The sequence below is a fragment of the Rhodococcoides kyotonense genome, assembly GCF_001645385.1.
In the GTDB taxonomy this organism is placed as follows: domain Bacteria; phylum Actinomycetota; class Actinomycetes; order Mycobacteriales; family Mycobacteriaceae; genus Rhodococcoides; species Rhodococcoides kyotonensis_B.
Window position 1 is genome coordinate 1 of sequence record NZ_LVHI01000019.1, and the last position, 57,671, is coordinate 57,671.

Here is a 57,671-nt window from a genome sequence, read left to right on the forward strand (position 1 = left end):
CGGTTTAGCGGCTGTGAACGCCGAACTCAAACTCGCCGCCGCGACAACCAACCTGCTCCGACTGTTCACCAGCCAGCCAATCACCCGAGGCGCACTGGCCGCCTGACACGGCAGGGGCCGGTGGCCGACAACATCCACCACCAGCCACCAGCCACCGGCCACCGGCCACCAGAAAACACCAGCCACCAGCCGCCCGCCCGCACACCGATTAAGCAACAAGCTCCAGAGTCCGACCATCCACGCACGGGCGGCGAAGCCGCACTAATCTTTCGGGCCGCCCGCGGCGTACACGACCTGACCCGAGATGAAGCCTGCACCCTCGCTGACGAAGAACGACGCGAGGTGCGCGATGTCGTCGGGATGTCCGACGCGGTTGACCGGAATCTGGGCTGCCGCAGCGGCTTTGAAGTCCTCGAAGGGCACTCCGACTCGCTCCGCGGTGGCCGCCGTCATCTCGGTCTCGATGAAGCCGGGTGCGATGGCGTTGGCGGTGACACCGAACTTGCCGAGCTCGATAGCGAGGGTCTTCGTGAAGCCCTGCATACCCGCCTTGGCGGCCGCGTAGTTCGCCTGTCCACGGTTGCCGAGAGCCGACGTGCTCGACAGGTTGACGATGCGACCCCACTTCGCATCGATCATGTGCTTCTGCACCGCACGCGTCATCAGGAACGAGCCGCGAAGATGCACGCCCAGAACGGAATCCCAATCGTCGACGGTCATCTTGAACAGAAGGTTGTCACGGGTGATGCCCGCATTGTTGACGAGAACGGTCGGGGCACCGAACTCGGAGGCGATCCGGTCCACTGCGGTTCGAACCGATTCTTCGTCGGCGACGTTCGCGCCGATGGCGACGGCGTGCCCGCCCGCGGACTGGATGGCGCCGACGGTGTCCGCGCAGGCGGACTCGTCGAGGTCGACGACAGCGACACCGAATCCGTCCTTGGCCAGACGCTTGGCGACGGCTGCGCCGATTCCGCGGGCGCTTCCGGTCACTACGGCAGTCTTGATCTGATCACTCACGTGCATCTCCTGAAGTTGCGATCGATGAGAACCTCGAACTGTTTCTACCAAACCTCAGTACGCAGCTACCGCACCGTCGACGGCTTTCTGCAGTCCGGTCGACACGACCCGGGCAATGTCGATCGGTTTGTCCGGTAGGTCTCGGATCGGCGTGTCGATGTACACCGACGCGGACTTCAGCTTGGTCGATTCGGGCCCGTAGCTCAGACCGATGCAGACGAGGATCGGTTCGACCCCGAGTTTCCGCGCCCGCACTGCGATATGGCCGATCCCGCTGCCGACCTTTTGGACCTGCGTCGGATCCTCCAGATTGCACGTGCCCTCGGGGAAGACCGCGAGGTCGTCTCCCCGTCGCATTCTTTCGGCGCTGATGTCCATCATGCGGTTCCCTGCTGCGCTGACGGCCCGCATGCCGTGATTCTTGCCGCGAAACACGGGGATGCCGCCCATCATGTCGATTCGCCTGCGCTGCTTCGATTCCTGGAACAGCTCGTCCTTCGCCAGCACCCGGGTGCGACCGATGACGGGACGCAGCGGACTCGACCATGCCGTGGCCGCGACGGTGTAGGGGTCGGTCTCGGTGAGGTGATTGATGGCGATGATCAGCCGCGCGTCGTCGTAGACCAGCCTGCGCAACTCCTCGCGTGCACCGTCGGGGTAACTCAGCCGAGGCTTGAAGCGTCGGGCGAGGGCTGCATAGGCGAGACGCGCAACCTGCCGGTTCTGTTGGTGCCGTAGATAGAAGTCGTAGACGGCCTGATCGTTTTCGAGAACTACGGCGGGGCGCTCCATGCGGAAAGCTTAGACGGTCGGACGCGGGCCACCACCGCTCCTTCGTTCACGTGTAAGTCCCGGTTTGCCGGGTATGCGACACGGCAGCCACTCGTGCGCACCGACGGCAACCTGAAGGGACTGAGGACCATGGCAGAGCAGAAGAAACCACGTAACCCTCGCTGGATCAAGACGGCCGAGAATCGCACCGGACTCGCCTGCATGTTGCTCGGCCTGGTGTCCGCCGGGCTATTCATCGTGGCCCTCGGGGGCGGCTTCGAAGGATGGGCGTTGATCGCAGGCATCGCCGTGATCGCCATCTTCACGACCGGCCTGCTGTGCTTCCGCGCAAGTGCGAAGAACGCGCAAGACCCGACTCCCGTTGTGTACCATCCGGATTCACCCGATGTGGTGTTCGACGTGGATCGCAACACAGGCGAGCGCACCCCGCACGACAACACGCCACACGACCGCACGACGCACGACCGCTAGCCCGGCCGAATCAGGTAGTTCCTCGACGACGCAGCGCCGGTCCGAGACGGTCGATGTGCGCCTTCACGCCGGCGACGATGTCGATCGTCCCGTTGCTCATGACCCATTGCAGCTGTAGTCCGTCGCTGACGGCCAGGCATTCACGCGCGACGGCGTCGTAGTCGATGTCGGGGTCCAAGCCGTCACGGTCGATCCCGGCTCGCAGGCGCTCACCCAATCCTTGCACCGCGATGTCGTACCGACCTGCGTACACCTCGTGCGCCGGGCTCGACGGGTCCGCAGCTTCGGCGTTGACCAGCACGACCAACGAGATCAGCCCCGGCTCGGCGAGATATCGACGCGTCGCATCGACCATGTACTGAAGCGTCGCCAGCCCGATCACGTCGTCGGGCAACGCGTCCCACCACCTCGCGGACGATTCGAAGCGCTCCTGCGCGACGGCCACGAGCAGATGCTTCTTCGATCGGAAGTGGTGGAGCAGCCCACCTTCGCTGATACCGACGTCCGACGCGATCGTGGTCATCGCGGTGCGGTGGTACCCCTCGCTCGCGAATCGCGCCGCTGCCGCCTCGACGATGTGCTGCCTTCGCTCGTCTCCGACGGAGTACCTCCCACGCGCCATGACGCACGACAGTACTCGCGCCCGTCTTTCGACGAAAACAAGGAATCCTTTGTTTTGGTGTACGGTTGATGCATGGAGAACCTCGACATCGAGTTCGCACCCGGCCTTCTACTCGACGTCGTCGCCCCCGATGGGGCATCGAATCGCCCCGCGATCGTGTGGGTGCACGGTGGCGGGTGGCGGATGCAGGACAGGAAAGCGCGACCCGACTTCGCACGCCACTTCGTCGAACGCGGTTTCGTCATGGTCTCGATCGACTACCGACTTACTCCGGGCACGACGTTCCCCGGCCAGCTACACGACGTCCGCGCGGCCGTTCGGTGGCTGAGGAACCATGCCGACGAGTTCGGGGTGGACCCGAACCGGATCGGTATGTGGGGATCGTCCGCAGGCGGACACCTCGCTGCACTGACCGGCATCCATTCGAGTCGACTCGCTCTCGACGGCGAGGAGCCACACGGCGTCAGCAGTGCCGTTCAGGCCGTCGTCGACGGCTACGGACCGACGACCTTCGAGAGCCAGAGCGACGACTCACCCGAGGCCGCTCTACTGGGCGGCCCCCTACGCGAGAACGTCGAACTCGCCCGAGCTGCAAGCCCTGCATGGCAGGTCGGCACCGGCGTCCCGCCGTTTCTGATCGCGCACGGCACCGCGGACACACTCGTCCCTGCGTCGCACAGCATCGCGCTGCACGACGCGTTACGCACGGCGCGCCACGATTCCACCCTGTACCTCGTGCAGAACTTCGGGCACGGATTCTTCAACCCCGGCACCGTTCTCGAGTTGGGTCCGGGCGTCTTTCTCGACCAGGGTCGGCTCGAAGCCGAGCCCGACGCCCCTGCCGAGATCCGACGCGACACCACGACGCACGGCCATCTGTCGATGGACATCATTGCACGATTCTTCGAACACCATCTAGGACAAGGACTTTCCGCGTGACCACCTCAGAGATTCCGTCCATCGAGGACACACATTCGCTGATTCCCGAAGTCGATCGCCTACCGGGGCGGTGCGCTCCCTACTTCATCTCGTCCGGCGAGGGCCTTCGGTACGACCTCGGTGGTCAACTCGTCACCGTCATCGCTCGCCCGGAGGACACCGGCGGGCAATTCGGCGCCGCCTACGTCTACGGAGGCAAGGGCGTGGAGACTCCGTTCGTTGCACACGATCGCGAGCACACCTTCCTGTACGTTCTGGAAGGCCGAATCCAATTGTGGCTCCCCCGCGAGACCCAGGTCCTCATCCCCGGCGACTCCGCCACGATCCCGGCGGGCACCCCGTACGCGTACCGAATGACGGCTCACGCCAACAAGTTTCTGAGCTGGACCACCGCCGGGGACGGCCATGCCATGGCCACGGCGCAGGGCACCGCCACCCAGTCGCACGTGTTCACCGGAACCAGTTCGCCGTTGCGCGATTCGGAGCTCGCCGATCAGTTCGGAATCCGCTACGCGGACCTCGAGAAGGTCGACCGCCCGGCACTGACCGGGAAGGCGCTGCCCCATCACGCGACACCGTTCGTCGTCAAGGCGGGCGAGGGTGAGCGGTGGAAGAGCTCGGGGCAGCTCAACACCTACCTTGCGCGCTCCAGGAACACCGCTGGTACCTACTTCGCGGTGCACACGCGGGGCGCCAAGAGCCCCTACATTCCCCGGCACTTCCACCGCGCACACACCGAGAACTTCTTCTGTACCGAGGGCAGAATTCTGCTGCACGTCAACGGCCAGGAGATCCTGCTCACGAAGGGCGACTTCGTACACGCACCCGCGGGAACGGTCCACAGCTTCGCGTTCGACGGTAACAGCACTCAGATGCTCGGGATTCTCACCACCGGCATCTTCGAGAAATTCTTCGAATACATGAACACACCCACGGACGACAACGTCCACGACGAGTTGAATCCCGGCTCGTTCCCCGAGTCCGGATTTGCTCGCGCTCGCGCCGAGTTGGACCTCGTCGTGGTGGGACCGCCGCCAGCTCGACGGTAATTTCTTAGACCGGTCAAAATTGTCTTAACATATGCACACGAAGTGGTGTACTCTTCAAGCACCATCGTGACACAGCACACACGACAGACCGCGAACCGGCCCGTCCCGAACTCGGAAGGACACATCCATGTCTGCCTCCCACGCAGCCGTGTCCAACACGCCAGAACTCACCCCAGCCCTCGCGCAGCGGGTGCACCGGCATCACGTCGTCATCATCGGCTCCGGGTTCGGCGGCCTGTTCGCAGCGAAACAACTGCGTAAGGCCAATGTCGACGTCACGCTGATCGCGAAGACCACCCACCACCTGTTCCAGCCACTGCTGTACCAGGTGGCCACCGGCATCCTCTCCGAAGGCGAGATCGCACCCTCGACCCGCCTGATCCTCAAGGACCAGCACAACGCCTCGGTCATCCTCGGCGAAGTCAACGCAATCGACCTCGAGAACAGAGTCGTCACCAGCCAGTTCCTCGAGCGCGTCACCGAGACCAGCTACGACAGCCTCATCGTCGCCGCAGGAGCAGGGCAGTCCTACTTCGGTAACGACCACTTCGCCGAATACGCCCCCGGCATGAAGACCATCGACGACGCCCTCGAACTCCGCGGCCGCATCATCGGCGCCTTCGACCAGGCCGAACTCGCCACCGATCCCGCCGAGATCGAGAAGCTCCTGACCTTCGTCGTCGTCGGCGCAGGCCCGACCGGCGTCGAAATGGCAGGACAGATCGCCGAACTCGCGAACAAGACTCTCGACGGCACCTTCCGCCACATCGACTCCCGCAGCGCGAAGGTCATCCTCCTCGACGCCGCCCCGAAAGTCCTGCCGCCGTTCGCCGACTCCCTCGGCCAGTCCGCGGCCAAGCGGCTCGAGAAGATGGGCGTCGACATCCAACTCGGCGCCATGGTCACCGACCTCGACGCCCACGGCCTCACCGTCAAGGACAGTGACGGCACCGTGCGACGCATCTCGGCGAAGACGAAGGTCTGGTCGGCCGGTGTCGCCGCCAGCCCCCTCGGTAAGACCCTCGCCGAGCAGTCCGGCGCCGAGATCGACCGCGCGGGCCGCGTCCTGGTGAACAAGGACCTGACCCTGCCCGGACACCCCGAGGTGTTCGTCGTCGGCGACATGATGAGTCTGGACAAGCTCCCCGGCGTCGCCCAGGTCGCCATCCAGGGCGGACGCTACGCAGCCCGGGTCATCGAAGACGGCGTCGAGGCCGTGCGTGCAGGCAAGGACGTTCCCGAGCGCACCCCGTTCAAGTACTTCGACAAGGGCTCGATGGCAACGGTGTCACGGTTCTCCGCCGTCGCACAGGTCGGACCCATCAAGATCACCGGCTTCATCGCCTGGGTCATGTGGCTGCTGGTCCACCTGCTCTACATCGTCGGCTTCCGCAGCCGCCTGACCACCGTCATCTCCTGGCTCACCGCATTCTTCTCCAAAGGCCGCGGCCAGCTCGCCATCACCGAGCAACAAGTCGACGCCCGGCGGGCGATGTTCTACTTCACCGGCAACGACCCCGTCGCCGCCCCCGAAGTCACTGCACCGGAACCAGAATCCGCCACGCTCCCACTGCAAGAGAGCCGACGGTAACCAGCAGGAACAGGCCCACCCAGACGATTCCGGGAAGGAACGTCAGCCGGGCCAACTGATCCGCGTCGGAATCCCTGGCCCGTCCCGCGCTGCGCGACCGCTGCAGCTCGAGGACGGGCCTCGGCCCTGCGATCAGCAGGAAGAACGTGATGAAGTACGCGGCCGCGACCTGCTGTTCGCCCGTTCCCCACCAGGACACGGCGAACAGCAGCGCGCCGACCGTGACCAACGACAGCAATCCATAGAAATTGCGAATCATGGTCAGCATCAACGCAATCGAGATCACGCCGATCCACAGCACCGCCACGGCATGCTGCGTGCCCAGTACGAGAGCGGCGCCGAGCCCCAGCAACGACGGCCCGACGTAGCCGGCGAACGTCATGGCGACGACGCCGAGCCCGGTCGGCTTTCCCTTCGAGATCGCAACTCCGGACGTGTCGGAATGCAGACGAAGGCCCATCAACTGTCTGCCGGTGATCAACGCGACGAACAGATGCGCGCCCTCGTGAGCAATCGTCACGACGTTGCGCGCGATCCGCCAGGTCTGCGGAATCAGGACTATCAGTAGCGCCGTCACCGCGGCCACCTGAACGATCCACGCGGGCGGGTCAGGACTCACCGCGGAAATGCGGTCCCAGAATTGCTGCACACCACACTCTAGGCGAGCGCCGATACACGCCAGGGCCGGCGCCGAGCGACCACAAAGACCAATACGTCCAATGGTTTCGTATACGTGACGACGGTCACGACCGTCGGCAAGATGAACGTCGATGAACATCTCGAACCAGATGACGCGACGACGCGCACTGACGACCCTGGCGGCCCTCCCGCTGGCGTTGTCGGTCGGTTGCTCGGCGCTGTCGTCGGAACCGGACCTCTCCGGACTACGGATGCTCATCCCGAATACCCCGGGCGGCGGTTACGACGTCACCGCTCGGACCGCGTCTCGCATCCTCGAGAACCGTGACCTCACCGGGTCGATCGAGAAGTTCAACGTCGTCGGCGGTGGCGGATCGGTCGCGCTCGCGCGGCTGATGCGCGAGTCGGGCAACGAGAACTTGATCGCGATGGTCGGTGTGGGCGTCGTCGGCGCCGCGCAGGTGGACAACTCACCGTGGAAACTGTCCGACGCCACAGCACTCGCGCGACTCGTCGACGAGCCCGAGGCTCTCGTGGTCGGAGAGGCTTCCCCTCTCGGTTCGGCAGCGTCGCTCGCAGAAGCCTGGCGTGCGAATCCCCGTGCCTTCACCGTCGGCGCGGGTTCGGCCGTCGGCGGACCGGACCACGTCTTCGCAGTCGAACTCGCCCGGACGATCGGGATCGATCCGAACACGCTCGACATCGTCACCTTCGACGGCGCGGGCGACCTCCTCACCGCGATCATCGACGGCAGCGTCGACGTGGGAATCGCGGGCGCAGGTGAGTACATCGATCAGGTCGACGCGGGATCGCTACGGATACTGGCGGTGTCGAACCCGACCGAGGATGCCCCGACGCTCCGCGACTCCGGAATCGATCTGGAGTTCACGAACTGGCGCGGATTCGTCGCTCCCCCAGACATTCCCGCTGTGACCAGAAACGACATCGTCGACGTGCTGCGCACGATGCGTGAGTCCGACGAATGGCACGACGCCCTGGCTCGGCATCGCTGGGCCGATTCCTTCCTGCCGGGTGATGAATTCTCCGAATTCCTTGCGGCAGAGGATCTTCGAATGCGACGCACGCTCGAAGATCTCCATATACCTCGTTAGAAAAGAATCACGGAAGGACTTCTCGTGGACGACTGGGTCCAGACCCTCTCCACACCGGCCCTGCTCTCGATCGCACTCGTGGCGATCGCAGTGCTGCTGGTGATGATCATCAAGTTCAAGGTGCACCCGCTCCTTGCACTCGTGATCGTCTCGATAGCAACAGCTTTCGCGACAAGGATCCCCATCTCGGAGATCCAGGACGTACTGATCGACGGCTTCGGCGCCACCCTCGGCGAGGTGGCGCTGCTGGTGGGACTCGGAGCCATGTTCGGGCGTCTGGCGGAGATCAGTGGTGGCGCCCAAGCACTGTCCGACGCCCTGATTCGCAGGTTCGGCGACAAACGTGCTCCGTTCGCGCTCGGCGTCGCGTCACTGCTGTTCGGCTTCCCGATCTTCTTCGATGCAGCGTTCATGGTGATGCTCCCCATCATCTTCAGCGTCGCGCGTCGACTGGGTGGGAGTGTGCTGCTGTACGTATTGCCTGCAGCGGCAGCGTTGTCCACGATGCATGTCTTCCTTCCCCCGCATCCGGGCGCGGTGGCATCGACCGTCCTGCTCGGTGGCGACGTCGGCCTGACGATCCTCATCGGAATCGTCGTGGCGGTTCCCACGTGGTACATCGCGGGATACCTCTACGGCACGTTCATCGGTAAACGCATCGACCTTCCGGTACCGGACCTGTTGAGTGGGGGACCGCGGGTCGAGACCGTCGAGGACCCACCGAAGCCGAGCACCATCATCGCGTTGCTCATGCTTCCGCTGGTGTTGATCTTCGCCAACACGGCCGTCACGACGGCAGCACGCACCGGGACGCTGGACGCCGAGTCTCCCTGGGTCACCGTTCCCCAGGTCATCGGATCCACACCCGTCGCGCTCCTCATCACCGTTCTGGTGTCGACGTACGTACTCGCGCTTCGCCGAGGCCGCACAGCCGACTACGTCGAGGATCTGCTCGACAATGCGCTGAAGCCCATCGCACCCGTCGTACTGATCACCGGCGCGGGTGGCATGTTCGGTGCGGTACTGCTGGCAAGTGGCATCGGCGACGCCTTGGCCGAGACATTGCGCGACCTCGGTCTCCCGTTGATCGTGTCGACCTTCATCATCGCTGCCATCCTGCGCATCGCGCTCGGAACGGCCACCGTGGCGATTACGACGTCGGCAGGTCTGCTGGGCGCGTCGATCATGGCTGCGGGGTTGAACCCGGTGCAGACCGTCGCGATGATCCTGACGCTCGCGGCCGGCTCGTCGATCTTCCCGCATGTCAACGACGCGAGTTTCTGGCTCATCGGTAAGTTGCTCGGCATGGACGTCCCGACGACCTTCAAGACCTGGAGTGTCATCAAGACGTTGATCTCGATCGTCGGATTCGCTCTGTCCGGCGTCGTGTACGTGATCGCGTCCGTGTGACCCGAGGGTTCGGCGACGGTATGAGACGACGCCCCCGCAGCCTGGCCAGCCAGGTCCTTCTGCTGCAACTGGTGGTGGTCGCGGTGGTGCTCGTCGCCGTCGCAGGCGTCTCGATTCACCAATCGAGCTCGGAATTCCGCGCCGGTCAGAGCGCCAGGATGATCGCCGTCGCGGAGAACCTGGCGTCGACGCCCGTCGTGCGGGCACAGTCGAATGCACCCGAGGCCGACCGCGTACTCGCCCCCGAGGTCGGGCGCGCGGTCGATCTGTCGGGCGCAGGCATTGCCGACGTCGTCGGCGCATCCGGCGTGATCGTCGCGTCGTCCATTCCCGATCGGACGGGCAGGCCCGCGGAACTCGGAGACAGTCTCGCGCCGGAGGGCCGAGCCTGGAGCGGGGATGCTGTGGTCGACGGCCGTAGGTCCATCAGCGGTCACGTTCCCGTTCTGTCGCCGTCGGGCGAGGTCCGAGGTGTCGTGGCGGTCAGCACGGCCTACCCGTCGACATGGGAACTGCTCGTCGCAGCCGGGCCACCGCTTCTTCTCTACCTCGGCATCGGCGCCTGCCTCGGCCTGGTCGGGTCCATTCTGCTGTCCCGACGCGTCAAGACCCACACCCGGGGACTGGAGATCGAGGAGATCGCGCATCTCGCCGACCATCGAGAAGCGTTGCTGCACAGTATCGGTGAGGGAGTGATCGCCGTGAATCCCGACGGAGTCGTGACGGTGTTGAACGACTCGGGCGCCGAACTTCTCGGGATCGACGACGCAATCGGACGCACCGTCGACGATCTCGCCCTGGAACCGACGATTCGCGACTACCTGAAGAATCCCGACGGGAGTGGGGATTCGGTGCTGACCACTGCCTCGAGAGTTCTGGTCCTCAGTCGCCGAGCGGCCTCGAGCAAGGGACGACGGATCGGAACGATCACCACCATGCGCGACAGCACCGAATTGGCAAGGATGCAAAGCCAACTCAGCTCCCATCGATCCGTGACCGACACTCTTCGCGCGCAGACGCACGAGTTCGCGAACCAACTGCACACGATCTCCGGGCTGAACCAACTCGGCGACCACGCCGCGGTGACGGACTTCGTCGGCGCGTTGACCCGTCGGCGTGCCGAGATCAATGCGTCTGTCACACAGGCCATCTCCGATCCCGCAGTGGCGGCCCTGCTGATCGCCAAGACCTCGCTGGCGGCCGAAGCCGGGGTGGCGTTGGAGCTCGAGGAAGGCTCGCATCTCGCCGCACTGGATCCGATTCTGGCGACCGACGTCATCACCGTGCTCGGCAACCTCGTCGACAACGCAGTCGACGCCTCCGCCGGTACCGACGACGCGCGCATCGTCGTCAGCATCGACGATTCCGAGGACATCGAAATACAGGTCGCCGATTCCGGGCCCGGTGTGCCGGCCGAGATGCGCACCGAAGTGTTCTCCCGCGGGGTGACCACCAAACCCGATGCGCCCGGTGGGCGCGGGATCGGGCTCGCACTCGTCCGAATCGTCAGCTCGCAGTACGGGGGTTCCGCGCGCGTCGCCGATTCCGATTCGACCGGTGGCGCCCTGTTCACGGTGAGAATCCCGACCTCGTCGCTGCCACCCGATAGAGTCGATCGTCGTGACTGACCGGAAGTACCGCGTGCTGGTCGTCGACGACGACTTCATGGTCGCAGAGATTCACCGACGGTTCGTCGATTCCACCGCCGGCTTCGAGACCGTCGGTGTCGCCCACACGGCCGCCGACGCGGTAGCCGCTGTTCACGAGCACGCCCCCGACCTCGTGCTGTTGGACGTCTACCTTCCCGACAGGTCCGGGCTCGATGCCCTGCAGCAATTGCGCGGGGAAGGCAACGCTACCGCCGTCATCGTCATCACCGCCGCACGAGAGCTCGACACCGTCAGCCGAGCCCTGCACGGCGGAGTCACCGACTACCTGGTCAAACCCTTCGAGTATCCGCAGCTGGCGGACAAGCTGAGCGGCTTTCGACGTCGTGCGCTGGCCCTGGCCGATCCCGGTGGGGTGGACCAGTCCGTCATCGACTCGCTGTTCGGTGCCCCCGCAACCGCACCCGCCTCGCTCCCCAAGGGGCTCAGTGCAGGTACCGGGCAACTCGTCCTGGCGGCGGTCGACGAAGGCGGTGAAGTCTCGGCAGGCGAATGCGCCGAGCTGGCCGGACTTTCACGCGTCAGCGCCAGGCGATACCTCGAACACTATGCGTCGACAGGGGTGCTCAGCGTCCGGCTCGAATACGGCCGAGCCGGACGACCGGTTCATCGCTACCGCGCGACACGCTGAACCGGCGGCCGGGCGTATGCGTCACACGGGTTCCTGTCACACCGGACGCAGCAGCGACCGGCGACGCGGAGGTAGCGGCTCAGGAGTCTTGTCCGCCAACAACTTCAGCGCTTTCCGAATCTCGAGCCGCGTCGCCGACGGCTCGATCACCGCGTCGATGTATCCACGTTCCGCAGCGGTGTACGGGGTGGCCACGAACTCGTTGTAGAAGTCGATGAACTTCTGCCGCACCTTCGGCCCGTCCTCGCCTGCCGCCTCGATCTCCCGTCGCTTCAGCAGCCCGACGGCACCCTCGGCGCCCATCACCGCGATTCGAGCCGTCGGCCACGCGAAATTCAGGTCGGCACCGAGGTTCTTGGACCCCATGACGGCATACCCGCCGCCGTATGCTTTGCGAATCACGACGGTCACCTTCGGAACAGTCGATTCGATCACTGCCGCAAGGAGTTTCGCGCCGCGATAGATGACCCCGGCTCGTTCCTGCTCTAGTCCCGGCAGATAGCCCGGGATGTCGACGAGGAAGACGACCGGGATCGCGAACGCGTCGCAGATGTAGATGAACCGCGCCGCCTTCTCGGAACTCGCGATGTCGAGTGCCCCGCTGAGATGCGTCGGCTGATTGGCCACCACCCCGACGGTCCGGCCGTCCGCCCTCGTGAACGCCGTGATGACGTTGGGAGCGTACATACTTCCGATTTCGTGGAACTCGCCGTCGTCGAACACCTTGGTGATGATGTCGTGCATGTCGTAGGCGGTGTTGTCCGAGTCGGGAAGAAACGAGTCGAGACCCAGATCGGTGTCGGTCAGGTGAGGTTCCAAACCCGGGTTGACCAGGGGAGCCGATTCGTGGCAGCTACTCGGCAGGTAGCCGAGAAGGGTCTTGACCCAGGTGAATGCGTCGGCCTCGGAGTCGGCGACGTGATGCACGGTGCCATAGCTCGCCTGTTTCGTCGCGCCGCCGAGATCCTCGGCCGAAATCGTCTCGCCGGTCACCGCTTTCAGCACGTCGGGCCCCGTGACGAACATGTACGCCTGGTCCTGCACCGCAACGATGAAGTCCGTACATGCCGGCGAGTAGGCCGCTCCGCCCGCACACTTTCCCAGCATGATGGAAATCTGCGGAACCAGACCGGACAACAATCTCTGGCGCCTACCGATTTCGGAGTAGAACGCCAGCGACGTCACCGCGTCCTGAATGCGGGCACCGCCGGAATCGTTGATGCCGACGATGGGGCATGCGGTCTTCGCGGCGAGCTCCATCATGGCAACGACCTTGCGGCCGAACATCTCTCCGAGAGAGCCACCGAACACGGTGTTGTCGTGCGAGTACACCACCACGGGCCTGCCGTCGACCGTTCCCCGCCCGGTCACCACACCGTCGCCGTACGGATTGTCCGCACCGCCCGGCGCCCGCATCAACGCGCCGTATTCGACGAAGCTACCCGGGTCGAGCAACGCATCGATCCGATCACGCGGAGTCGGCAACCCGGCGGCTGCGCGCTTGGCGCGCGCGCGTTCGCTTCCGGGCTCGCGCGCGCGAGCCGAACGTTCCCGTAGAGCCTCGATCTTTTCCGCAGTCGTCACGAACACATCTTTCGTCGCAGTCGGTCGCAGTCGGTACACGAGGGGGCCGCCCCGACTGGCGGAGCGGCCCCTCCTTCGCGTGATTCAGGACGCTTGTCGCTCCGCCTTCGCGGCGTCGCGGGCGAGCGAACGGTCGCGCATCTCCTCGAACTTGGTGGCCTGCCTCTCCAGGTCTTCGAGGAACGCGGCGAGTTCTTCCCGACGGGTCTCGCCGCGGCCGGTGAAGTCCTCGCGCTCGAAGATCTTCCACTTGCGCAGGACCGGCCAGACGACCTCTTCGAGGTGCTGACGCAGGTCGTAGATGCCGTGCTTTGCCATCAGGACACCGTTGCGGCGGAAGTTCGGCATTCCGGCGCCGGGCATCTGGAAGTTCATGACGATATTGCACACCGCGTCGAACGTCTGGTCGGGTGCGATGTCGAGGGCTGCGGCGCTGATGTTGCGGTAGAACATCATGTGCAGGTTCTCGTCGGCGGCGATGCGCTGGAGCATGCGGTCGGCGATCGGGTCGTCGCACACCTTGCCGGTGTTGCGATGCGAGACGCGCGTCGTCTGGTCGGGTGCGATGTCGAGGGCTGCGGCGCTGATGTTGCGGTAGAACATCATGTGCAGGTTCTCGTCGGCGGCGATGCGCTGGAGCATGCGGTCGGCGATCGGGTCGTCGCACACCTTGCCGGTGTTGCGATGCGAGACGCGCGTCGCGAGCTCCTGGAACGTCACGTACGCCACCGAATGCAGCAGTCCGGTCTGCGATCCGGCGGGGGATGCGAAACCGTTGGTCATGTGGATCATGCGGGCTTGCTCGAGCGCGACGGGATCGACGCCGCGGGTGACGACGAGGTAGTCGCGCATGACGATGCCGTGCCGGTTCTCCTCGGCGGTCCACCGTCCGACCCAGGTGCCCCAGGCGCCGTCCTGGGAGAAGTTCTCGGCGATCTCGCGGTGGTAGGACGGCAGGTTGTCTTCGGTGAGCAGGTTGGTGATCATCGCAGCNTCGCGCATGACGATGCCGTGCCGGTTCTCCTCGGCGGTCCACCGTCCGACCCAGGTGCCCCAGGCGCCGTCCTGGGAGAAGTTCTCGGCGATCTCGCGGTGGTAGGACGGCAGGTTGTCTTCGGTGAGCAGGTTGGTGATCATCGCAGCCTTGGCGACCTCGGAGAGCTTGCTCTGCTCCGGGTCGTAGTCCACACCACCCAGTTCGGCGAAGTTACGGCCCGCGTCCCACGGTACGTAGTCGTGCGGATGCCATTCCTTGGCCATGGACAAGTGGCGGTTCACGTTGTCCTCGGCGGCGGGGACCAGCTCACGCAGCAACTCCAGTTGTGTCAGTTCCCTGACCATGGACATGCCTCCTCGAATCGATTACCTACGAGAGCGTAGGTGCGTTCGACGACGCCGAGCGCGGACTGCGAGGAAGTCTGTTAGAAGTCGGAAGCCCGCGCGGGGCCTGCTTGGGCGTGCTCACAGATCGTCTCGCGATCCGTTCTCCTCGCCGCGCTGCCTGGTCCCGACGACGAGCGGCAGAACTCTTCCCGACGACCCGCGCTCGGAACCGAGACCCTGCGGGTCCGCGACACTGGCAAGTCGCAGATCGAGATCGCCCTTCCACTCACGCGCGGCCTGTGCGTCGAGGGCGTCCATGCGTGCGAGCAGAGGCGGGTGCTGATCCGGCGGGCACGACGCGAGCAAGGTGACGAAGAGGGACCGCAATCGACGCTGAACCTGCGTGGAGTTGGTGCTGAAGTGTCGGATCTCGTCGGTGGCGATGGTGACGTAATCGTCCCAGGTGCGACGCGTCCCGCGGATGCGTGTAGGCGTCGAGTCGTCGGTGTCGGTGCGGACGCGGGGTGCGATCGTCATCAAGAGATCCTCGAGATGATCGATCGCTTGCACGGCGCGGCCGGGGTCGTTGATCGCGGGCGACAGCGCTTTCAGGGCGATGTCGACGATCGCCTGCAGGGCAGCGGCTGGACTGACCGTCGGACTGTGCGTGTCCCCGAACACGAGACACGCCATCAGCTGATGCGCCCTGACCCGTAGCTGCGGTCCTTCGATCTCGAACAGCACTGCGTCCTGCGCGACGAACTCGCCGATCGTCGGCATCAACTCGATGGACACGCCCCACTTCTGCGCGAGCCGTTCGATGCAAACGAAGTTCACCGCGAGGAGGATTCGGCCGTCCGGCGACAGTTGCTTCAAGCGCACCGTCGTCGTGCCCGTCGGCTCGTCCGGCGGAAGCACGAATGCGGCGAGGGCGCCGCGCGACACCGGCGAACTCGACGGGTACATCCGGATTATCGACGAACGACCCTGCGCAGCAATCCATCTCAACAACCGTGCCGAGTCGAGCACGACGCCGACGCGCGCCACGAGTGCGATGAACAGGAATGCGCTGACGAACGACAGCAGGATCGCGACGGACGTCGAGACGACCGGCGCCGTCCACTCTCCGGACAGCGCGAGATCCGACGCGATGATGACCGAGAAGACGAACGTGGACAGGAACATCCCGATGGACCACCGCATCACGGACTGCTGCTGCAGCAGCGGCACGACGCGCACCGAGATCTGCGACGCCCCGAACTGCATCGCGAGGGTGATCGCGGTGAACACCAGACCGGTCAGCGTGATCATGCCGCCCGCGATGACGCTGAGCAGCGTCGCCGTGGCGCCGATGTCGAGTTCGCTCGAGGTGGTGACAGCGCCGTCGGTGGAGCCGAATTCGTCGTCGAGCGCGACGAACACGAACGCGAGCACGATCGACAGCGTCACCAGAATCGCGGGCAACCGCCACACCGGAGTTCGCCTGAGGCGTCGGCGCGTTCGGGTCCAGCGAATCCCCGCCACCAGCCGATTCGGCAATGTACGCGCCGGCATCGCCACCTGCGGTTCCGCCGGTTCGGGTACCTCGATCGGAACACCGAAGCGTCCGGACAACGCTTCCTGCGCGACGATCTTCGCGCGGACTACGGGTTCGCGGAAACGCTTCTCGCGCACCCAGGCTCGCGTCTGCTTCTCCGGTTTGTCGGTGTACCGCCACCGAGCCCACGGAGACGACGGACGGGCGAGTCGGATCGCGCCGACGACGAGCAGCGGTACGAAGAACAACCCGACCAGGCCGGTCCAGAGTTTCCCCTTCAGCACCGTGATCGCAGCGAGCACCAGTTGCCCGAAGATCACGACCAGCACGGCGACGAGCGTCAGCAGCGACCTGTTCTGCTGATAGGCCTCGAAGTCACCGGCGAAACCGATGGGGTGCACGCCGAGCAGGAACAGCGCGGAGATCGCGATCGCGACGAAGACGGCGTCGATCGACGACCGTCCTTCCTCGGCCCAGTAGACGTCGCGCAGATGCAGAATCAATGCGAACTCGTCGAGCATCAACGCGCTGCCGACGCCGAAGACGCCGGCCAGGATGCAGTTGGCGACCGGGGTCTCGTAACTGGAGAGAGCGACGAGCGCGAACCCCGACACGAGGACCATGACGAGGCCGAACATGACGTGGTGGATGTGCATGCCACCGGGCGTGACGTTGCCCGGCCACCACGAGACTTCGGCGCGGATCATGCGGACGCTGAACCGGATGAACAGAAAGGCGAGCAGAAACGACACGAGCAGGAAGAACAGCGGAAGACGTCCGGTGTCCACGACCGCTTCGGTGAACCATCTCCCCATCACAGGCCTCCTCGCTACGGCGAGCGTGGTCAGCCTATCGCCGGGGCACCGTGACGTGCGTCAGAACACCCAACCGCGTAACGCGAGGAATCGCAGCGCGCCGGTGGCGGCGCTGACCGCGATGACGACGAGAATCTGCGCGACGGCGGATGCGCCGGGAAAGAGAACGTGCACCGCGGCCAGTGCCACGGTTCCGAGAGCGAGACCGACGAGGGCGAGGCCACCCGCTTCCCACTGCGCCTGGAACCACCCGACGCGCTCGGCGGCGTGGAATGTGTGGCGGCGGTGAAGCTCGTTCGCGAGTACCGTGCTGGCCGCGATTCCTGCGATGTTCGCGACGAACGATCCGAGAGCAGCAAGGACGACGAACACGACTGCGTACAGAACGTTGCTCGACGCACCCACGAAGACGAAGCGCGCGAACTGAGCGAGGGCGGTCTCACCTCGCAGCCGCGCCTTCAATCTCGGACCGCATGCATCGATCTGCACGTCTGCGGTATCTGCCACGGAAACATACAACCGCACGGGCGGCCGGATCGGTCCCGGCTATGACCTAAGTCTCCAGAGGAGACTGCTCAGGAGCGGTCCTTCTCGAGCTTCTTGCGCGAGCGGCGCGTCAGGTCGAAGTTCATGATGTCCGGCTTCACCGATGCAATGAACAGCATCGTGCATCCGAAGACGACGAGCACGATCGTGAGTACAACAACGACCATTCCGATGAACGCGCCGATACTTTCCATTACTACTTACCTCCCGGTGTCGCCCCTTACCGTACTGGGCTGCCGAACTTCGATCGAATCCACCCCGAATCGGACATCCGGCGAACACTCGCCGTTGTAGCGTCCGGACATGACTGGTCGAATCGAGACATTCGAGGGCAAGCAGTACGACGGCAAGCGGTTCCAAAGCAAGGTTGCATTCATCACGGGCGCCGCCCGTGGCCAGGGACGCGCCGAAGCCGTGCGACTGGCGTCGGAGGGCGCGGACATCATCGCGGTCGATGCGTGCAGCGAGTTCGCGTCGACGTCGTACGACGGTGCGACATCCGCCGATCTGGCGGAGACGGTCGACGCCGTCGAGAGGCTCGGTCGTCGCATCGTCGCGTCGGAGACCGATGTTCGTGACTTCGACGCCCTGTCCGCAGCACTGGCGGACGGCGTCGATCGACTCGGTCGGCTCGACGTCGTCGTCGCCAACGCAGGTATCTGCTCGGCGGCGATGTCGTGGAAGATCTCGCCCGAGCAGTGGAAGGAAACTCTCGACGTCAATCTGACCGGCACCTTCCACACCGCGAAGGCTGCGATTCCGATCCTGCTCGAACAGGGAACCGGCGGGGCGATCGTGTTGACGAGTTCGGTCGCCGGGCTGCGCGGTCTGCCGTTCCTGGCACACTATGCCGCGTCGAAGCACGGCATCGTCGGGCTGTGCCGGTCCATGGCGAACGAGCTCGGTCAGTACGGCATCCGCGTCAACACGGTCCACCCGCACGGCGTCGAGACCGGGATGCAGCCCGCCGACATGATGGAACTGCTCGGCGAACACGGCGCGGCGCTCGGCCCGATCTTCATGGGCTCCCTCCCCGATCCGATCAGCCAACCCGAGGACATCGCCGCCGCCGTCGCATGGCTGGCCTCCGACGAGGCCCGGCACGTGACGGGCATTCAGCTTCCCGTGGACCTGGGCACCCTGACTCGCTGACCTGGGTGAACCTCGCCGGCGAGTCCGTGCGATCGACCAGTGCGCGTCAGACCATCGCGTCGAGGGAATATCGAGCCGGATAGGCTGTTTCACCGAGCGTAGTTGAAGCGTCAACCAATGGCGCGGTCTACCGACAAGAGGAGTCCACGATGCCTGCCGTGACAGTCGACAACATTCTTGCCCTGCCCCGAATCCCGCTTCCCGACGCCACCGCGACACCGCGGCCGGTCAAGTCCGTCACCACGGCACCGACCGGATACGAGGGCGAGGGATTCCCGGTTCGCCGCGCGTTCGCGGGTATCGACCTTCCCGCACTCGACCCGTTCATCCACATGGACCAGATGGGCGAGGTCAACTATGCACCGGGAGAACCGAAGGGCACCCCGTGGCACCCGCACCGTGGATTCGAGACCGTCACGTACATGATCGACGGGATCATGGAGCACCAGGACTCGCACGGTGGCGGTGGCCTGATCGGCGGCGGCGACACACAGTGGATGACGGCAGGTGCCGGAATCCTGCACATCGAGGCTCCGCCGGAGCACCTCGTGATGTCCGGCGGGCTGTTCCACGGTGTGCAGCTGTGGGTGAACCTGCCTCGCGACAACAAGCTCGCCGCACCCCGCTACCAGGACATCACCGGCAACAAGGTCGCCCTGCTCTCCAGCGACGACGGCGGCGCTCTGATCCGTGTGATCGCAGGCGAGGTCGCAGGCCACGAGGGACCCGGCTCGACGTACACCCCCATCGCGCTCGCTCACGCCACCGTCGCGCCGGGCGCGAAGGTCTCGCTGCCGTGGAACCGGGACTTCAACGCCCTCGTCTACGTCCTCGCGGGCGACGGCACCGTCGGGTCGGAACGGCGTCCGATTCGCATGGGTCAGACGGCACTGTTCGGCCGCGGAGACTCCATCGAGTTCGCGGCGTCGGACACCCAGGATTCGCGCAGCGAGTCGTTGGAGGTCTTCGTGCTCGGCGGCAAGCCGATCCGCGAGCCCGTCGCCATGGCAGGCCCGTTCGTCATGAACACCAAGGCCGAGGTGATCGAGGCGTTCGAGGACTACCAGTCCGGCCGCTTCGGTGCGCCTACGGCGCCCGTGCGCACATAGTCGGAGCAGATTCCAACTATCCGCGCACGGGTGGCGCCAGCCGCCCGACGGCGCGCATCGGCAGATCCAACCAGGTCGGTCGATTGCGCGCCTCGTACACCGCTTCGTAGACGGCCTTGTCGAGTTCGTAGGCGCCGAGCAGCGCCGCGTGATCACGCGGATCGTAGCCCGCGACCTCGGCATAGCCGTCGCAGAATGCCGACGAATTGCGGGCAGCCCAGGCCGACGCGCGGGCATACGTCTCGTCGGTCACGTCGGCGTCGCCGAGGAGTAGATGGTGCGCGGCGTAGTCGAACGAGCGGAGCATGCCCGCGACGTCACGCAGCGGACTGTCCATCCGACGTCGTTCCTCGAGGGACTTCGCCGGCTCACCCTCGAAGTCGATCAACAGCCACGTCGACGGCGTCCGCAGCACCTGGCCCAGGTGCAGGTCACCGTGGATGCGTTGCACCGTCGCGGTTCCGCCCGCCTCGGCCCTGGCGACCAGATCGCGTGCCGCGGGGAGGTGCTCGGCGAGTTCGGGAACGACGGCCACAGCACCTTCGACGCGTCCGAGGATTTCGGCGACCGTCGACGACGCGTCGCGCTCGTCGGTTCCGAGTCCGCGGGCCAGATCCGCGTGGACGTGCGCGACCGCCGCACCGAGACCACGCGCTTCCGACGCGAAGTCCGAATCCATGTCCTCCGGCGACCGATCGGAGGCCAGCAGGTCACGCACGCTGGTGAGCGCCGTCGTCCATCCTTCGGCGGAATCCGAGGCGAAGTCCTGTGCCATGCCGAGCATCGACAGTTCGCCGTCGGATTCGGTTTCGATCCATGCCCGCAGCGGCGCCACGTACGTGCAGTCGGTCTCGGCGAGGACACGATGCAGTTCGATGTCCGGATTGATGCCCGACGCGACCTGCCGAAACAGCTTGAGCAGCAGCACTTCACCGAGAATCACCGACGTGTTCGACTGCTCGGCACCGAGTACGCGACCCGACATCCCGGCGTCGACGGCGGCCCCGGCGACGAGCCGGAAGTCGAGGGGCCCGATCGAATCGGCCGCGGCGATCGCGTCGGAATACAGGGCGATCACCGTGGGATCTCGAAGGCCGTCGTAGACGAACGGACCATCCTGGATCGGCAGCCGCCATGCCGCCAGATCGTCGACCGCGGCGTCGCGAAATCCCAGCGGAACCTGGTACCGCTGTACCGTACCGCCACCCAGTTCGACACCGCCGTCCAGTTCTACATCGACGAGCAGGTGCTCGACCTGCACGTCGGATCGCGAGCCGACGTCGACGCGCGATGCGACACGCAGCGACGCGATGGGCGACCCCTTGGCCGCGAACCATCGTTGCTGCGGAAGCCACGGCAGCAGGGCATCTTCGAGAGAGTCGGTACTGACGTGCGCTCTGTCGGTCATGGGGACGTTTCTACCCGGAACGATCCGGAGACACACCTGTCGCGGGAAAGTTATGCGGACCGCGCTGTGTGTGGATGAGGTGACTCGTACAGTGGTCCCATGCCCCCTCCAATTCCGCACATCGATGTCCATCGGGCGGGCGATCGTCCGAAAACCCGTGTGGCGTGGCTCGACTCGAAGCATTCGTTCTCGTTCGGCCAGCATTACGACCCGGACAACACACATCACGGTCTGCTTCTCGTCAACAACGACGACATCGTCTCTCCCGGGCAGGGTTTCGAGACACACCCGCACCGTGACATGGAAATCGTGACGTGGGTCATGAAGGGCTCGCTGGTACACCAGGATTCGATCGGTCACTCCGGCGTGATCTATCCCGGGCTCGCGCAGCGCATGAGTGCGGGTCGAGGAATCATGCATTCGGAGAAGAACGATTCGTGGCGCATCGGGGGCGAAACACACGACGAGCCCGTCCGTTTCGTCCAGATGTGGGTCGTGCCCGACAGCCCGGGAATCGACCCGGGCTACGAACAACTCGAGATCGACGACGAGCTGCTGCGCGGCGGACTGGTTCCCGTGGCGTCGGGCATGAAGAAACATGCGGGGCAATCGGCGATTTCGATCTCGCAATCGGCTGCAGCGCTGCACGCAGCGCGATTGCAACCGGGTCGACCCGTGACCATTCCCGAGGCGCCGTTCCTGCACGTGTTCGTCGCGTCGGGCACGGTGCAGATGGAAGGCGTGGGCGAACTGTACGAGGGGGACGCCGTTCGACTGAGTTCTTCTGGCGGACAACGCATTCAGTCGTCCGAGCCCGCGGAGGTCCTGGTCTGGGAGATGCATTCGCGTCTCGGAGGGTGAGCGCAGCAGGTGAAAAGATGATCACGGTGTCGTCATAAGCGCAGAACACCGCCGCGTGCAGGCCTACACTTCGCAGGACTGACCCCGCACGCATCGGAGGTAGTCGCCATGTCGGATCAGCCGCCGCCAGGACCCCCGCCGTCAGAACCACCGCCGTCAGAACCACCGCCCGGCGAGTCACCACGTCCGGGCCGATATCAGCAGGGAAACACACCACCCGCCGGATATCCACAGGGCGGTGGCCAGCCACAGGCCGGTTATCCCCAGGGCGGTTACCCGCAGGGTGGTTATCCGCCGCCCGGTGGTTATCCGCCGGCCGGCAACTATCCGCCCGAGCACCGGCCGGGCCCGCAGAACGTCGTCGGGATCGTCGCGATCGTGGTCGCGATTCTCGCGTTCGTGACCAGCTGGACCATCGTCGGCGGCATCATCCTGGGCTTGCTGGCAGTCGTTCTCGGGTTCGTCGGCAGGTCGAGGTACAAGAAGGGCACTGCGACGAACGGCACGATGTCGCTGATCGCGATCGTCCTCGGCATCATCGCGGTCGTTCTGTCGATCGTGCTCGTCGTCGTCGGAATCGGGATCTTCCGCAGTTCCGGAGGTGACGACTTCGCCGACTGCATCAGCAAGGCAGGCAACAATCAGCGTGCACAGGAACAGTGTCGCGATCAGTTCCAGCGCGACCTCGAGAACCGTTTCGACTTCACGATCCCGCCGACCTGACCGGACGCGTCAATCCTGACTCCGTACCGCGGCGACGACCACCTGGTTGCCACCGCGGTGCTTCGCTTCGTACATGGCGACGTCGGCGCGACGGAGCAGCCGGGTCACCGCCGTCACGCTGTCGCCTTCGATGCTGGATGCATGTGCGACGCCGATGCTGACGGTCAGCGGCGACACGTCGTACGGCGAATACAACCGCGATCGAAGCCATTCGGCCACCGAGACGGCCTGATCGGCGCACACCCGTACGACGAGCGCGAACTCTTCACCGCCGGTACGAGCGACGAGAACGTCGTCGACGAGGAGCCGTCGCGCGATCAGCTGGAGTGCCAGATCACCGCCCTCGTGCCCGAACCGATCGTTGATGGATTTGAAGCGGTCGACGTCGATGACCATGACGGCGACCTCCGACTCCTCTCCCAGGAAGTGCGGCAGATCTTCGTCGAGGCCGCGCCTGTTCCGAAGGCCGGTCAGTGGATCGATCAACGCCCCGTTCGCGTCGAGACGCAGACTGAGCAAAATCGACTGCAGGAAGACCGGCGTCGAGAACATGACCGGCAACAACACGACCAGTTGCGAGACGGCCAGTCCGTGATCGAACGTCGGCGTGCGAAGAATCAGCAGGAACATCGTCGTCACCGTGGCGCCCGACCAGGCCAGATGGGCGAGCAGCACCTTCGGGCTGTGGAACACCTGCACGTAGACGCCCGTCGCCGCCAGCAACGAGCACCCGGGGAACGACATCTGGATCGACCCGTAGGACAACAGCGCCAGGGTGGTCCCGACGTCGGCGTACAGAACGAACAGCAGGCTGACGCGCTCGGACGGCCACGGCCCACGCAGCCACAGTGCTCCGACGACGAACGACGACACAGTCCCGGCCAGGATGAACACGTCCGCGATCCACGTCGTCGGCGGCTTCGCGGTCAGGTACGTCGTGATCGCGGCAAGTCCGTAGCAGAAGCAACACACGCCCACCACGACGCGGAACGCACTGAGCGCGCCGTGCGACTCGAAATATCGGCTCATCCAGTCGTAGCTGTACGACTGCCCCCACCACCTGCGCAGAAACGTCACTCGAGCGCCTCCACGCCGTTGTTTCGCCAACCAAACCACCTGGTCGCTTTCGGCACTCTACCGCCCGTCACCCCCGTAGGTCCCGTCTGCGGAACAATGCCGCTCCCGCGGCGACCGCGACCACGGCGAACGACACCATCCACGCCAGAGGAACCGCGGAGAAGTGTCCGCCCGGCAGATGCGGCACATGGGTGAACGGCGAGATGTCGAGGATCACCTGCGGTAACCCGATCACCTCACCCACCTGGCCGAGCAGCACGACCCCGGCCACGACCGCCCAGACGGCCGTCGACCAGGCCGGCAGGGCGCCGAACAACACCACGGCCACGCCGACGAGCACCCACACCGCCGGTAACTGCGACAGCGCGGCACCGAGCACGCCCGGCAGCACCGAACCCACGTCGCCGACGCCTGTCCCGTACGTCAGTCCCGCCGCGAGCCCGACGACGAGCATCGCCAGCGCCGGCCCGGCCATCGCGAACGTCAGGTGGCTTGCCAGCCACCGAACCTTGCCGACGCTCGCCGAGACGACCCACTCGGCGTGCGCATCCTCTTCCTCGGTATGAGCCCGAAGCACCGCCGATACCGCGTACGCGGCCGCAGCGATGCCGATGATGCTGATGATCGCCGCGACATAGGACTGCACGAGAGAGTCGCCGCCGAACGCCGCGAGTGCGTCGGCGACCGCCTCGCTGCCGCCCAACTGGTCGCCGACGCTGTTCGCGGCGCTACCCAGGATCGCCGCGAACACCCCGAGGCCGACGGTCCAGGCCGCGAGCGACCCGCGATGCTGACGCCACGCAAGCGAGTACACCCCGGTCAGGCTCGCCGGTGCCGATGCAGGCCCGAGCCGGTCCGCAACGAGGCCGGAACCGACGTCGCGGGCTCGCGCGAGTGCGACGGCCGTCGCGATCGTCACCGCGGCCGCGCCTGCGGACAGCGTCGTCACCCACCAGCGCTCGTCGGCGAACGGCCGCAGCTGAGCGGACCACCCGATCGGCGACAGCCACGACAGCGTGCCGGACCCCGCGTCGCCGACCGCCCGGAGCGCGAACGCGACGGCGAGGACCGTCAACGCGTATCCGCGCGCGAGGCGGGCGCGGACTCCGATCTGCGCAGCCACTGCACCGACGCCGGCGAACACCGTGCCGACCGAGGCGATCGCTGCGCCGAAGGCGATGCTGCCGACCACAGCGAACCCGGTCGCCATCAGCGATACCGTCCCGACGAGTCCCGTCGTCACGACCATGCCGATCGTGACGACGAGCGCCGCGGCGAGACCGGCATGATGTCCGACGGCCGTCGCGCCGATCAGTTCGGTGCGTCCAGCATCCTCCTCGGCCCTCGTGTGACGAATCACCGTCAGAATCGCGGCGAGCGGAACGAGCGTCAGCAGCAACCCGGCACGCCACGTCACGAGAGCACCGAGGTCGCTGCCGAAGATCGGCGACACCAGCGCCAACTCCGCCGGAGTGCGCAGCGTCGCCTGATAGAAGGCCTGCCGGTCGGCGGCCGTCGGGTACAGGCCCTCGAAGCTCACCGCGTACAGCAGTGGGACCAGCCCCATCGCGAGGATCCACAGCGGGGCGACCACGCGATCGCGGCGCAGGAAGAGCCGAACGAGCTGTGTCGTGCCCGTCACGACGCGCTCCCGTAGTAGCGCAGGAACAGATCCTCCAGCGTGGGCGGGGCACTGACCAGACTTGTGATGCCCGCGTCGGCCAGCACGTGCATCACCTTCGGCAGATCGGCCGGGTCGACGCGCACGCTCACCCGGCTCCCGTCGACACGGACGCCGTCGACGCCCGGCAACGAATCGAGGCCGTCGGGCACGCGCTGCACCTCGGCCGTGACCGTCGTCCGACTCAGGTGTCGCATCTCGGCGAGCGACCCGGTGTCGACGGTTCGGCCGTCGCGGATGATCGTGACCCTCTCGCAGAGCTTCTCGACCTCGGACAGAATGTGCGACGACAACAGCACCGTCGCACCCCGGGCGGATGCGTCGGCCACGCAGTCGTCGAAGACCTGTTCCATCAGCGGATCGAGACCTGACGTCGGTTCGTCGAGCAGAATCAGTTCCGCGTTCGACGAAAAGGCCGATACCAGAGCAACTTTCTGACGGTTTCCCTTCGAGTAGGTACGTGACTTCTTCCTCGGATCGAGCGCGAACCTGTCGATCAACGCGTCGCGCTTACCCTGGTCGATACCGCCGCGCAGCCGCCCGAGCAGGTCGATCACTTCACCACCGGTGAGTGACGGCCACAGCGTGACGTCTCCCGGGACGTACGCGATTCGCCGGTGCAGTGCGACGGCGTCGGTCCACGGATCGTGGCCGAGCAAGTGCACCTCGCCCGAGGTCGCGCGGATGAGCCCGAGCAGAACCCGCAGCGTCGTCGACTTGCCTGCGCCGTTGGGCCCGAGGAAGCCGTGCACCTCGCCGGCGTCGACGCGCAACTCCAGCCCGTCGAGTGCCGTGACGTGGCCGAACGACTTCTTCAGGTCATGCACTTCGATCGCCGTGTTCATGGCTCCCCTGCCACTTCGGACGGAAACACACTTGCAAAGAGTGTAAAGATGGGGTGCATGACAGCAGTTGATTCTGGACAGGTGAATTCGGGTATCGACCTCAGCTTTCGCGACGACAGCACACGGGCTCAGGACGACCTGTTCGTGCACGTCAACGGCAAGTGGCTCGACGAGTACGCCATTCCGGCGGACCGAGCGGTCGACGGCGCGTTCCGGACTCTGTACGACAGGGCCGAGGAAGACGTCAGGACGATCATCCAGGAAGCTGCCGCGTCGAATCCGCCGGTCGGGACCGACGCACAGAAGATCGGCGACCTGTACTCGAGCTTCCTCGACGCCGACGCGGTCGAAGAATCCGGGCTCGCCCCCATCGCGAGCGAACTGGCCTCCGTCGCGGACGCCGAGGACCTCGTCACGCTCGCCGAGGTTCTCGGATCGCTGCAGCGCACCGGCGTCGGCGGAGCCATCGGCCACTACGTCGACACGGACGCCAAGAACTCGACGCGCTATCTGATGCACTTCACGCAGTCCGGCATCGGCCTTCCCGACGAGTCGTACTACCGCGAGGACAACTACGCGCAGATCCGCGAGGCGTACGTCGCGCACATCGCGACGATGTTCGAGCTCGCCGGTGTCTCGTACGACGCACAGCGCGTCTTCGAGCTCGAGACGAAGCTCGCCGCCGGGCACTGGGACGTCGTTGCGCGTCGTGACGCGGAGAAGAGCTACAACCTGATCGACTTCGACACCCTCGTGCAGAACGAGCCCGGATTCAACTGGACGGCATGGATTTCCGGCCTCGGAAGCAACACCGAGCAGTTCGCCGAGATCGTCGTGCGCCAACCTCCGTTCCTGTCGACGTTCACCGGTCTGTGGGTCTCCGCCGACATCGAGGACTGGAAGGCGTGGCTCACGTGGCGCATCGTGCACTCGCGCGCCCCGTACCTGACCGCAGCACTGGTCGACGAGAACTTCGCGTTCTACGGAAAGACGTTGAGCGGCACCGAGGAAAACCGTGAGCGGTGGAAGCGCGGCGTCTCGCTGGTACAGGATCTGCTGGGCGAGGCCGTCGGCAAGCTCTACGTCGAGCGACACTTCCCCGCCGACGCGAAGGCGCGGATGCAGGTCCTCGTCGCGAATCTGCAAGAGGCATACCGTCGTAACATCACCGACCTCGAGTGGATGAGCCCGGAGACACGGCAGCGTGCGCTCGAGAAGCTCGACAAGTTCACGCCGAAGATCGGTTACCCCGACCGTTGGCGCGACTACGCGGCGGTGGAGATCGACGGGAGCGACCTCGTCGGCAACTACCGTCGCGGTTACGTCGCGGAGTACCAGCGAGACCTGGACAAGTTGGGCGGACCGGTCGATCGCGACGAGTGGTTCATGACGCCGCAGACCGTCAACGCGTACTACAACCCGGGAATGAACGAAATCGTCTTTCCCGCAGCGATTCTGCAGCCACCGTTCTTCGATGCCGACGCGGACGACGCCGCCAATTACGGCGGGATCGGCGCGGTCATCGGACACGAGATCGGCCACGGGTTCGACGATCAGGGCGCCAAGTACGACGGTGACGGAAACCTGATCGACTGGTGGACCGACTCGGACCGCACCGAATTCGGCAAGCGCACAACAGCGTTGATCGAGCAGTACGACCAGTTCGAGCCGAAGGCTCTGCCGGGTCACAAGGTCAACGGTCAGTTCACGATCGGCGAGAACATCGGCGACCTCGGTGGCCTGTCCATCGCCGTCACCGCGTACGAGATCGCATTGGAAGGCAAGGACGCACCGGTGCTCGACGGGCTGACCGGTCTGCAGCGTGTGTTCTTCGGCTGGTCACAGGTATGGCGGACCAAGGCGCGCGACGAGGAGGCGATCCGTCGCCTCGCGGTCGATCCGCACTCGCCGCCGGAGTTCCGCTGCAACGGCGTCGTTCGCAATCTGGACAGTTTTCACGAAGCGTTCGACGTGAAGCCGGGAGATGCGCTGTACTTGGATCCGGACGAGCGCGTCAGGATCTGGTAGGCGGCTGCGCCGCTCGTGAGTGCGAATGTAGTCCCTGCTATACATTCGCACTCACGAGCCCGACGGAGGGGTGGAAAATGAAGGCAAGAATCCGCTGGCTCGCGGCGCATGGGGTGGTGCGCTACGGAGCGAAGAAAGCTGCGGCACACGGGGATCCGCAAGCCATGCTGGTCGCCGATCCGGTGACCCGCGCCGATCCCCGGCCGGTGTTCGAACGGATTCGCGCCACCGGACCTCTGGTGAAGACGCGGATCGGCCACATCAGCGTCGACCACGGTGTCGTCCACGAACTGCTGCGTTCCGACGACTTCCGTGTCACGCAGCTCGGCGCCAACCTTCCCGCTCCCCTGCGCTGGATCGAGAACAGGACCCGGCCGTCGTCGCTACATCCGCTGAAGCCGCCGTCGCTGCTGTCGGTGGAACCGCCCGAGCACACGCGGTACCGCAAGCTCGTCTCGTCGGTCTTCACCCCACGCGCCGTCGCCAGGATGCGTGAGATGGTGCAGGAGAAGGCGGACGAGTTGCTCGACGAGTTGACGCACGGCGCGAGAGAGATCGATATCGTCGCCCAGTACTGCTCGCAGCTGCCGGTGGCCGTGATCAGCAGCATCCTCGGCGTACCCGACGCCGATCGCCAGCGCGTGCTCGAGTTCGGTGAGATGGCAGCGCCGAGTCTCGACATCGGGCTCACCTGGGAACAGTTCGTCCGCGTCGAGGACGGCCTCCGGCAGTTCGACGCGTGGCTCGCCGGTCACCTCGCGGAGCTACGGCAGAACCCGGGCGACGATTTGATGAGTCAACTGATTCGCGCCGAGGACGACGGCGTCGGCCTGAACGACGAAGAACTCCGGGCGACGGCGGGGCTCGTGCTCGCCGCGGGATTCGAGACGACCGTCAATCTGCTCGGCAGCGGGGTTCGGTTGCTGCTGGATCACCCCGATCAGCTCGCGCTGCTGCACCGGGATCCGTCGCTGTGGCCGAGTGCGGTCGAGGAGATGCTCCGGCTCGAATCGCCGGTCCAGTTGACGGCGCGTCTGGCCAAGCGCGACGTCACGATCGAGGGCGTTCCGCTGACGCAGGGCGACCTCGTCGTGCTCGTACTCGCGGGCGCCAACCGGGATCCCGATGTGTTCGACGACCCGTACCGGTTCGACGTCACGCGCGCCAACGCGAACAAGCACCTGTCGTTCTCGGGCGGTCGGCACTACTGTCTGGGCGCCTCGCTCGCGAAGGCCGAGTCGGAGGTCGGTCTGAAGACGTTGTTCGACAGGTTCCCTCACCTGCACGCGGCAGGTGAGGGAATCCGTCGTGACACCCGAGTCCTGCACGGCTGGGCGTCGTTGCCCGTCGACCTCGGGCAACCGGCAGCTACAGGCGCTGCCCGGTAGTCGACGAGAAGAAGAACACCTCGTCGAGCTTGGGGACGAGCCGGACGGTCTGGGCCAGACCGATCGACAGCTTCCGGTCGACCCGCACTGCGACACGGCCGGACTGGGTGTTCCAGTCCGCGCCGAGCGGCGGTGCACCGTAGACGAACGACTCGGCGCCGAGCTCCTCGATGAGCTCGACGGTCGCCGTCACCGCGCCGACGCCTTCGCCGACGAGATTCCAGCTCTCCGGTCGGACTCCGACGGTGACGCGGGCTTCCGCGGTGCGCGGCACCGGGATTCGCACATCGCCGACGACCGCAGCACCGTCGACGACGGGTGCGTCGATCAGATTCATGCCGGGCGAACCGATGAATCCGGCGACGAACGTGTTGACCGGGCTGTCGTACAGGTCGCGCGGCGACGCGATCTGTTGCAGCACCCCAGCTTTCAGTACCGCGACGCGGTCACCCATCGTCATGGCCTCGACCTGATCGTGCGTGACGTAGACCGTCGTCGTACCCAGTCGTTTCTGCAGACCGGCGATCTGTGCCCGCGTCGACACCCGAAGCTTCGCGTCGAGGTTGGACAGCGGCTCGTCCATGCAGAACACCTTGGGCTGCCGCACGATCGCGCGACCCATCGCGACGCGTTGACGCTGCCCGCCGGACAACTTGCCCGGCTTGCGGTTCAGCAGTGGTTCCAACTCCAGCATCTTCGCCGCTTCGAGCACACGAGCTGCCGTGTCGGACTTGCTCATTCCTGCGTTACGCAGCGCGAAGCCCATGTTGTCCGCAACGGTCATGTTCGGGTAGAGCGCGTAGTTCTGGAACACCATCGCGACGTCCCGCTCGCGCGGGGCGAGCGAGGTCACGTCGACGCCGCCGATGTCGATGTGGCCGCTTTCGACCGACTCGAGCCCTGCCAGCATCCGGAGACTGGTGGACTTACCGCAGCCCGACGGACCGACGAGCACGATGAATTCCCCGTCGGCGATGTCGAGTTCGAGGGTGTCGACGGCAAGGGTGTCCGCACCGGGATACCGGTGCGAGACTCCCGCGTAGTGGACGCCTGCCATTACGACGCTGGGAGGTTCGGCGTGATCTGGCGATCGATGATCTGCTGCAGCTGATCCTGGACGCCGGCGAATGTGGTTGCGACGTCGGCATTCTGCAGCGCGATCTGCTCGAGGCCGGTGCCGATGATCTTGTCGCCGCCCGGAACGAACACGCGCGCGTAGTCCTGCGAACGCGTGCGTGCAAGCTGGTCGACGGCCGTCTTCGCGTTCGGGTTCGCGGCGAGGAACTCGATCTCGCTCGGATCCTGCTGCGCCGACTTGCGGACCGGCATGTAGCCCGTGTTCTGCGAGAAGTACGCGGTGCTCGACGCGTTGGTGAAGAACTCGATGAACTTCAGCGCGTTGACCTTGCGCTCCTCCGAGATCTTTGACGGAACGGCGAGGCCGGCTCCACCCGTCGGGCAGCCGGGCTGTCCGTCGGCGGCGGGCAGGAACGCGGTGCCGAACTCGAAGTTCGCATTCGCGGTGACGCCGGACAGGTCGCCGGTGGAGGCGATCGTCGACGCGATGATTCCCGCGGCGAAGTCGTTGGCGATGTCGTTGGACACGTTCGCGTATTTCTTCGTGTGGATCATGTCCTTCAGGAACTGGCCGGCCGCAATGGTATTGGGGTCGTCGAACTTCAGGTCGAAGCCGTCGGAGTACGCGCCACCGAACGTCCAGATCGGGCCTTCGAACGTCCATCCGAGGTAGTCCACCGCGTTACCCCAGCCGTGGGCGAGCTTGCCGTTTCCGACGACGGCCTGGATGCGCGGGCCCCACTCGTCGAACTCCTGCCACGTGGCCGGTCCGCGATCGGGAAGGCCTGCCTGCGCCCAGACCTGCTTGTTGTAATAGAAGAGCGGGGTCGAGCGAGCGTACGGAAGCGCCCAGTGGTTGCCGTTCCAGTCGTAGTCCGCGAGAAGCGAATCGACGTAGTCGCTGGAGTCGACGCCTGCAGCATCGAAGTGCTTGTCGAGCGGCTCGATGGCGCCGGTGAGCGCGAAGTTGAACCACCAGACGTCGGACAGGACGACGACGTCGGGAACGTCGTTACCGGAGAGCGAGGCGTTGAACTTCTGCGCGACCTCTTCGTAGTTCTTGCCGCCGTCGATCAGGTTGACCGTCAAGCCAGGATTCTCGGCCTGGAAGCGCGAGATCAGTTCCTTCTCGAATTCCTGCGACTTACCGGGGTGGCTCGACCAGAAGTTGATGGTGCTCGCGTCGCCACCTGAAGCCTCGGAGCCGGAACTGGTACCGGGGCTGCTGCAGGCTGCGAGTGCAGCAGCGGCTGCCGCTGCGCCGGTGAGCGTGAGGAATCCGCGGCGGTTGATGTTGGCCATAACTGTTCTCTCTCTTGGTGAATGAAGCGGATCAGCCTTTGACCGCACCGGAGGTGAGGCCCTTGATCATGTGGCGTTGCAGGGCGAGGAAGACGACGAGGATGGGAAGGATGGTCAGGACCGTCGCCGCCATGACCGCACCCCAGTTGGTGTAGCCCTCGCTGTTCTGCAACAGCGTGAGGCCGACCGGAAGCGGTGCGACGGACGAGTCGTCGGACATCAGGAACGGCCAGAGGTATTCGTTCCATTCGTTCACGATGGTGATGATCGCGAAGGCCACCATCGTCGGTCCCGACAGCGGGAGCACGACACGGAACAGCAGACGGAACGAGCCCGCCCCGTCCATGCGCGCAGCCTCGATGATCTCGGCGGGCAGGGACAGGAAGTGATTGCGCATCAGGAACGTACCGAATGCGACGCCTGCCAACGGGATGATGATGCCCTGGAACGTGTTTCGCCACCCGAGTTCCGAGATCAACGAATAGTTCGAGATCACGGTGATCTGGTTGGGCACCATCAGCGCTGCGATGATGACGAGGAAGACGATGTTCTTGCCGGGGAACCGCAGGAACACCAGACCGTAGGCGCTGAGCACACCGAGCACGAACTTGATCGACGCGATCGCGGTGGTGATGATCAGCGAGTTGCGCAGGTACGTGAAGAACGGCACCTCCGTCGTCGCCTCGCTGTAGTTCTCGGGGCGGAACGAACTCGGCCACCACGTGACCGGCTGGACGTAGATGTCACCGCGTTCCTTGAACGACGTGATCAGGATCCAGAACAGCGGCAACCCGATCATGAGCAGCACCAACACCATTGCGATGTATCCGAGCACCGTCGACAGGCTGCGCTGACGCTGCGGATCTCGCGGAGCTCGGCGCGTCGGCTCGGTGACGTCTTTCTTCAGGGTGATGGTCATCGCTGGTCGTCCCGATCCATGATGCGTACCTGCACGAGCGTGATGATCAGCAGGATGACGAACATGATCGTCGCCACCGTCGCGCCGTAGCCGGCCCGGAAGTTACGGAAGGTTTCCTCGTACACCTGAAAGACCATCGTGGTGGTGCCGTTCCCGAGGGGGCCACCGCGGGTCATGACGTTGATGATGTCGAAGACCTGCAACGAGTTGAGCAGCACGGTGATGGACAGGAAGAACGTCGTCGGACGCAGTTGCGGCAGAAGCACTTTGCGGAACGTCGTCCACTTCGACGCCCGATCGATTTCGGCCGCCTCCATCAACTCCTTGCGGGTGCCCTGCAGCGCAGCGAGGTAGATGACGAACGTGTAGCCGAGGTTCTTCCACAGGTAGGTCACCGTCACCATGAACAGCGCCCACGTGGGATCCTGGTAGAAGTCGGGAGACGAGAACCCTATGCGCTGCAGCAGGTCCTGCACGAGGCCGAAGTTAGGGTCGAACACGAACTGGAAGGCGATACCGATGGCGGCGCCGGAGATGACGAACGGCGCGAACACGGCGGACCGGACGAAGTTGCGGCCCCGCAACTTTCGGTCCAGCAGCATCGCGAGAACGAGCCCGAGCACGAGACTTCCGACGACGGCCGCGACCGTGAAGACGACGGTGTTGGACACGATGGTCCACGTGTCGTCACGCGAGAACCACTCACGGTAGTTCTCGAAACCGATGAAAGTCGATGTGGGAGAGGACAAGTTCCAGTCGTAGAACGAGAACTGGAAATTCCCGACGAGGGGCCGGTAGGTGAACACGGCCAGCAACACGAGGTTGGGTCCGAGGAGGATCAGGAAGAGTGCGTAATCACTCCACGGCCTGCCGAAAAAGCTCTTTCGGCGTGCTGTGGGCAGCACTCGTTCCGTTGTTGTACTCACTGCGGGGACTGTGCTCACCTACCGCGAACGGTAGGTGAACGAGACCCCAATTCAGGGAAGCGTCGAAACCAAAACCTCGGTCGTGCGCGCGAATGTACAGCCGGCTACGCATTCGCGCGCACGTGCGGCGGAGCCGCCTAGCGGTTCCAGTCGCCCAGACCGTCGGCGCCGCTGAGGGTTCCACCCGCTGTGTTCACGACGACGACCGGGTCACCCTTCTGCGAGTTCTCGAAGAACCACTGGCCGTCCTCGGTGCTGACGTTGAGGCATCCGTGGCTGGTGTCCTCGGATCCCTGAGCCCATTCCGACCACGGCGCAGCGTGAACGAAGATGCCGCTGTAGGAGATACGCGTCGCGTACTCGACGTAGGTGCGGTACCCCTCCGGCGAGTCGACGGGGACGCCGTACGTCGACGAATCCATGTACATGTCGCGGAACTTCTCGCCGACGATGTAGGTGCCGTTCGGGGTTTCGTGCCCCGGCTTGCCCATCGACGTCGGCATCGTGCGCACGACCTCACCGTTGCGCGTGACCGTGATGGTCTTGGTGGCGTCGTCCGCGGTGGTGATGACCGAGTCGCCGGTCGAGAAATCGGCGCGAGCGCCACCGGCTTCGACGGTCACCGACGTGTGCGCCGGATAGAACTCGTTCGGGAGCCAGCGAACCTGGGTGTCGTTGATCCAGTAGAAGTGGCCGTCGACCGACGGCGACGTGGTGACGCGGATGGCGCGCTCGGCTGCGGCACGGTCTCCGATGGCCTCGTCGAACCGGATCGCGATCGGCTGCGCGACGCCGACGACCTCACCCGAGTTGGGCGTGATCGACGGGTCCGCGAAGTTCGCGGGTGCGAGCTGTTGCGGCAGGATTTCGGGTGCGGGAGCGGGGAGGGCCGGATCGGACGAGCCGGGGAAGCCGGGTACTTCCGGGCCGCCGGGCCACAGAGGAGCGGCCTGAGCGGGTCCTGCGAGTGCGACGGCAGCGGACGCGGCGACCGCAACCAGTGCGATCCGCGAGACGAAAGACTTCATGATCGGCTGTCAGTTCCATTCTTCTCGTGCATACGGCCCAGTGAGACCACAAGGCATGCGAACCAACTGCCATTAACACACACCAGGCAGTGAATTGCTAATCGGTTCCTCAGGCCGAGGTGAGGCCTGCTTTCTTCGCGGCCGATCGAATCTGGAATGCCGAGACGACGAACAGAAGTCCGAACACGATCGCGAATACACCGACGAGCCACACCACCGTGAGAATGCCGCTGACCGGGAAGAACACCAGAACGAGGCCGAACAGCACCTCGATGACGCCTGCGACGAGGAGCATCATCCAGTGCGTCGCGCCCTCGAGGGAACGAAGCCGGAAAGAGCCCGCAATTTCGAGAATTCCGCCCACTATCGCCCAAATTCCGATGACGAATACCGCGGCGAGTGCCGTTATCTCGGGCCAGACGAATGCGACGATTCCGGCACCCAACGACACGATTCCGCCGAGCAACCACCACACCCAGCCGGACTGCACCTTGCGTGCTCGGATCGATCTGACGATGGCGGAGATGCCGTCGACGACGGCGTAGACACCGAAGACGACGACGATCGCCCAGACGGTGACGCCGGGCCACACGAGCGCGACGATGCCGAACGCAATCGCCAGGATGCCGCGGAGCAGGACGGCCCACCACAGATCCTTGGCAATACGTAGCAGAGCGTCCTCGTTGTTCGGCAACTGTGTTGACATCGGTAACACCTACCTCCCACTAGGGCAGAGCGACGACAGAACTCCAGGAACGAACTCCGTCGGACAGGCACACCTGTCCGGTGGTGACGTTGACGGCAAGGCCTGCGCCCGCGTGGCACTGCACCCCTTCGTCTGCGGTCCCGACGAAAGTCTGACCACGGTCGAGCGACACGGCGAGGGCCAGAGCGCCCGTGTCGGGGGAGACGATGGACACCGAATCGGCGCCGGTCGACACCGCGGCGACGGTCCCCGACTTGGTTTCCGCTGCGGCGACGCCACCGCCGCCTGCCAGTCCGAGGGCGGCGCCTCCGAGTTCGGCGCGCGCGAACGCGACGCCGTCGAGTGCGCGGGCGTAGGCGTTCGACGTGCCGTCGGTCTGCACTCCGCACGCCGACTTCCCCTCGAGCGCCGTGCTCTGTGCACCCGGTGTACAGACGAGATCCGTCGCCGACGCGGTACCGGGCGTCAGCAGTGCCGCGGCGATTCCGAGCACCGCAACTGGACCCGCCATCGCGGCCATCCGCTTGAATTCCCCGACGATCCCCACCACGACAAACCTTCCGCTGCTCATCGGTTGTCCCTTGCGTTTGGATTCTGCCACTACTGGGGATGAGATACCGGGTCTACGGACAGAAGAAGTACGAACCGTCGAGCAGCCGGCGGAGCTCCATCGCAGAACAGGGATGGCATTGATCGATTCTTCGACGGATATTCGCCGAGTTGTCGTGGTAGTACCGGTTCACGACGAAGAAGAACTACTGCCAGCGTGTCTGGACGCGCTCGCCGACGGCCGGGCCCAGGTCCCCGACCTCGACGTATTCACGGTCGTCGTGCTGGATTCGTGTTCCGACGGGTCCGAGTCGATCGCGCGTCGCTGGGCGGACGGGTCGGGCGACCGATCGGTGAGGTCCGTCTCGGCATGCAATGTCGGTGTCGCGCGCGCGGCCGGCTTCCACGGTCGAGCTGCGTCGCCGGACACGTGGTTCGCGACGACCGATGCCGACAGCGTGACTCGGCCCGATTGGTTGGCGTCACAAATCGCCCATGCCCGGCGCGGAGCCGGGGCCGTCGCCGGAACGGTCCGCGTCGACCTCGACGGACTGCCTGCCGCGGTGGCCGCTGCCTACCGGTCCGGATACCGCGAGCATGCAGGCCACCGCCACGTGCACGGCGCGAACCTCGGTGTCCGTGCCGATGTGTACCGACGCGTCGGCGGCTTCGGGCCGCTGCGCACCGACGAGGACGTAGACCTGGTTCGACGGCTGGAGCAGGCCGGGATTCCGGTGCTGTACGCGTGCGATTCACCGGTGTCCACGTCGAACCGGCTGTTCGGGCGCGCTCCCGACGGGTTTGCGGCACATCTTCGTTCGCTCGACGCGGCGGTCCCGCAATGATCGACCGCCTTCGAGAATTCTTCGACGCCCCCCTTCCCCTCCCCGGCTCGGGGCGCACCGAAGAGCGGTGGGATCGGCTGGCGGCGCTGAGCCGCGAAGATACCGTGCTCGGACGGTTCGCCGAGGCTCATGCGGACGCGCTCGCGATCCTCGCCGAGCTGGGCAGGCCGCAACCGCGCCGCGGACAGATCTGGGGTGTCTGGGCAGCCGAGCCACCGTCGCCGGTTCTGGGGGCCGACGAGACGTCGGACGGGTGGACACTGACCGGGGTCAAGCCGTGGTGCTCGGGAGCGCACCTGTGCACCGACGCCCTGGTGACGGCGCGCGTCGGCGATCGACGCAGGCTGTTCGCCGTCGATCTCACTCAGCCTGCGTGCTCGCCGATTCCGGATACGTGGCACGCAGTGGGTATGGCGGACAGCGATTCCGGCCATGTCCGATTCGACGGCGCCCGCGCACATCCCGTGGGTGAACCGGGCGCCTATCTCGAACGGCCCGGGTTCTGGCACGGCGCGATCGGTGTAGCCGCCTGTTGGTTCGGCAGCGCCTGCGGCGTCGCCGACACCCTGCACGCCGCGGTCCGGTCAGGTGCCGACGCCCATGCCGCGGCCCATCTGGGTGCCGTCGCCGCGGGACTGAGCGCCGCATCGAGCGCGCTGAAAGTTGCTGCAGCCGAGATCGATTCGGACCCGTTCGACTACGACGGCCGAGGCAGGCTACGCGCCAGGACAGTTCGTGCGGTCGTGGAGAACGCCGCCTCCGATTGCATCGATCGGGTCGGACGCGCGCTCGGCGCAGGACCGTTGTGCATCGACGCCGCGCACGCACGCCGCGTGGCGGATCTGACCGTCTACCTTCGCCAGTCGCACGCGGAGAGAGACCTCGCCGCGTTGGGTGAGGACGTCGCCGAGGAGAAGAGTCCGTGGTAGAGGAGTCGTTCGACGGTTCGGAAGCCGGCACACCCGAATCCGTCTGGCGCGCATGGCAACACACGTACCCGGCTGCGGATCTCGCGGGGTGCCGCGACATGGTCGTCGTCGCACCGCATCCCGACGACGAGATTCTCGGCGTCGGCGGACTCGTGTCCACCGCGTCGGCGGCAGGCATCGACGTACGCATCGTGGCGGTCACCGACGGCGGCGGCTCGCACGAGGATTCTCCCACCGTGACGAGGGAACACCTGATCGCCGAACGGCCCGAGGAGTCGCGTCGAGCGCTGACGCAGCTGGGTGTCGACGTCGAACCGATCCGCCTCGGTATCCCGGACGGCGACGTCGCCGCGCACGAGAACGACGTCGCAGAGGCAGTGGCCCGCGTCCTCACACCAGAAAGTTGGTGCCTCACGACGTGGCGAGGGGACCGCCATCCCGACCACGAGGCCACCGCCCGAGCCTGCCTGACGGCCGCGTCGCGCACCGGAGTACGCGTCATCGAGTATCCGGTATGGATGTGGCACTGGGCTCGTCCCGACCATCCCGACGTGCCGTGGGATCGAGCGCACGCCGTCGCTCTCGAGCCGCACGTTCTTGCCGCGAAAAAAGCTGCGGTGCAGGAGTTTCGGACGCAGATCGCACCGCTCTCGGAGCACCCCGCCGATCGAGCGGTGCTGCCACCGCACGTACTCGACCGACTTCTGCGACCGTACGAGGTGATCTTCCTGTGAGCGTGCCACCGGCCTACTTCGACGGCGTGTACGCCGAAGGCGAGGACCCGTTCGGTCTCGGCTCGAGCTGGTACGAGGATCGCAAGTACACGATCACGATGGCGTCGTTACCGCGTCAGCGCTATCGCCGCGCCCTCGAACCGGGATGCTCCGTCGGTGTGCTCACCGAACGGTTGGCCGCGAGGTGCGACGTTCTGGTGTCCACCGACGTCGTCGATCCACCGATTCGGACGGCCAGGGCACGCGTCGCGTCACCGCACGTGCAGTTCGTGACATGGTCGCTGGCCGACAGCTGGGAGAGCGTCGGCACGGGGTTCGACCTGATTGTGCTCAGCGAGGTGGGCTACTACCTCGACGAGACCGATCTACGACGCGCACTCGACGAGTGCGTCCGGCACCTCGAACCGGGCGGAACGCTCGTCGCCGTGCATTGGCGTCATCCTGTGGCGGACTACCCGCTCACCGGGGACCAGGTGCACGACGCCGTCGCGGACACCGTCGGACTCTCGCGTCTCGGCGGGTACGTCGACGAGGATTTCGTCCTCGAAGTCTTCACCGCGTGGCAGCCCTCGGAAACGTTGGAGACGAGGCCCTCGTCGATCGCTCGCGCCGAAGGCCTCGTCTGACGCCGCTACACCACGTTCGGTGCGATCAGCAGGTGCACGAACCGCATCTTCTCCATGACCGCGGGCGGCAGCACGAACGGGTACAGATCCTGGTGGCCCATCGACCGGTTGATCTGGTTGAGCGCCCAGGACAGCGGGAGCCACCACTCGATGATCTGCTCGAACCCGATGTCGCCCGGCAGCGCGCTGTCCAGCGTCGATCCCGCGGGCGCCATCGCGAACGCCGCCGCGGTGTCGAGGGTGTCGCGGATGTGCAGATAGTGCGCGAACGTTTCGGCCCAGTCCTCGGCCGGATGCATCGTCGCGTACGACGAGACGTAGTCGTCTTCCCAGTTCTCGGGCGCGCCCTCGCTGTAATGCCGGTCGAGCGCAGCCTGGTAGTCGGTGTCGGGGTCGCCGAACAGTTCCTCGAACCGTGCGCGATGCTCACCCGTCCCGACCAACACCATCTGGTAGAAGTGGCCGATCTCGTGTCGGAAGTGACCGACGAGGGTTCGATACGGTTCCGCCATCGACACCCGAAGCTGCTCGCGGTGGACGTCGTCGCCCTCGGCGAGGTCGAGGGTGATCAGTCCGTTGGCGTGACCCGTCATCACCTGCTGGTCGGCGCTGGACAACAGATCGAAGGCAAGTCCGGTCTCGGGGTCGGCGTCACGGCCGATGATCGGTAGACCGAGCTCGGTCAGTTCGAGAACGACGCGACGCTTGTTCGTCTCGGCGTCGGCGTACGCGACCATTGCGTCGAGGTCGTCGTCGGCAGGCCGTGTCCGCGTGAGCCTGCACGAGACACACAGCTCCTCGCCCTCGGAGGTGTCGACGAGCCAGTTGCACCGAGCGGTGTCGAGGTTGGCGCAGACTCGCCACGTCGTGCCGTCGACGTCGACTTCCGCTGCACCGTCCTCCGACTTGTCCGGCAGCACGAGCATCGCTCTCGACGGCAGGTGGAACCCGAGCGCACTCTGGCAGCTCAGGCACAAGGAGTTCTCGAACGACAGCTTCTGACCACACTTGCGGCAGATCAAATCACGCATGCTTTCCGACTTTCGTTCCGCACAGACTCCCGCGACGGCGCTGCGCCGACGCATGAACAAGACCCTCCGACCGATCTATGCTGTCCTGCGAATACACGAATACTTGCAGGCAGCCCCGCACACGATACCGATGTGGAAGCAATTCGGAGTGGCGGCGGTTGGGTTGTCTGCGCGGGTTTTCCCGGACTGCACGCAACCGAAACCGATCGAGGGGAAACCGTCACCGATGGCAGACATGACACCGACGATGTCCCCGGTTCGCAGGCTCGCTCAGCGGCTCGGCGAATCACGCGGCGCCAGGAACAGCGAAACCTTGGCCGCCGGATTTCTTCTCGCAGCGACACTTCTGGCGTTGCTGTGGGCCAACTCGCCGTTCGGCGACACCTACGACACTTTCTGGCACACCGAGTTGTCGATCTCGATCGGCGGTCACGGAATCTCGCTCGACCTCGCCCACTGGGTCAACGACGGCTTGATGGCCCTGTTCTTCTTCGTGGTCGGCCTCGAGGTCAAACGTGAATTCGCGATGGGCGAGCTGACCGACCGCTCTCGCGCGAGCATCCCGATCGTCGCCGCCCTCGCCGGACTCGCGGTGCCCGCCGTGTTGTTCCTGCTGCTGAACCCGTCCGGCGAAGCGGCAGGCGCGTGGGGCGTCGTCATCTCGACCGACACCGCATTCGTTCTCGGCGCGCTCGCCGTCGTCGGACCCAAGAAGGCGGCGCGCCTGCGCATCTTCCTGCTGACGCTCGCCGTCGCAGACGACGTCGGCGCGCTTGCAATCATCGCGTTCTTCTACACCGACGACCTCGACATCGGTGCGCTCGCACTGGCATTCGTCGGACTCGCAGCGATCGCGCTGCTGCGCAAACTCCAAGTATGGCGCGGCATCAGTTATTTCGTCGTTTCGGTCGCCACCTGGGTCGCGTTCTACGAATCGGGTGTTCACCCGACGCTCGCCGGCGTCATGATCGCATTGATTCTTCCGGTCTACCCGCCGCGTCGACGCGAGGTCGAGCGCGCCGCCGATCTGACCCGCGCGTTCCGTCAGTCACCGAACCCGGAGTACGCGCGGGCCGCGAGACTCGGCCTGGATCAAGCGGTTTCGGTCAACGAACGTCTCATGCGGCTGTACCAGCCGTACACCGCGTTCATCATCGTGCCGATCTTCGCGCTGGCCAACGCAGGCGTTCCACTGAGCGGCGAGACGCTCCGGGCTGCCGCCACGTCCCCGTTGACGTGGGGAATCGTCGTCGGTCTCGTCCTCGGAAAGCTCATCGGCATCACCGGTGCCGCAGCGATCTTCTCGAAGATTCGTCCCGACGCCCTCGCACCGGGACTCACGTTGTCGCACATCGCGGGCGGCGCCGCGCTGTCCGGAATCGGGTTCACGATCTCGCTGTTCATCGTCGACCTGGCCCTCGACGACGAACTGCTCGCCGACGAGGCCCGCGTGGGCGTCCTGGCGGCGTCGGTCATCGCCGCCGCTCTGGGGTGGTTGCTGTTCCGTATCGACGAACGAGTCCACCCGCCGCGTAAAGAGATGTCGCACAAGATTCTTCGAGGCGTGGACCCGAAACGCGATCACATTCGCGGCCCCGTCGATGCACCGCTGACCATCGTCGAGTACGGCGACTTCGAATGCCCGTTCTGCAGCAAGGCGACCGGCAGCATCAAGGAAGTGCGAGCACACTTCGGTGACGATGTGCGCTATATCTTCCGCCATCTGCCGCTCGACGACTACCACCCGCATGCGCGGTATGCCGCTCAGGCGAGCGAAGCGGCTGCGGCACAGGGAAAGTTCTGGGAGATGGCCGACGTGCTGTTCACCAACAGCGACGCGCTGTTGCCCGAGGACATCGACCGCTACGCCGAAGAACTCGGGCTCGACATGGAACGGTTCGAGGAAGACCTACGCACCGGCGACTACGTGGTCCGCGTCGAGGACGACGAGCTCGACGCCAAATCCAGTGACGTCGAGGGAACTCCCACGTTCTATCTCGGCATCGGCGACAAGGATCTGATTCGGCACACGGGACCGTACGACGCCGCGTCGCTCATCCGGGAGTTGGAGGTGGCGCGGACGGTCTAGCCGCTACTCGACGCGATTGCCCTGTTCGTCCCAATGCTCGGCGACTTTCTTCGACGGCTGTACGCGAGGAGGTTCGCCGGGCATCTTGGGGTAGTCCGGCGGAAAGTTGAGCTCTCCGCCGGGCAACGTCTCCCACAGGTGCAGAAGCGGTTCCAGCGAGTAGGACTCGCCGTCCATGTTCTCCCACGGATCCCCGTCGGCCAGGTAGTCGCGCACGGTGACGATGTTGTAGTCGCGGGGATCGGTGACGGACTTCAGGTGCTCCCACGTCATCGGCGTGCTGACGGGCGCCCCCGACTTGGCCCGAAGGCTCCACGCACTCGCGATGGTGCGGTCGCGGTTGTTCTGGTTGAAGTCGAGGAAGATACGTTCTCCGCGTTCCTCTTTCCACCACTTCGTCGTGACGCCGTCGTCGCGGCGTTCGAGTTCGCGTCCGAGTCCGATGGCCGCGTGCCGCACCTGTTCGAACGTGTACTCCGGCCTGATGCGGACGTAGATGTGAATTCCTCTGTTGCCGCTCGTCTTCGGGTAGCCGCGTAGTCCCAGTTCCTCGAGAAGCTCGCGGGTCACCTCGGCCACGCGTTGGGCGTCGGCGAACGTGGTGCCGGGCTGCGGGTCGAGGTCGAGGCGCAGTTCGTCGGGCTTGTCGACCTCCGGGCGTCGAACCGGCCACGGGTGAAACGTCAACGTGCCCATCTGTGCCGCCCACACCAACGCCGCCGATTCGCGCGGGCACAGCTCGTCCGCGGACCGGCCGCTGGGAAACTTGATCCCGACGGTCTCGATCCAGTCGGGAGCGCCTTTCGGCAGTCGCTTCTGATAGAAGCCGTCGCCCTCACGATCCTGCGGTCCGACGGCGAGTCGCATGCCCTCCCGATAGCCGTCGGGCCAGCGTTCCATCGCCGTCGGACGGTCTCCGATGGCACGGATCAGCGGTTCACCGACGGACGCGAAGTACTCGCACACCTGAACTTTCGTGATCTCGGGCGTGCGCTCGGTGGCCTCGTAGATGACGCGGTCCGGACTCGACACTCGGACCTCGCGTCCACCGGCCTCCACGTATGCGGGCGGAGTCTTCGACGGCATCAGTGTCCTCCCGCGATGACGTCCGCGACGTCGTAACTTGCCGGCACTTCCAGTTGGTCGTAGGTGCACGACGTCGGCTCACGGTCCGGACGCCAGCGCAGGAACCGTGCCGCGTGCCGCAGCCGTTCCCCTTCCATCTGGTCGTACGCCACCTCGACGACGCGCTCGATACGCAGCGGCACCCAGCTGCGGTCCTTGTTCGACGTCCACCGGTTGGGTTCGGCGGACTTCGGGTCCTCGCCGGTGCGCAGTGGCTGCAGTTCTTCGAGCAGTTCGACGCGCCGCTTGTCGGTGAACGCCGACGCCCCTCCGATCATGCGAAGTTGGTCGCCGTCGTACAGGCCGAGAAGCAGCGATCCGATTCCGTTGCCGGACTTGTGCACTCGATATCCGATGAGCGCGCAATCGGCCGTCCGCGCATGCTTGACCTTGATCATCTCGCGCTTGTTCGGCAGGTAGACGCCGTCGAGCTTCTTCGCGACGACACCGTCGAGGCCTGCGCCTTCGAACTGTTCCAACCATCGCTCCCCGGTGGCCGCGTCGTCGGTCGCGCTGGTGACCTGGCATCGGTCGCCGCCGGAGGCCGCGTCGAGCATGCGCCTGCGGCGTTCGTCGAACGGCGTGTTCATCAGGTCGTCGGACCCGAGCGCCAGGAGATCGAACGCGACGAACATCGACGGAGTCTTCTCCGCCAACATGTTCACGCGGCTCTCCGCGGGATGGATCCGCTCGGACAACGCGTCCCAGTCGAGACGCGTGCGGCCGTCGATCTCACGGGGCACGACGATCTCCCCGTCGACCACGATCCGTTCGGGAAGTTCGCGCTTGATGTCGGCCACCAGTTCGGGAAAGTAGCGCGCCAGATCCTTGCCGCCGCGCGATCCGAGAATCACCTCGTCCCCGTCGCGGAACACGATCGCGCGGAAGCCGTCCCACTTCGGCTCGTACGACCACTGGGCCGGGCCGTCCGAGGGCTGCGGAGGCACCGCTTTCGCAGCTTTCGCGAGCATCGGTTGCAGAGGCCATTCCACCGGTAGGTCCACGAACTCAATACTGCCCCATCGCTCCGACACCGTCGCTGCAAACGGAATCGAACCGACGGGTTGGACGTCGGTGATGCTTTCGGGCGGTTGGTCGGATATTTTTGTTGCGCCCGTCAACGAAAGCACTCACAGCTAGGAACGATCGATGACTCACTTCGGCCGAACGCTTCGTGGTGCTGCCCTCGCCGCATCCGCCTGTGCGTTGCTGGTTCTCACCGCCTGCGGTTCCGACGTCACTCCCCGTGCCGTTCCGGCCGACGACCTCGGCGCGATCGCCACGTCGACGACGTCCACCACGTCCGAACGCCCGAGCACACCTCCAGGACAGCAGGGTGAGGACATCGGTGGCGACGTCGACATCGACGTCGAGATCGGCGACTGCGTCGAACTCGGGGGAACGATGTCCGACGCGACGATCGACAACGCGACGTGCGGAAGCCAGGAATCCAACTACAAGGTGATCGCCAAGGTGCCGACCGGTGACCAGTGCTCGCCCGACGCGGACCAGTACTACTACGAGACGTACGGGGGCGTCGAGCAGGGCGCGCTGTGCCTGGACGTGGACTGGGTGATCGGCGGTTGCATGGAGCTCTCCGGTGACGATCCGCTGCGCGCCGACTGCACCAGCCCCGGCAGCAACACGGTGCGCGTGGTCGAGATTCTGCCGAACACCACCGATGTCAACCAGTGCTCCGACCCGGCGGACAGTGGTTACGCTTACTCGGATCGCAACTTCATGGTGTGTGTCGAGGAGTTGTAACCAGGTGTGAGCAGCGCAGTGTCGATACCGCTTGCGTCCGCGCGCGGGCGCTGGATCGTCGCTGCCACGGTGCTGGGCTCGTCGCTCGCGATGCTCGACGCAACCGTCGTCAATGTCGCACTGCCCGCGATCGGCCGTGATCTCGGATCCGGAGTGGCCGGATTGCAGTGGACGGTCAGTGGTTACACGTTGTCGCTCGCGTCGCTGATCCTGCTCGGCGGATCGCTCGGTGATCGGCTCGGCCGCCGCAGAGTGTTCGTCTGGGGCACCGTCTGGTTCGCGCTCGCCTCCATCCTGTGTGGGCTCGCACCCAGCATCGAAGTGCTCGTCGCCGCGCGTGTACTGCAGGGTGTCGGTGCGGCGCTGCTGACGCCGGGCAGCCTCGCGTTGATCTCCGCGTCCATCGACTCCGACGATCGCGGCGCGGCCGTCGGCGCGTGGTCCGGACTCGATGGGGTGGCGTCGGCGATCGGGCCGTTGCTGGGCGGCTGGCTCGTCGAGGTCGCGGGATGGCGATCGGTGTTCCTGCTCAACATCCCGCTGGCGATCGCCGTCGTGTGGGTCGCCGTGAAACATGTTCCGGAGAGCCGAGATCGGAACGCCGAGGGCCGTCTCGATCTCCTCGGGGCCGCGGTGGTGGCCGTCGCGCTCGGGCTGCTGACGTACGGGTTCATCGCATCGGAGTGGATCGTCGTCGGGTTCGGTGTCGTGGGGGTCGCCGCATTCTTCGTCGTCGAGGCCAGATCGCGGAACCCTCTCGTGCCGCCGTCGCTCTTCTCGTCGCGCGTGTTCCTGGCCGCAAATCTCGTGACGCTCGCCGTCTACGCGGCGCTCGGCGGTGTCTTCTTCCTGCTCGTGCTGCAACTTCAGTTGGCACTGGGTTACTCGCCCATCGCGGCAGGCGTCGCGACACTGCCGATCACCGTCCTGATGTTGTTGCTGTCGGCGAGGACCGGACGCATCGCGCAGCGGATCGGCCCGCGCATCCCGATGACCGTCGGTCCGCTCGTCGCCGCCGCGGGACTTCTGCTGATGCTACGAATCTCGCCCGGTGCGTCGTACGTCCTCGACGTCCTTCCTGCCGTCGTCGTGTTCGGTCTCGGCCTGTCCTTGCTCGTCGCGCCGCTGACCGGGGCAGTGCTGGGCGCGGTCTCGACCGACCGTGCCGGTATCGCGTCCGGCGTCAACAACGCCGTCGCCCGGACGAGCCAGCTGCTGGCCGTTGCGGCGCTCCCCGGTCTCGCGGGGATATCGGGTGTCGACGACGACAATCCGGCACTGTTCTCGAACGGATTCCACACCGCGATGGTCATCAGCGCGGTCCTGCTCGTCGTCGGTGCCGCGATTGCAGCCGTCATGATCCGCGGCGAACGCAGGTCGGATCCCGAGTCCATGGAATGCCACGCGCGGTGCGATATGTCGTCACCGGCCGTGAGCCCGTCGGAACACCGTTAGGGTCGCGGGAGTGGAGCCTGCAGGAACGACCCAATGTGACGGGAGTGGAGCCTGCAGGAACGACCCAATAGTGTCAACAGTGGATACAGCCCATCCGCGATAGGTCAGGAGAGTCATGTCGACCGAGAACGAGTCACCGGACGTCAAGCCGCGCAGCCGCGATGTCACCGACGGCCTCGAGAAGACCGCGGCCCGCGGCATGTTGCGTGCCGTCGGAATGGGCGACGACGACTGGACCAAGTCGCAGATCGGCGTCGCCTCGTCGTGGAACGAGATCACCCCGTGCAATCTGTCGCTGGAACGACTCGCGAAAGCAGTCAAGGAGGGCGTGCACGCGGCGGGTGGGTATCCGCTGGAATTCGGCACGATCTCGGTGTCCGACGGCATTTCGATGGGCCACGAGGGCATGCATTTCTCCCTTGTCTCACGTGAGGTGATCGCTGACAGCGTCGAGACCGTCATGAGCGCCGAACGGCTCGACGGTTCGGTTCTACTCGCCGGGTGTGACAAGTCGCTGCCCGGAATGCTGATGGCCGCAGCCCGTTTGGACCTCGCGAGCGTGTTCCTGTACGCGGGATCCACGCTGCCCGGTTTCGCGACCCTGTCCGACGGCAGCGAGCACCAGGTGACGATCATCGACGCCTTCGAAGCCGTCGGTGCTTGCTCGCGCGGCCTGATGTCCCGCGCCGACGTCGACACGATCGAACGCGCCATCTGCCCCGGCGAGGGCGCATGCGGCGGCATGTACACCGCCAACACGATGGCCAGCGCGGCCGAAGCGCTCGGAATGTCGTTGCCCGGCAGTGCATCTCCTCCTGCACCCGATCGTCGACGTGACCAGTTCGCGCACGCGAGCGGCGAGGCCGTCGTCGAACTGCTCCGACGCGGCATCACGGCGCGAGACATTTTGACGAAGGAAGCATTCGAGAACGCCATCGCGGTCGTCATGGCGTTCGGCGGGTCGACCAACGCGGTGCTGCACCTGCTCGCGATCGCTCACGAGGCGGAGGTCGAACTGAGCCTCGACGACTTCACCCGCGTCGGCTCCCGTGTCCCGCACCTCGCGGACGTCAAACCGTTCGGCAAGCACGTCATGACCGACGTCGACGCCATCGGCGGAGTGCCTGTCGTCATGAAGGCGCTGCTCGACGCGGGGCTGATGCACGGTGATTGCCTGACCGTCACCGGAAAGACCGTCGCGGAGAACCTCGCTCACATCGCGCCGCCGGACCCGGACGGAAAGGTGTTGCGCGCCATGAACGAACCTATCCATCCGACCGGCGGCATCACCATCTTGAAGGGTTCGCTCGCCCCCGGCGGAGCCGTCGTCAAGTCGGCCGGATTCGACTCCGACGTGTTCACCGGCACCGCACGGGTTTTCGAGCGCGAACGCGCCGCGATGGACGCGCTCGCCGACGGCACCATCTCCGCGGGCGATGTCGTGGTCATCCGCTACGAAGGCCCCAAGGGCGGCCCCGGTATGCGCGAGATGCTCGCCATCACCGGCGCGATCAAGGGAGCCGGACTGGGCAAGGACGTTCTGCTTCTCACCGACGGCCGATTCTCCGGCGGAACGACGGGACTGTGCGTCGGGCATGTGGCGCCGGAAGCCGTCGACGCCGGGCCTATCGCGTTCGTTCGCGACGGTGACCGCATCCGCCTCGACGTTGCCGAGGGAACCCTCGACGTGCTCGTCGACGACGCGGAACTCGAAGCGCGCAAACAGGGTTGGGCTCCGCTTCCTCCGCGCTACACGCGAGGAGTGTTGGCGAAGTACTCCAAGCTCGTGGGCTCGGCGTCGAACGGGGCTGTGCTGATCTAGCGGGCTCCCGCTCGTCGGCATCGGCTCCCGCTCGTCGGCATCGATGGACCGCGGCAACTGTCTAACGGTTACCGCGTGCCATCGATGCCGGAAGCGGTTCTGCATCGATGGACCGCGGCAACTGTCTAACGGCTATCGCGTGCCATCGATGCCGGAAAGGGAACTACAGCGGCATCGCCCACATCGAGCTCGACCGCTCCTGGATCTCGGTGTCGTGACGGTGCCGAGAGTCGGCGTACTGGTAGATGTTCAGCTGCCCAGGCCTGCTGACGGGTCTCGGCGCCCGACGCATGACGGGGAGTTCGGCGAGGTCGAGTGCCGCGTCGAGCTCCTCCTCCGCGAGTTCGCGCCTCCTGCGGGCGATGTCGGCAAGCGCCAGCTGGTGGATAGTGACGCGGTCGCTGTGGTCGGCGAGCCGCGCCTCTGTCTTCTCCGCCGCTTCGAGCTCGAACACCTTCGCCGCGAGCTGGTAGATGCTCGGGCGTGAGAGTTCGTCGTCGACAAGCGATTCCGCCACGGACGGGCTCGGTGCCGACGGTTGCCCCAGCATCTCCTCCAACTCGGCGATCTCGTGAGCGACTCCCTCGTCGACGATCGGCGTCACCGTCACGACCCGACGCTTCCGCGGCGCCGGTAGAAGGATTGCCACCAGCACTGCGCCGACTCCGAACACCACCGTCGCGATCACCGATGTGTGGCTGACGGCGGCAGCATAGGCCTCGACCGCGGTGTCCTCCAGCGAATCTGCGTAACCGGTAAGAAATGGGTTGTCCCGCAACATATCTGCGACGATGACGGCACCGGCCACCGAATCGCTTGACACCTCGACCGCCTGGGCCGCCTGTGCCGTCGGCTCACCGCTCGGCGTGCGGCCAGGAAAGTCCGCGAGGAAATCGACGACGCCATCGCGGTAGGTCGTCGCCAGAACCGAACCGAGGATCGCGATTCCGAGCGAACCCCCGAGTTCCAGTGCCGTGTCGTTGAGTCCGCCCGCAACGCCGAGCTTACCGTCGGGAAACTGCGCCATGATCGCGTCCGTGCACGGGGACACGCTGAGCCCGATCGCGAGGCCGAGAATCGTCAGCGCCGGGAGGAAGTCGACATACGTTGCGTCGGAACGTAGTCCGATCATCGTGCAGACGGCGACAGTGCCGAGCACCATCCCTGCCGTCACGGTGTACTTCATGCCGAGCCGGGGCGTCAGCAACCGGGTGATACCGGATCCCACGAACACCGCGAGGGCAAGCGGGAGCAGGTGAATTCCCGTCGACACGGGCCCGAAGCCGAGTACGAACTGAAGATGTTGTGCGACATAGTAGATCGCGCCGAAGGTGACGAGAAAGAACAGCAGGACCGCGAGGACGGAGCCGGAGAGCACGCGGGAGCGAAACGCGCGGACATCGAGCAGCGGGTTTGGGTGTCGCAGTTCCCACGCGACGAACGCCGCCGCTCCGAGAACGCCGATCACGGCGAAATAGACCGGCCCGACGCTCCATCCGAAGTGCAATCCCTCGATGATCGAGTAGACGGTCGCCGACACGGTGAGCACCGACAGGACACCGCCGAGCCAGTCGATCCGACCGGTGTCCGCGGCACGTGACGGCGGAACGACGAGGACGGCCGCGATGATCGCGAAGACCGTGATCGGCACGTTGAGCAGGAAACTCGAACCCCACCAATAGCTTTCGAGGAGCCATCCGGCGAGCAACGGACCCATCGCGATCGCCAATCCCGACGTCGCCGCCCAGATGGTCACGGCCGTCGCCCGCTCGTGCTTCGGGAACGTGGCCACCAGAAGCGACAGCGTGGCAGGCATGACCACGGCGGCAGCGACGCCCATGACGATGCGGGCGAGTACGACACCTGCCGTCGCCTCCGTCAATGCGCCCGCGAGCGATCCGGCGGTGAACATCATCAACCCGATGAGCAGTGCGCCGCGTCGGCTGTACCGATCTCCGATCACACCGAACAGCAGCATCAGTGCCGCGTACGGGACGGTGTATCCGTCGATGACCCACTGGAGGTCCGCACTGCTGAGGTCGAGATCCACCGTCATCGCCGGAGCCGCGACGAGGAGGGACGTGTTCGCCATGACGACGACCAGCAGGCTCAGGCACAACACGCCCAGCGCTGCCCACCGTCCGGCGTACGGCTTCTCCATCTCGTGGACAGGCGTCATCGCAAGCAAAGTCATGTCTTCCCCCCAGAAGCACCGAAAGCCCAGAAGCACCGAAAGCTCAGAGGCACGAAGCCTATGGAGGGCGCGTCGACGCGTGCAAATCGGTGTGGTGGCCATTACAGTGGGCGGTTACATCTCACTGCCGCAGCGGATTTCACGCCCCGTTCTTGTCACCGATCACAAACAACGACACTTAACCACCAACGACACCGCCCCACCCACGACAACCGCCCACCAACGACGAAGGGGCCGCCGCGTTGGAGTACCAACACGACGGCCCCTTCGGCCGAAAGACCCGCTACGGGATCGGGACGAATCCGGCTCCCACTGCGTTGCCTGCGTTGATCTGGCGCAGGATCGCATCGATGTTGGTACCGACCTGCGGGCCGAAGCACGCAACACCCAGGTATGCGTTGACCATTCCGACGAGCGTGGTGCCGACGACGACCGGGCTACCCGAGTCACCTTCGACGACGCACAGCTGCGACCAGGTTTCCTGCGACTGCAGGATGTCGCCGTAGGCGATACCGCACGTGTTACCGGTGGTGCGGCCTTCCTTGCACACGATGTTCGGGAACAGCGCGGGCGGACCGACCTGTGTGATGGTCACGTTGCCGACGTGGTTGGTCGGGATGACCTTCGAACGGTCGAACTCGATGACCGCGAAGTCGTACTCCGGGTTGGAGAAGGCGATGCGTCCGACGACTCCTGCGCTCGGGTCGTACTCGGGGACGATGGTCGCGCCTGCGTTGCCGCAGTGACCTGCCGTGAGGCCGACGAGACGACCCGACGAATCATTGCCGATGGTCGTCAGAGTGCACTCTGCGGCGCTGTCGACGATGATCCCGGATCCACCTCCGAGGACCGCCGGGGCTGCAGCAGATGCGGTCCCGACGCCGACGCTTGCCGCGACGGCTGCGGCGGCCACGGCGACGAGCATGAACTTCTTCAACATGAATTCCCTCTCCAGCGGTGTCCGCAGAACCCTAGCAATAACTGCGACCTCGGGACGACCATGTCGGTCAACGTTCTCGTCACGACTAGGGCATCGGTGTCCGTCTCGTTATCCGGCGCGGAGCAGCGATTCGTCCGGTTCGTTCGGTTCGGCGCCTTCTACTGTGTGCCGCTTTCGAGGGCTGCGAGCATCGACTGCGCTTCCTCCAGCTGACGACTCAGCTCGGCCACTCGCTGCGCAGCTTCCTCCCTGGCATGGGAAATGACGGCCTCGACGGCCTGGACAGCGCTGTCGTCACCCAGCTCCCGAACGGCGCGCGAGACCGACTCGGGCGACACCGGCTGCGCCTTGCCCGGCCTGCGCGCTCCATGCGTGACCGTCACGGACCAGTCGTTGTCGGCGCCTGCATGAATGGTGACGCTGACGCTGTCCGGTCCCTTCTTCCCCTTCCGCGCGGACTGCGCGGCGGGTTTGGGTGACGCGGCGGGCTTGGAGACCTCGGCCGGCTTCGGCGTGGCCGGCTTCGGCGCCGCCGGCTTCGCTGCAGGCTTGGGTTTGGGTTCGGTCGCGGGCTCGATCCATTCGGCGATCTCGGGCTTCGGCGCTGCGGGCGCAGCAGGCTTGGGAGCACCGCCGGGTGGGTTGCGCGTCATGCGGAGTTCGTCGGCCTCGAACGGAAGTTCGTCGTTGACACCCTTGGGACTGATCGTGACGGTGTTGCCCGCGATCGACACCACGCGTGCCGACGTACCTTCCGGCAGCCCGAGACTCGGCGTCGCCTCGATGAGATACACCGTCGCCCGCTTGCCTGCGGCGAGCGCATTCGCCAGCGTTTCGAGGTTCTCGGGCGTCAGGGACTCGTTCGCGGTCGAACGTCTACGCGGTGGCATCGGGCGAACCTCTCTCGAAAGTGTTTGCGAATACTGTCCCATACTCGCCGCACGTCGGCATCAACGACGAACCTCCTTCGTGTGGGCCGCGTCACGCGTAACCTGACGGCGTACCTGTTTACGGGGTGCTGAACGGGAGGGATTTCGATGTATCACGTCGATGCCGGCGCGCAGAGCAAAACGTACGAGGGCCAGCCGGTCTATCTTCTCGACGCGGCATCGACCCTCGAGGTCCAGGCTTTGAATCAGTGGATCGATTCGACCACTCCGGACGGCGAGACGCGGCCGCCGTCGATAGTTCTGTTCGGAGAGAGCGCACATCAGATCGTCGAGACGGTTCGCACCGTCGGCGACGATCCTCTTCTCGTTCCGTTGCGCGTCACGCTCACGGAGAAGAAGCGCAACGGGCTGCTGCGTCGAATGTTCGCGCCGCGCGGCAACTCCAAGCCCACGCGGGTGTGGCAACGCTGGGTGCAGGGCGACGACCCCGACCGTTCCGAGGTGCTGATCGGTGCTCCGGCAACACTCACCGAACTCGAGACTCGCTTCGATCGCACCGGCGGCAAGTCGCTGTCGTCGTTCATCTGCAGGCAGGCCACGCTGGCACTCGACAAGGCCGAACGCGACGTCATCGGCTCCGAGTACAAGATTCCTCGGTTCGTCGTCGAGGACATGACGGAACAGAAGAAGTTTCACGACGGCATCGCGGAACTCGCCGCCGAGGTCGGCGAAAGCGTCGCCGACGTCAACCGTCGAGTGCACGAGATCCTGCACGAGATGGTGGCCACGGAAACCCGTCGAGCCGTCGAGATGTGGGGAACGCTCGGGGCCTACTTCTCCCGCGCGTACCGCGTCGACGTCGACCGCACCGACCTGGCGAAGGTCCGCGAACTCAACAAGAACTATCCGTTGGTGTTTCTGCCGAACCACCGCTCGTACCTCGACCCCCTCGTGTTGCGTCCGGCGTTGCTGACCGAAGGCCTTCCCCTCAACCACGTGATGGGCGGCATCAACGTCGGCTTCTGGCCGCTCGGACCCATCGCCAAACGCAGCGGCGTCGTACTCATCCAGCGCAAGTTCTCCGACGAGATCTACAAGTGGACACTGCGGCAGTACATGAGCTTCCTGCTCGGCAAACGTTTCAACCTCGAGTGGTACATCGAAGGCGGACGCAGCCGCACGGGCAAACTGCGACCACCGCGGTTCGGTCTGCTGACCTATCTGGTCGACGCGCTCGAGAGCAGCGACGCCGAGGACGTCTATCTCGTCCCGACGTCCATCACGTACGACCGCCTGCACGAGGTCGGCGCGATGGCCGCCGAATCGCACGGGGCACAGAAGCAGGCCGAGGGCATCCGCATGTTGATCGGGTACATCCGCGCGCAGGGCAAGCTGCGCGGCAACGTGTATCTGACGTTCGCCGAACCCATCTCGGTGCGATCGATCCTCGCCGAGAACGACGACAAACGCGTCGCGGTCCAGAAGATCGCGCTGACGGTCGCCCACGCCATCAACGACACGACTCCGGTGACGCCCGCTGCGCTCGTCACGATGGCGCTGCTGGGCATCGAGGATCGTGCGCTCAACGTGCACGAGATGTGGGCGATCATCTCGCCGCTCGCACGCTACATGCAGAAACGAGGCCTCCCGACGGCTGGAGGCGTCGACATCAGCGAGGTCGACGTCGTGCGTAGTGCCGTCGTCGCCCAGGTCAACGCGGGCGTCGTGAAGCGTTTCGACGACGGACCCGAACCGGTCTTCTACCTGGCGCAGGACAAGCATCTCGTCGCCGCGTTCTTCCGCAACAACGCGATTCACTACTTCGTCATGCGTGCCATCGGCGAACTCGTCGTGCTTCCCGACCGAGATCAGACCGAGGCGTCGACGCCGGAATCGATGTGGAAGGCTGCGCTCGAACTGCGGGATCTGCTGAAGTTCGAGTTCTTCTTCGGCGACAAGAAGGACTTCGGGCAGCGACTGGAGGCGGAGGTCGCGCTGATCGATCCCGACTGGCGAGACAATCTCGCCGATCCGGAGTATGCGGCGCGCCAGATCGAGATGCAGGATCTACACCTCGCGCACCGCGTGCTGCAGCCCATTCTCGAGGCGTACCAGGTCGTCGCCGACCAACTCCTGCTCCTCCCGGTGGACGCCGAACTCGACAAGCCGTCGTTCATTGCGCAGTGCCTCGGTGCCGCTCAGGCCAGGCGACTGCGACAGCAACTCGATCACAGCGAGGCCATCTCGGGCGAATTGTTCGACACCGCACTGCAATTGGCCGACAACCGTAAGCTCGTCGACCCCGGCGGGGAGAACCTTGCGCAGCGTCGACGAGATTTCGCACGCGAGATCAACGAGTGGGCACGCAAGGCACGCGTCATCCGCGACATGGCGCACCGCATGCTCGACGACGTCGACCCGCTGAACGTTCCGGGCCCGATGGCCGACGACACGGTGTCCGACGAGAGTGGGGACGAGGTTCGATGATCGATCTGGCCGAGCAACTACGCGCCATCGCCGACGCACCTACCGGACCCGACACCGCTGCGTTCTTCGATCTCGACGGCACCTTGATCAACGGGTTCTCCGCGAAAGCGGTGTTTCTCGAACGACTCAAGACGCTCGACGTCACCGTGCACGAACTGTGGGAGATCTCGAGTGCCGTCGTCGAGATGCGGATGAAGAGCTCGCCCGTCGACAATCTGATGGGCAAGGCCGTCAGGGGATTGGAAGGCCGTCGCGAAGCAGACCTGATGGAACAGGCATACGCGTTGTTCCGCAACGACATCGCGCCGATGATCTACCCCGAGGCTCGCATTCTCGTCGAGGCTCATCGGCGTGCAGGCCATCGCGTGGTGATGGCGACGTCGGCGACGCCGTACCAGGCGATCCCGGTCCAGGAAGACCTCATGGTCGACGAACTCCTCTGCACCACACCGGTCGTCGTCGACGGCGTTCTGACGGGCGAGCTCGTCGGCAGTTCGCTGTGGGGTCCGCGCAAGGCACAGGCGGTGGCCGACTACGCCGCGGGGGAGGGCCTCGACCTCGCCGGATGCTTCGGCTATTCCAACGGTGGCGAGGACATTCCGTTCCTGTCCGAGGTCGGCCTGCCCGTCGCGCTCAATCCTGACGACGAGATGACGCGGCACGCCACGCGGGTCGGTTGGCCGATCCTCCGGCTCCAGAACCCGAAGCGGGGAACCGACCTCGTGTCGGCAGTGCGCAGCACGGCCGCGCTCGGATCGGTGCTCGCGAGCGCAGGTCTCGGCCTCGGACTTGGCCTGCTGACGCGCAGCAGACGCACCGGCGCCAACATCACCTCCACGATCGCCCCGGACATAGCCCTGACGATCGCGGGCATCAAGCTCGACGTCACCGGCACCGAGAACGCGTGGTCGGCCCGACCGGCGGTGTTCATGTTCAACCACCAGAGCACCGCGGACTCCGTCATCGTGGCGTCGATCCTTCGCAAGGACATCACCGCCGTCGCCAAACGCGAACTGGGGCATGACATCCGGTTCGCGTTGCTGGGCGCGATGTTCGACGTCGCCTACATCGATCGCGGCGATCCCGCGCAGGCACGGAAAGCGATGAAACCCGCCATCGAGAAGCTGCACTCCGGTATCTCCGTCGCCATCGCTCCCGAGGGAACACGGATGCCGACGTCTCGTCTCGGCCGCTTCAAGAAAGGCGGATTCCACCTCGCGATGCAGGCGCGCGTTCCCATCGTCCCGATCGTCATCCACAACGCAGGTGACGTCATGTGGAAGAAGGACTTCACCGCCCATTCGGGTACGGTCAGAGTAACCGTCGGGGAACCCATCTCCACCGAGGACTGGGTCCCCGAGAAGATCGACAGCTATATCGACGACGTCCGATCCTTCTTCGACAGAACGTTGGGACATGCCTGACAGTGACATCAGTTTCGTAGTACAGCGGGAGATCGAGAAGACTCTCCTCGGGGGAACACCGAAATACACTCGAATGGACATCGTCGAGAAGTCGGGAATTCCCCTCGAGCGCGTCGTCCAATTGTGGACGGCCATGGGATTTCCCTTGCACACCGATCCCGAGGCAGTGGTCTACACCGACGCCGATCTCGACGCCCTCCGCCTGCTGACCGGATTAACCGAGCAGAACGTCATCGAACCCGACATGGAAGTCGCTATCGCGCGCACGCTCGGGCAGGCCATGTCGCGCTTGACGGAGTGGCAGGTCGGTGTCGTCAACAGCCATATCCACGACCGGTCGACCGAAGGCGCCGACATCGACGCAGTGCGCAAGAACGCCAGAGAGGTTGCCGCACAAACCGTCCCGACGCTGGAAGCGTTGCAGTCCTACACGTGGCGACGCCACCTCGCGGCGACGGCGGGCCGGTCCATCGCGGATCCGGGCGAGGAAACGACCAGTCGCACCGTGGCCGTCGGGTTCGCGGACATGGTCGGGTACACGAGCTTGACGCGCCGCATCGGGGTCGACGAACTGACCGAGCTGCTCGAGGAATTCGAGTCGATCGCCTCCAACATCATTGCGCGCGGACGTGGTTCGATCATCAAGAACGTCGGCGACGAGGTGATGTTCAGCGCGCAGACCGCCGAGGACGCCGCGCACATCGCGCTCGACCTGCAGGACGCCTACGAGGCGAAAGAGGACATGCCGGAGTTGCGCGTCGGGCTCGCCTGGGGGCCCGTCCTCGCCCG

General features: G+C 65.4%; 51 protein-coding genes (1 of these 51 running past the window's edge). 25 read left to right on the forward strand and 26 right to left on the reverse strand.

Annotation, left to right across the window (positions count from 1 at the left end):
* Positions 1-261: 261 nt before the first annotated feature.
* A complete protein-coding gene (gene fabG, locus A3K89_RS14590; RefSeq protein WP_068427338.1) occupies positions 262-1,020 on the reverse strand; it encodes a 3-oxoacyl-ACP reductase FabG in 759 nt (252 codons plus the stop codon).
* A 54-nt stretch (positions 1,021-1,074) separates the two neighbouring features.
* Positions 1,075-1,812, reverse strand: a complete 738-nt coding sequence (locus A3K89_RS14595) for a lysophospholipid acyltransferase family protein (RefSeq protein ID WP_068427240.1) — start codon at positions 1,810-1,812, stop codon at positions 1,075-1,077.
* A 129-nt stretch (positions 1,813-1,941) separates the two neighbouring features.
* On the opposite strand from A3K89_RS14595, the gene A3K89_RS14600 reads away from it, so the two are divergent.
* Positions 1,942-2,283, forward strand: coding sequence for a hypothetical protein (locus A3K89_RS14600; protein WP_068427340.1), 342 nt, complete (start codon positions 1,942-1,944; stop codon positions 2,281-2,283).
* A 10-nt stretch (positions 2,284-2,293) separates the two neighbouring features.
* Here the strand turns inward: A3K89_RS14600 and A3K89_RS14605 are convergent, their stop codons facing one another.
* A complete protein-coding gene (locus A3K89_RS14605) occupies positions 2,294-2,905 on the reverse strand; it encodes a TetR/AcrR family transcriptional regulator (protein ID WP_068427241.1) in 612 nt (203 codons plus the stop codon).
* A gap of 72 nt (positions 2,906-2,977) precedes the next feature.
* Between A3K89_RS14605 and A3K89_RS14610 the strand changes: the two genes are divergently transcribed.
* The 3 genes from A3K89_RS14610 (at position 2,978) to A3K89_RS14620 (ending at position 6,484) form a co-directional block, all read left to right on the forward strand.
* Complete coding sequence (locus A3K89_RS14610; RefSeq protein WP_068427245.1) at positions 2,978-3,844, forward strand: alpha/beta hydrolase; 867 nt, start codon at positions 2,978-2,980, stop codon at positions 3,842-3,844.
* The gene (locus A3K89_RS14615; RefSeq protein ID WP_068427246.1) at positions 3,841-4,893 is read left to right on the forward strand and encodes a quercetin 2,3-dioxygenase; all 1,053 of its coding nucleotides are present in this window, start codon (positions 3,841-3,843) and stop codon (positions 4,891-4,893) included. The genes A3K89_RS14610 and A3K89_RS14615 overlap by 4 nt, the downstream gene beginning before the upstream one ends.
* A 127-nt stretch (positions 4,894-5,020) precedes the next feature.
* Positions 5,021-6,484 (forward strand): NAD(P)/FAD-dependent oxidoreductase, encoded by a 1,464-nt coding sequence (locus tag A3K89_RS14620; protein ID WP_068427247.1) that lies wholly within the window; start codon positions 5,021-5,023, stop codon positions 6,482-6,484.
* On the opposite strand, the gene A3K89_RS14625 is transcribed toward A3K89_RS14620, so the two are convergent.
* Positions 6,429-7,133 (reverse strand): M50 family metallopeptidase, encoded by a 705-nt coding sequence (locus A3K89_RS14625; protein WP_068427248.1) that lies wholly within the window; start codon positions 7,131-7,133, stop codon positions 6,429-6,431. The genes A3K89_RS14620 and A3K89_RS14625 overlap by 56 nt on opposite strands.
* Before the next feature lie 121 nt (positions 7,134-7,254).
* On the opposite strand from A3K89_RS14625, the gene A3K89_RS14630 reads away from it, so the two are divergent.
* Genes A3K89_RS14630 through A3K89_RS14645 form a run of 4 tightly spaced genes read left to right on the forward strand, consistent with a single transcriptional unit; the run spans position 7,255 to position 11,943 of the window.
* Positions 7,255-8,235, forward strand: a complete 981-nt coding sequence (locus A3K89_RS14630; protein ID WP_068427250.1) for a Bug family tripartite tricarboxylate transporter substrate binding protein — start codon at positions 7,255-7,257, stop codon at positions 8,233-8,235.
* A gap of 24 nt (positions 8,236-8,259) precedes the next feature.
* Positions 8,260-9,645, forward strand: a complete 1,386-nt coding sequence (locus tag A3K89_RS14635) for a GntP family permease (RefSeq protein WP_068427252.1) — start codon at positions 8,260-8,262, stop codon at positions 9,643-9,645.
* Positions 9,646-9,665: 20 nt separating this feature from the next.
* Positions 9,666-11,273, forward strand: a complete 1,608-nt coding sequence (locus A3K89_RS14640; protein ID WP_068427342.1) for a sensor histidine kinase — start codon at positions 9,666-9,668, stop codon at positions 11,271-11,273.
* The gene (locus tag A3K89_RS14645; protein WP_302050735.1) at positions 11,266-11,943 is read left to right on the forward strand and encodes a response regulator; all 678 of its coding nucleotides are present in this window, start codon (positions 11,266-11,268) and stop codon (positions 11,941-11,943) included. The genes A3K89_RS14640 and A3K89_RS14645 overlap by 8 nt, the downstream gene beginning before the upstream one ends.
* Positions 11,944-11,979: 36 nt before the next feature.
* Here the strand turns inward: A3K89_RS14645 and A3K89_RS14650 are convergent, their stop codons facing one another.
* The 5 genes from A3K89_RS14650 to A3K89_RS26010 form a co-directional block, all read right to left on the reverse strand.
* A complete protein-coding gene (locus tag A3K89_RS14650) occupies positions 11,980-13,533 on the reverse strand; it encodes an acyl-CoA carboxylase subunit beta (RefSeq protein ID WP_068427254.1) in 1,554 nt (517 codons plus the stop codon).
* A 78-nt stretch (positions 13,534-13,611) separates the two neighbouring features.
* On the reverse strand, positions 13,612-14,874 hold the full coding sequence (locus A3K89_RS26375; protein WP_254303539.1) for an acyl-ACP desaturase: 1,263 nt from the start codon (positions 14,872-14,874) through the stop codon (positions 13,612-13,614).
* Positions 14,875-14,988: 114 nt separating this feature from the next.
* On the reverse strand, positions 14,989-17,202 hold the full coding sequence (locus A3K89_RS14665; RefSeq protein WP_068427255.1) for a DUF2254 domain-containing protein: 2,214 nt from the start codon (positions 17,200-17,202) through the stop codon (positions 14,989-14,991).
* 60 nt (positions 17,203-17,262) lie between these two features.
* Positions 17,263-17,709 carry a GtrA family protein gene (locus A3K89_RS14670; protein WP_068427256.1) on the reverse strand — a complete coding sequence of 149 codons (447 nt, stop codon included), beginning with the start codon at positions 17,707-17,709 and terminating at the stop codon, positions 17,263-17,265.
* A 68-nt stretch (positions 17,710-17,777) separates the two neighbouring features.
* Positions 17,778-17,942 (reverse strand): hypothetical protein, encoded by a 165-nt coding sequence (locus A3K89_RS26010; protein ID WP_165839676.1) that lies wholly within the window; start codon positions 17,940-17,942, stop codon positions 17,778-17,780.
* Between the two features lie 109 nt (positions 17,943-18,051).
* On the opposite strand from A3K89_RS26010, the gene A3K89_RS14675 reads away from it, so the two are divergent.
* Together A3K89_RS14675 and A3K89_RS14680 are read left to right on the forward strand one after the other, a co-directional pair.
* Positions 18,052-18,900 (forward strand): mycofactocin-coupled SDR family oxidoreductase, encoded by an 849-nt coding sequence (locus tag A3K89_RS14675; protein ID WP_068427257.1) that lies wholly within the window; start codon positions 18,052-18,054, stop codon positions 18,898-18,900.
* 149 nt (positions 18,901-19,049) lie between these two features.
* A complete protein-coding gene (locus tag A3K89_RS14680; protein WP_068427258.1) occupies positions 19,050-20,009 on the forward strand; it encodes a pirin family protein in 960 nt (319 codons plus the stop codon).
* Positions 20,010-20,025: 16 nt separating this feature from the next.
* On the opposite strand, the gene A3K89_RS14685 is transcribed toward A3K89_RS14680, so the two are convergent.
* Positions 20,026-21,417, reverse strand: a complete 1,392-nt coding sequence (locus A3K89_RS14685) for a maltokinase N-terminal cap-like domain-containing protein (protein WP_068427260.1) — start codon at positions 21,415-21,417, stop codon at positions 20,026-20,028.
* Between the two features lie 99 nt (positions 21,418-21,516).
* Here A3K89_RS14685 and A3K89_RS14690 point away from each other — a divergent pair, with 99 nt between their 5' ends.
* Positions 21,517-22,278 carry a pirin family protein gene (locus tag A3K89_RS14690; RefSeq protein ID WP_068427261.1) on the forward strand — a complete coding sequence of 254 codons (762 nt, stop codon included), beginning with the start codon at positions 21,517-21,519 and terminating at the stop codon, positions 22,276-22,278.
* A gap of 108 nt (positions 22,279-22,386) precedes the next feature.
* Entirely contained in the window at positions 22,387-23,001 is a 615-nt protein-coding gene (locus A3K89_RS14695) for a DUF4190 domain-containing protein (protein ID WP_157105352.1), read from the forward strand.
* Positions 23,002-23,010: 9 nt separating this feature from the next.
* On the opposite strand, the gene A3K89_RS14700 is transcribed toward A3K89_RS14695, so the two are convergent.
* The 3 genes from A3K89_RS14700 to A3K89_RS14710 form a co-directional block, all read right to left on the reverse strand.
* Complete coding sequence (locus A3K89_RS14700) at positions 23,011-24,078, reverse strand: GGDEF domain-containing protein (RefSeq protein ID WP_254303540.1); 1,068 nt, start codon at positions 24,076-24,078, stop codon at positions 23,011-23,013.
* Positions 24,079-24,145: 67 nt separating this feature from the next.
* The gene (locus tag A3K89_RS14705) at positions 24,146-25,720 is read right to left on the reverse strand and encodes an ABC transporter permease (protein ID WP_068427264.1); all 1,575 of its coding nucleotides are present in this window, start codon (positions 25,718-25,720) and stop codon (positions 24,146-24,148) included.
* Positions 25,717-26,604 carry an ABC transporter ATP-binding protein gene (locus tag A3K89_RS14710; RefSeq protein ID WP_068427266.1) on the reverse strand — a complete coding sequence of 296 codons (888 nt, stop codon included), beginning with the start codon at positions 26,602-26,604 and terminating at the stop codon, positions 25,717-25,719. Before A3K89_RS14710 ends, A3K89_RS14705 begins: the two co-directional genes overlap by 4 nt.
* 48 nt (positions 26,605-26,652) lie before the next feature.
* On the opposite strand from A3K89_RS14710, the gene A3K89_RS14715 reads away from it, so the two are divergent.
* Both A3K89_RS14715 and A3K89_RS14720 read left to right on the forward strand, forming a co-directional pair.
* Positions 26,653-28,632, forward strand: coding sequence for a M13 family metallopeptidase (locus tag A3K89_RS14715; RefSeq protein WP_371828806.1), 1,980 nt, complete (start codon positions 26,653-26,655; stop codon positions 28,630-28,632).
* 77 nt (positions 28,633-28,709) lie between these two features.
* Complete coding sequence (locus tag A3K89_RS14720) at positions 28,710-30,020, forward strand: cytochrome P450 (RefSeq protein WP_068427268.1); 1,311 nt, start codon at positions 28,710-28,712, stop codon at positions 30,018-30,020.
* On the opposite strand, the gene A3K89_RS14725 is transcribed toward A3K89_RS14720, so the two are convergent.
* From A3K89_RS14725 to A3K89_RS14755, 7 genes are all read right to left on the reverse strand, one after another.
* Entirely contained in the window at positions 30,001-31,077 is a 1,077-nt protein-coding gene (locus A3K89_RS14725; protein WP_068427270.1) for an ABC transporter ATP-binding protein, read from the reverse strand. The genes A3K89_RS14720 and A3K89_RS14725 overlap by 20 nt on opposite strands.
* Positions 31,077-32,399, reverse strand: a complete 1,323-nt coding sequence (locus A3K89_RS14730) for an ABC transporter substrate-binding protein (RefSeq protein WP_068427272.1) — start codon at positions 32,397-32,399, stop codon at positions 31,077-31,079. Before A3K89_RS14730 ends, A3K89_RS14725 begins: the two co-directional genes overlap by 1 nt.
* A gap of 31 nt (positions 32,400-32,430) precedes the next feature.
* Positions 32,431-33,318, reverse strand: a complete 888-nt coding sequence (locus A3K89_RS14735; RefSeq protein WP_068427274.1) for a carbohydrate ABC transporter permease — start codon at positions 33,316-33,318, stop codon at positions 32,431-32,433.
* On the reverse strand, positions 33,315-34,223 hold the full coding sequence (locus tag A3K89_RS14740; RefSeq protein ID WP_068427275.1) for a carbohydrate ABC transporter permease: 909 nt from the start codon (positions 34,221-34,223) through the stop codon (positions 33,315-33,317). Before A3K89_RS14740 ends, A3K89_RS14735 begins: the two co-directional genes overlap by 4 nt.
* Before the next feature lie 158 nt (positions 34,224-34,381).
* The gene (locus tag A3K89_RS14745; RefSeq protein ID WP_068427277.1) at positions 34,382-35,272 is read right to left on the reverse strand and encodes a L,D-transpeptidase; all 891 of its coding nucleotides are present in this window, start codon (positions 35,270-35,272) and stop codon (positions 34,382-34,384) included.
* A 109-nt stretch (positions 35,273-35,381) separates the two neighbouring features.
* On the reverse strand, positions 35,382-35,978 hold the full coding sequence (locus A3K89_RS14750; RefSeq protein ID WP_068427279.1) for an HdeD family acid-resistance protein: 597 nt from the start codon (positions 35,976-35,978) through the stop codon (positions 35,382-35,384).
* A gap of 19 nt (positions 35,979-35,997) precedes the next feature.
* Complete coding sequence (locus A3K89_RS14755) at positions 35,998-36,549, reverse strand: DUF6764 family protein (protein ID WP_084423816.1); 552 nt, start codon at positions 36,547-36,549, stop codon at positions 35,998-36,000.
* A 112-nt stretch (positions 36,550-36,661) separates the two neighbouring features.
* Between A3K89_RS14755 and A3K89_RS14760 the strand changes: the two genes are divergently transcribed.
* The 4 genes from A3K89_RS14760 to A3K89_RS14775 are packed head-to-tail and all read left to right on the forward strand — an operon-like array spanning position 36,662 to position 39,661.
* On the forward strand, positions 36,662-37,372 hold the full coding sequence (locus A3K89_RS14760; RefSeq protein WP_068427280.1) for a glycosyltransferase: 711 nt from the start codon (positions 36,662-36,664) through the stop codon (positions 37,370-37,372).
* Positions 37,369-38,301, forward strand: coding sequence for an acyl-CoA dehydrogenase family protein (locus tag A3K89_RS14765; protein WP_068427281.1), 933 nt, complete (start codon positions 37,369-37,371; stop codon positions 38,299-38,301). Before A3K89_RS14760 ends, A3K89_RS14765 begins: the two co-directional genes overlap by 4 nt.
* Positions 38,295-39,035, forward strand: a complete 741-nt coding sequence (locus A3K89_RS26380) for a PIG-L deacetylase family protein (protein ID WP_068427283.1) — start codon at positions 38,295-38,297, stop codon at positions 39,033-39,035. The genes A3K89_RS14765 and A3K89_RS26380 overlap by 7 nt, the downstream gene beginning before the upstream one ends.
* Positions 39,032-39,661 (forward strand): class I SAM-dependent methyltransferase, encoded by a 630-nt coding sequence (locus A3K89_RS14775; RefSeq protein WP_068427284.1) that lies wholly within the window; start codon positions 39,032-39,034, stop codon positions 39,659-39,661. The genes A3K89_RS26380 and A3K89_RS14775 overlap by 4 nt, the downstream gene beginning before the upstream one ends.
* 5 nt (positions 39,662-39,666) lie before the next feature.
* Here A3K89_RS14775 and A3K89_RS14780 read toward each other — a convergent pair whose 3' ends face one another.
* Positions 39,667-40,692 carry a zinc-binding metallopeptidase family protein gene (locus tag A3K89_RS14780; RefSeq protein ID WP_068427287.1) on the reverse strand — a complete coding sequence of 342 codons (1,026 nt, stop codon included), beginning with the start codon at positions 40,690-40,692 and terminating at the stop codon, positions 39,667-39,669.
* A gap of 226 nt (positions 40,693-40,918) precedes the next feature.
* Here A3K89_RS14780 and nhaA point away from each other — a divergent pair, with 226 nt between their 5' ends.
* A complete protein-coding gene (gene nhaA, locus A3K89_RS14785; protein WP_068427353.1) occupies positions 40,919-42,781 on the forward strand; it encodes a Na+/H+ antiporter NhaA in 1,863 nt (620 codons plus the stop codon).
* A 3-nt stretch (positions 42,782-42,784) separates the two neighbouring features.
* Here nhaA and A3K89_RS14790 read toward each other — a convergent pair whose 3' ends face one another.
* Positions 42,785-43,867 (reverse strand): DNA polymerase domain-containing protein, encoded by a 1,083-nt coding sequence (locus A3K89_RS14790; RefSeq protein WP_068427288.1) that lies wholly within the window; start codon positions 43,865-43,867, stop codon positions 42,785-42,787.
* Positions 43,867-44,910 (reverse strand): ATP-dependent DNA ligase, encoded by a 1,044-nt coding sequence (locus A3K89_RS14795; protein ID WP_068427355.1) that lies wholly within the window; start codon positions 44,908-44,910, stop codon positions 43,867-43,869. Before A3K89_RS14795 ends, A3K89_RS14790 begins: the two co-directional genes overlap by 1 nt.
* A gap of 145 nt (positions 44,911-45,055) precedes the next feature.
* Between A3K89_RS14795 and lppU the strand changes: the two genes are divergently transcribed.
* The 3 genes from lppU (at position 45,056) to ilvD (ending at position 48,947) form a co-directional block, all read left to right on the forward strand.
* Positions 45,056-45,670: an LppU family putative lipoprotein gene (lppU, locus tag A3K89_RS14800; RefSeq protein WP_068427289.1), complete on the forward strand. Its 615-nt coding sequence runs from the start codon at positions 45,056-45,058 to the stop codon at positions 45,668-45,670.
* Between the two features lie 6 nt (positions 45,671-45,676).
* Positions 45,677-47,125 (forward strand): MFS transporter, encoded by a 1,449-nt coding sequence (locus A3K89_RS14805; protein ID WP_068427290.1) that lies wholly within the window; start codon positions 45,677-45,679, stop codon positions 47,123-47,125.
* A 115-nt stretch (positions 47,126-47,240) separates the two neighbouring features.
* Positions 47,241-48,947, forward strand: coding sequence for a dihydroxy-acid dehydratase (gene ilvD / locus A3K89_RS14810; protein WP_068427291.1), 1,707 nt, complete (start codon positions 47,241-47,243; stop codon positions 48,945-48,947).
* Between the two features lie 163 nt (positions 48,948-49,110).
* Here ilvD and A3K89_RS14815 read toward each other — a convergent pair whose 3' ends face one another.
* The 3 genes from A3K89_RS14815 to A3K89_RS14825 form a co-directional block, all read right to left on the reverse strand.
* Entirely contained in the window at positions 49,111-51,141 is a 2,031-nt protein-coding gene (locus tag A3K89_RS14815; RefSeq protein WP_084423811.1) for an MFS transporter, read from the reverse strand.
* A 283-nt stretch (positions 51,142-51,424) separates the two neighbouring features.
* On the reverse strand, positions 51,425-52,081 hold the full coding sequence (locus A3K89_RS14820; protein WP_068427293.1) for a peptidase S1 family protein: 657 nt from the start codon (positions 52,079-52,081) through the stop codon (positions 51,425-51,427).
* A gap of 158 nt (positions 52,082-52,239) precedes the next feature.
* Complete coding sequence (locus tag A3K89_RS14825; RefSeq protein ID WP_068427295.1) at positions 52,240-52,971, reverse strand: DUF6319 family protein; 732 nt, start codon at positions 52,969-52,971, stop codon at positions 52,240-52,242.
* Positions 52,972-53,118: 147 nt separating this feature from the next.
* Here A3K89_RS14825 and A3K89_RS14830 point away from each other — a divergent pair, with 147 nt between their 5' ends.
* The 3 genes in view from A3K89_RS14830 to A3K89_RS14840 are tightly spaced (each overlapping or abutting the next) and all read left to right on the forward strand, a layout consistent with a single transcriptional unit that may run on beyond the window.
* Complete coding sequence (locus A3K89_RS14830) at positions 53,119-55,458, forward strand: glycerol-3-phosphate 1-O-acyltransferase (protein ID WP_068427297.1); 2,340 nt, start codon at positions 53,119-53,121, stop codon at positions 55,456-55,458.
* Positions 55,455-56,882 (forward strand): HAD-IB family hydrolase, encoded by a 1,428-nt coding sequence (locus tag A3K89_RS14835; RefSeq protein ID WP_068427298.1) that lies wholly within the window; start codon positions 55,455-55,457, stop codon positions 56,880-56,882. Before A3K89_RS14830 ends, A3K89_RS14835 begins: the two co-directional genes overlap by 4 nt.
* Positions 56,875-57,671 carry the 5' portion of an adenylate/guanylate cyclase domain-containing protein gene (locus tag A3K89_RS14840; RefSeq protein ID WP_068427299.1) on the forward strand. 208 nt of this gene lie beyond the right edge of the window, so the window shows 797 of its 1,005 coding nt (coding positions 1-797); the start codon lies at positions 56,875-56,877; its stop codon lies off the right edge, out of view. The genes A3K89_RS14835 and A3K89_RS14840 overlap by 8 nt, the downstream gene beginning before the upstream one ends.

What these genes read in the sequence shown, in the direction of transcription:
- A3K89_RS14595 (WP_068427240.1), bottom strand. Translation starts at nt 1,812, where the DNA reads ATGGAGCGCCCCGCCGTAGTTCTCGAAAACGATCAGGCCGTCTACGAC.
- A3K89_RS14600 (WP_068427340.1), top strand. Translation starts at nt 1,942, where the DNA reads ATGGCAGAGCAGAAGAAACCACGTAACCCTCGCTGGATCAAGACGGCC.
- A3K89_RS14605 (WP_068427241.1), bottom strand. Translation starts at nt 2,905, where the DNA reads ATGGCGCGTGGGAGGTACTCCGTCGGAGACGAGCGAAGGCAGCACATC.
- A3K89_RS14610 (WP_068427245.1), top strand. Translation starts at nt 2,978, where the DNA reads ATGGAGAACCTCGACATCGAGTTCGCACCCGGCCTTCTACTCGACGTC.
- A3K89_RS14620 (WP_068427247.1), top strand. Translation starts at nt 5,021, where the DNA reads ATGTCTGCCTCCCACGCAGCCGTGTCCAACACGCCAGAACTCACCCCA.
- A3K89_RS14630 (WP_068427250.1), top strand. Translation starts at nt 7,255, where the DNA reads ATGAACATCTCGAACCAGATGACGCGACGACGCGCACTGACGACCCTG.
- A3K89_RS14640 (WP_068427342.1), top strand. Translation starts at nt 9,666, where the DNA reads ATGAGACGACGCCCCCGCAGCCTGGCCAGCCAGGTCCTTCTGCTGCAA.
- A3K89_RS14665 (WP_068427255.1), bottom strand. Translation starts at nt 17,202, where the DNA reads ATGGGGAGATGGTTCACCGAAGCGGTCGTGGACACCGGACGTCTTCCG.
- A3K89_RS26010 (WP_165839676.1), bottom strand. Translation starts at nt 17,942, where the DNA reads ATGGAAAGTATCGGCGCGTTCATCGGAATGGTCGTTGTTGTACTCACG.
- A3K89_RS14675 (WP_068427257.1), top strand. Translation starts at nt 18,052, where the DNA reads ATGACTGGTCGAATCGAGACATTCGAGGGCAAGCAGTACGACGGCAAG.
- A3K89_RS14680 (WP_068427258.1), top strand. Translation starts at nt 19,050, where the DNA reads ATGCCTGCCGTGACAGTCGACAACATTCTTGCCCTGCCCCGAATCCCG.
- A3K89_RS14685 (WP_068427260.1), bottom strand. Translation starts at nt 21,417, where the DNA reads ATGACCGACAGAGCGCACGTCAGTACCGACTCTCTCGAAGATGCCCTG.
- A3K89_RS14690 (WP_068427261.1), top strand. Translation starts at nt 21,517, where the DNA reads ATGCCCCCTCCAATTCCGCACATCGATGTCCATCGGGCGGGCGATCGT.
- A3K89_RS14695 (WP_157105352.1), top strand. Translation starts at nt 22,387, where the DNA reads ATGTCGGATCAGCCGCCGCCAGGACCCCCGCCGTCAGAACCACCGCCG.
- A3K89_RS14710 (WP_068427266.1), bottom strand. Translation starts at nt 26,604, where the DNA reads ATGAACACGGCGATCGAAGTGCATGACCTGAAGAAGTCGTTCGGCCAC.
- A3K89_RS14715 (WP_371828806.1), top strand. Translation starts at nt 26,653, where the DNA reads ATGGGGTGCATGACAGCAGTTGATTCTGGACAGGTGAATTCGGGTATC.
- A3K89_RS14720 (WP_068427268.1), top strand. Translation starts at nt 28,710, where the DNA reads ATGAAGGCAAGAATCCGCTGGCTCGCGGCGCATGGGGTGGTGCGCTAC.
- A3K89_RS14725 (WP_068427270.1), bottom strand. Translation starts at nt 31,077, where the DNA reads ATGGCAGGCGTCCACTACGCGGGAGTCTCGCACCGGTATCCCGGTGCG.
- A3K89_RS14730 (WP_068427272.1), bottom strand. Translation starts at nt 32,399, where the DNA reads ATGGCCAACATCAACCGCCGCGGATTCCTCACGCTCACCGGCGCAGCG.
- A3K89_RS14735 (WP_068427274.1), bottom strand. Translation starts at nt 33,318, where the DNA reads ATGACCATCACCCTGAAGAAAGACGTCACCGAGCCGACGCGCCGAGCT.
- A3K89_RS14745 (WP_068427277.1), bottom strand. Translation starts at nt 35,272, where the DNA reads ATGAAGTCTTTCGTCTCGCGGATCGCACTGGTTGCGGTCGCCGCGTCC.
- A3K89_RS14750 (WP_068427279.1), bottom strand. Translation starts at nt 35,978, where the DNA reads ATGTCAACACAGTTGCCGAACAACGAGGACGCTCTGCTACGTATTGCC.
- A3K89_RS14755 (WP_084423816.1), bottom strand. Translation starts at nt 36,549, where the DNA reads ATGAGCAGCGGAAGGTTTGTCGTGGTGGGGATCGTCGGGGAATTCAAG.
- A3K89_RS14760 (WP_068427280.1), top strand. Translation starts at nt 36,662, where the DNA reads ATGGCATTGATCGATTCTTCGACGGATATTCGCCGAGTTGTCGTGGTA.
- A3K89_RS14765 (WP_068427281.1), top strand. Translation starts at nt 37,369, where the DNA reads ATGATCGACCGCCTTCGAGAATTCTTCGACGCCCCCCTTCCCCTCCCC.
- A3K89_RS14780 (WP_068427287.1), bottom strand. Translation starts at nt 40,692, where the DNA reads ATGCGTGATTTGATCTGCCGCAAGTGTGGTCAGAAGCTGTCGTTCGAG.
- nhaA (WP_068427353.1), top strand. Translation starts at nt 40,919, where the DNA reads ATGGCAGACATGACACCGACGATGTCCCCGGTTCGCAGGCTCGCTCAG.
- A3K89_RS14790 (WP_068427288.1), bottom strand. Translation starts at nt 43,867, where the DNA reads ATGCCGTCGAAGACTCCGCCCGCATACGTGGAGGCCGGTGGACGCGAG.
- lppU (WP_068427289.1), top strand. Translation starts at nt 45,056, where the DNA reads ATGACTCACTTCGGCCGAACGCTTCGTGGTGCTGCCCTCGCCGCATCC.
- ilvD (WP_068427291.1), top strand. Translation starts at nt 47,241, where the DNA reads ATGTCGACCGAGAACGAGTCACCGGACGTCAAGCCGCGCAGCCGCGAT.
- A3K89_RS14815 (WP_084423811.1), bottom strand. Translation starts at nt 51,141, where the DNA reads ATGACTTTGCTTGCGATGACGCCTGTCCACGAGATGGAGAAGCCGTAC.
- A3K89_RS14820 (WP_068427293.1), bottom strand. Translation starts at nt 52,081, where the DNA reads ATGTTGAAGAAGTTCATGCTCGTCGCCGTGGCCGCCGCAGCCGTCGCG.
- A3K89_RS14825 (WP_068427295.1), bottom strand. Translation starts at nt 52,971, where the DNA reads ATGCCACCGCGTAGACGTTCGACCGCGAACGAGTCCCTGACGCCCGAG.
- A3K89_RS14830 (WP_068427297.1), top strand. Translation starts at nt 53,119, where the DNA reads ATGTATCACGTCGATGCCGGCGCGCAGAGCAAAACGTACGAGGGCCAG.
- A3K89_RS14835 (WP_068427298.1), top strand. Translation starts at nt 55,455, where the DNA reads ATGATCGATCTGGCCGAGCAACTACGCGCCATCGCCGACGCACCTACC.